Source organism: Amycolatopsis sp. 2-15 (genome assembly GCF_030285625.1).
In the GTDB taxonomy this organism is placed as follows: domain Bacteria; phylum Actinomycetota; class Actinomycetes; order Mycobacteriales; family Pseudonocardiaceae; genus Amycolatopsis; species Amycolatopsis carbonis.
This window is the reverse complement of sequence record NZ_CP127294.1, coordinates 7700765-7755936: the sequence shown is the minus strand read 5'-3', so window position 1 is coordinate 7755936 and position 55172 is coordinate 7700765. Positions and strand designations below refer to the sequence as shown.

Here is a 55172-nt window from a genome sequence, read left to right as displayed (position 1 = left end):
CCGAGCTTGTGGGAGATGATCACCGACGTCACGCCTTCGTCGCGCAGACCACGCAGCAGGTCGAGCAGGTGCGCGGAGTCGTCGTCGTTGAGCGCGGCGGTCGGCTCGTCGAGGATGAGCAACCGCACCTGCTTCGACAGCGCCTTCGCGATCTCCACGAGCTGCTGCTTGCCGACGCCGAGGTCACGCACCGGCGTGACCGGGTTCTCCGCGAGGCCGACGCGCCGCAGCAGCTCGCCGGCCTCGTGGTTGGTGCGGTTCCAGTCGATGAACCCACGCCGCGCCCGCTCGTTGCCGAGGAAGATGTTCTCCGCGATCGAGAGCTGCCCGCACAATGCCAGCTCCTGGTGGATGATCACGATGCCCCGGCGTTCGCTGTCGCGTACCGAACCGAACTCGCAAGCGTCGTCGTCGAACCGGATCTCCCCGGTGTAGCTGCCGTGCGGGTGCACCCCGGAGAGCACCTTCATCAGGGTCGACTTCCCGGCGCCGTTCTCCCCGCAGATCGCGTGGATCTCCCCGCGGCGCACGGAAAGGGTGACGTCGGCAAGCGCGGTGACCCCGGGGAAGGTCTTGGTGATCCCGCGCATGCCGAGCAGTTCCGTCATTTCAGCTGGCCCGCGGTGTAGTAGCCGGAGTCCAGGAGCTCCTTCTGGTAGTTGCTCTTGTCGACGACCACGGGCTGCAGCAGGTAGGAGGGGACGACCTTCTTGCCGTTGTTGTAGTCCGTGGTGTTGTTGACCTCCGCCTTGCCGCCCTTGAGCACGGTGTCGGCCATCTTCACGGTGACGTCGGCGAGCTTGCGGGTGTCCTTGAACACCGTCGAGTACTGCTCGCCGGCGATGATGGACTTGACCGAAGCGACCTCGGCGTCCTGGCCGGTGACCACCGGGTAGGACTGGCCGCCGGTGCCGTAACCGTTGCTCTTGAGCGCCGAGAGGATGCCGATGGACAGGCCGTCGTAGGGCGAGAGCACCCCGTCGACCTTCGCGCCGCCGCCGTAGGTCTTGGTGAGCAGGTCCTCCATGCGCCGCTGCGCGGTGGCCGGGTCCCAGCGCAGGATCGCGGTCGGCGCGAACGTCGTCTGGCCGCTCTTCACCACGAGCTTGCCGCTGTCCATGAGCGGCTTGAGCACGGACATGGCGCCGTTGAAGAAGTACGTCGAGTTGTTGTCGTCGGGCGAACCGCCGAACAACTCGATGTTGAACGGTCCCGGTCCCGTTCCGAGGCCCTTCAGCAGCGAGTTCGCCTGTTCGACACCGACCTTGTAGTTGTCGAAGGTGGCGTAGTAGTCGACGTTCGGGCTGTTGAGCAGGAGCCGGTCGTAAGCGATCACCGGGATCTTGTGGTCGGCCGCCTCCTGCAGCTGGGTGGTGATCGCGGTGCCGTCGATGGAGGCGATCACCAGCAGCTTCGCACCCTTGGTGATCTGGTTCTCGATCTGGTTGACCTGGGTGGGGATGTCGTTCTCGGCGTACTGCAGGTCGACCTTGTAGCCGAGCTTCTCCAGCGCTGCCTTGATGTTGTCGCCGTCGTGGATCCAGCGCTCCGACGCCTTCGTCGGCATCGTGACGCCGATCAGCGCGCCGGCCGACGAGCCGGCGGCCGGCTGCTGGTCGGCCGTTTTCACACTCGAACCGCAGGCGGCCAGCGTCAGTGCCAGCGCGGCGACGGTGACCCCTCGGATCCCTCGGATGAACTTCATTGTTCGTGCTCCTTTCAGAAGCCCTGGGCGAGCCGGTGGTAGGCCTGGTTCCAGCGGATCCGGTCGGCGAACCCGGAGGTGGTGGTGCCGGCGTCGATGGTGAGGAGCTCGACGCCGAGCAGGTCGGCGAAGTCGCGGAGGGTCTCGACCGGCACCGCCTGGGTCAGCACGGTGTGGTGCGGCGCGCCGGCCGTGATCCACGACTCGGCCGACGTGGCGAGCGACGGCGCCGGCCGCCAGACCGCGCGCGCGACCGGCAGGCTGGGCAGCGGCTCGTCGGGTGGGACGACCTCGATCTCGTTGGCCACCAAGCGGAACCGGTCGCCGAGGTCGGCCAGGCCGAGCACCACGCCGGGGCCGGGGGCGGCGTCGAACACGAGCCGCACCGGGTCCTCGCGCCCGCCGATGCCGAGCGGGTGGATCTCGCACGACGGGCGCGCGGCGGCGATGCTCGGGCAGACCTCGAGCATGTGCGCGCCGAGGATTTTCGGCTCACCCGGCCCGAAGTGGTAGGTGTAGTCCTCCATGAACGACGTGCCGCGGCCGGTGCCGGCCCCCATCGCCTTCACCGCGGCGAGCAGGGCCGAGGTCTTCCAGTCGCCTTCGCCGCCGAAGCCGTAACCGTCGGCCATCAGCCGCTGCACGGCCAGCCCCGGCAGCTGCCGCAGGCCGCCGAGGTCCTCGAAGTTCGTGGTGAACGCGCCGAAACCGCCCTCGGTGAGGAACCGCCGCAGCCCCAGCTCGACCCTTGCCGCGTACCGCAGGGACTCGTGGCGGGCGCCGGTTTCGGCGAGCTGCGGCGCCAGGTCGTAGGCCGACGCGTACTCGGCGACCAGTTCGCCGGTGTCCTTTTCGGACGCGCTGTCGACGAGCTCGACGAGGTCGTTCACGCCGTAGGTGTTGACCGAGACGCCGAAGCGCAGCTCGGCCTCGACCTTGTCCCCTTCGGTCACGGCGACGTCGCGCATGTTGTCACCGAAGCGCGCCAGCCGCAGCTCGCGCAGGTGGTCCGCGCCGATCGCGGCCCGCGCCCACGCGTCGATCCGGGCCACGACCACCGGGTCGCCCGCGTGCCCGGCGACGGTCTTGCGCGGCACGGAAAGGCGGGTCAGCACGTGGCCGAACTCGCGGTCTCCGTGGGCGGCCTGGTTGAGGTTCATGAAGTCCATGTCGATGCTGCGCCACGGCAGGGCTTCGTTGAGCTGGGTGTGCAGGTGCAGCAACGGTTTCCGCAGCGCGTCGAGGCCGCCGATCCACATCTTCGCCGGCGAGAAGGTGTGCATCCACGCGATCACCCCGACGCAGGAGGTGTCGGCGTTGGCCTCGAGCAGCAGCCGGCGGATCGCGGGGGCCTCGGTCAGGACCGGTTTCCCGACCAGCTCGGCCGAAAGCCGTCCCGTCGAGGCGAGCAGCCGCTGGATCTCCAGCGACTGGCCGGCGACCTGTGCCAGCGTGTCCTCGCCGTAGAGCGCCTGGCTCCCGGTGAGGAACCAGACCTGGGGTTTGTTCTGCGAAGCCATGTGTCTCCTCGTCGTGTGCGCCGGCCGGGCTCAGCGCTGGCCGTAGACGTTCTGGTAGCGCGCGTAGAGGCGGTCGATGTCCTCGGCCGGCAACGGCGCGGGCGCGCCCAGCTCGAAGGCCTTGTGGACGGTCCGGGCCACGTCCTCCACCAGCACCGCCGCCTTCACCGCGTCGCGGGCGGTGCGCCCGACGGTGAACGGGCCGTGGTTGCGCATGAGAACGGCGGGGGAGCGGCTCGCCCGCAGCGTCTCGACGATGCCGCGGCCGATGGAGTCGTCGCCGATCAGCGCGAACGGCCCCACCGGGATCGCCCCGCCGAACTCGTCGGCGATCATCGTGAGCACGCACGGGATGGGCTCGCCGCGCGCGGCCCACGCGGTGGCGTAGGTGGAGTGCGTGTGCACGACCCCGCCGACGTCGGGCAGATGCCGGTAGACGTAGGCGTGGGCGGCCGTGTCGGACGAGGGTGCGAGGTCGCCGTCGCGCAGCCGCCCGTGCAGGTCGGTGACGACCATGGTGTCGGCGGACAGCTCGTCGTAGGAGACCCCGGACGGTTTGATCACCATCAGCTCGCGCCCGGGCACCCGTGCCGAGACGTTGCCCGCGGTCCACGCGACCAGCTCGTTGCGGGTCAGCTCGCCGTGCAGGTCCGCGACGGTGCGGCGCAGCTCGGCGACGGTGCCGAGCAGCTCGTCGGTCAGCGACATGTCAGGACTGTCCTTTCGCCGGCGGATGCGGCGGCGTGGCGGCGGGCTGCGAGGCGGTGCAGCACGTCGCTGCCGCCACGGCCGAAGTGGTCGTGCAGCTCGCGGTAGTCGGCGTAGAGCTCGTCGTAGGCGCGGACGTTGGCCGGCACCGGGCGGTACACGTCCCGGTGGACCGAGCCCATCGCGCGGGAAGCCGCGGTGATGTCCGGGTGGGCGCCGGCCGCCACGGCGGCGTGCAGGGCCGAGCCGACCGCCGGCCCCTGCGCGGACCCGATCACCGACAGGGGCAGGTTCACCACGTCGGCGTAGAGCTGCATCAGGAAGGCGTTGCGGACGAGCCCGCCGGCCACGACCAGCTCGGTGACCGGCACGCACGCGTCCCGGAAGGCTTCGATGATCGTGCGGGTGCCGAACGCGGTGGCCTCCAGCAGGGCCCGGTAGGTGTCCTCGGCGCGGGTGGCCAGCGTCTGGCCGACGACGACGCCGGACAGCTCGTGGTCCACCAGCACCGAGCGGTTGCCGCTGTGCCAGTCGAGCGCGACCAGTCCGTGGGCGCCGATTTCCTGGCCGGCGGCCAGCGTGGTGAGGTGCTCGTGGAGCGAGACGCCCGCTCGCCGAGCGTCCTCGTGGTACGCGGGCGGCACGCCGTGCTCGGCGAACCAGCCGAAGATGTCGCCGACCCCGCTCTGCCCGGCCTCGTAGCCCCACAGCCCGGGCACGATTCCGCCGTCGACGACGCCGCACATGCCGGGCACCGCACGCAGCTCCTCGGCATTGAGCACGTGACACGTCGAGGTGCCCATGATCGCGACCATCCGGCCCGGCTCGACGGCCAGTGCGGCGGGCGCGGTCACGTGGGCATCGACGTTGCCCACCGCGACGGCGATGCCTTCCCGCAGCCCGGTCCACGCCGCCGCTTCGGCCGTGAGCGACCCGGCCCGGTCGCCGAGGCGCCCGAGTGGCCGATCGAGCTTGTCCGGCACGAAGTCCGCGAACCCGGGGTTGAGCTCGCGCAGGAAATCGGCGCCCGGGTACTCGCCGTCCTGCAGGATGCCCTTGTACCCGGCGGTGCAGGCGTTGCGGACGTAGTTGCCGGTCAGCTGCCAGACGATCCAGTCGGCCAGCTCGACCCAGTGCGCCGTCGCCGCGTAGACGGCCGGCGCCTCCTCCAGGACCTGCAGCGCTTTGGCGAACTCCCACTCCGACGAGATCCGCCCGCCGTAGCGGGGCAGCCACTTCTCGTCGCGGGCCCGCGCGAGCTCGGTGATCCGGTCGGCCTGCGGCTGGGCGGCGTGGTGGCGCCACAGCTTCACGTACGCGTGCGGCTCGCGCTCGAACTCCGGCAGCTCGCACAGCGGCGTTCCATCCACAGTGGTCGGTACCACCGTGCACGCGGTGAAGTCCGTGCCGAGGCCCACGACGTCGGCGGGATCGGCGCCGGCGTCGCGGAGCGCGGCGGGGACGGCGGTGCGCAGCACCCCGACGTAGTCCGAGGGGACCTGCAGCGCCCAGTCCGGCGGCAGCGGCTCGCCGGTCACGGGCAGCGCCCGGTCGACGACGCCGTGCGGGTACTCGGACACGGCAGTGCCCAACTCGGCGCCGTCGGAAACCCGCACCACGACGGCGCGGCCCGAGAGCGTGCCGAAGTCGACGCCGACCACGAGAGGCTCGCAGATGTTAGCGTTAACATTCGGAGAGTGCGGGGACACGGGGTTCTCCTTCGGTGGGGACCGCGCTCAGCGTGGTCCGGTGCTCTCCCGGACGATCAGCTCGGGCTCGACCAGGTGGCGCACGTGCTGGTCGCCGCCGCCCATCCGTTCGGTCAGCAGCCCGAAGGTGCGCCGGCCGACTTCGATGAAGTCCTGGCGCACCGTGGTCAGCGGCGGCGTGAAGTACGCCGCCTCGGGGACGTCGTCGAAGCCCGCGACGTGCACGTCGCCCGGCACGCCGATGCCGGCCTCGGTGAACGCGCGCAGCAACCCCAGCGCCATCTGGTCGTTGGCGGCGAACACCGCGTCCAGCCCGCCGTTCCCGGCGGGCACCTTCTTGGCCAGCGTCCGCCCGGCGGCGTAGCCGGAGGCCGGGCTCCAGTCGCCGCGGATGACGGGTGGCACCTCGGCGCCGTGACGCTGCAGCGTCTCGCGCCAGCCGCGCTCGCGTTCGAGGGCTTCCAGCCAGTCCTGCGGCCCGGCGACGTGCCACACCGTGCGGTGCCCGAGCGCGAGCAGGTGCTCGGTCGCGCGGCGGGCGCCGTCGTACTGGTCCACGGAGATCACCGGAACCGGCGCGCCCTCGCCGCCGCCGACGGCGACCACCGGGACCGCAGAAGGCACTCCCGCCAGGGCCTGCCCGGCCGTGACGTGCGGCGCGATCACGACGATCCCCTCCACCGCCTGGCGCCGCAGGCTCTCCACCGCGTCCGCGATGGACGAGCGGCCCGGGCGGCTCACGCTCGAGATCGTGATGGCGTAACCGGCTTCCCGGGCGGCGTTCTCGATGCCGTGCAGGGTGCTCGCGGGTCCGTACAGATTGGACTCGAGCGCGACGACGCCGAGAGTGCCGGAGCGGCCCGTGACAAGCGTGCGGGCCGCGGAGTTGGGCCGGTAACCCAACTCCTCCACCGCGGCCATCACCCGCGCCCGGGTCTCGGGGCGAACCGGGCCGGTGCCGTTGATCACCCGCGAGACGGTCATGTGGGAGACGCCCGCGAGCCCGGCCACGTCCGTGAGGCTCGCCTGCCGGTCGCCGGCCGCTCCTGCTGACACTTCGTCACCGCCTTCCTCGTCCGGGTGGTCCAATCCACTCTTTCCGGCGAATAGTGTTAGCGATAACAGTCACCCGGTCAAGGCTCGGCTCGGTCACGACTGGGTCTCCTGATCGTCGGGAGATCGGACCGCGTGCCTCAGCCGGCCGGGGGCGGGTGTTCGGCGAGCCACGCGGCCGCGCGGCTCGCGGAGGCGCGCGAGAGCCACGCCTCCTGCACCACCTCCGCCAGCTCGCCCCGGCTGAGCTCGCCGAGGCGGCACGCCCGCGCCAGCACCGAAAGGTGGCCGCGGAAGTGCGGGGTGGTGAAGAACGGCGTGGCCTCGTCCTGCACGAGTGCTTCCTTGTCGGCTTCCGACGGGACCCAGAAGACGATCACGTCGGGGTAGCGCTCACCCGTGCCCGGGTCGACGGCGTCCGGACGCGGGTTGCGGAAGAAGACAAACGACTTGCCGCCGACCTGGTACACGGGCTTGCTTTCCGACCCCGGCCAGATCTTGACGTGCGGCATCGCGAGCGCGAGCTCGTGCACGTCCTCGACGCGGGCGGGACGGTCGTGGACCGGCATCCGTCGAGTGTAGGGGCCGGGTCGCGTCGACGCGACGATCGCGGCACTCCGCGCGGTGTCCACATCGGACAGCGCCGCGACGGCCGTCGAGCTCGGCCGATGTAGTTGCCGGGCAGGCATTCCCGGTCGACGCGGCCCGGTGGTTCAGCGCCGGCGCCGGCTGACGCGCCGGGCGGTGCGCCGCGAGGTGCGGCGGGCGATCCTGCGGGATCCGAACATGGTCTGTCTCCTGTCTCAGGTGCGGCTGGGTGTGGCTGTTTCGAACGTGTGCAGCTGGTTCGCTTCCTCCGCCGTCACCAGGCCGATGGCGACCAGGTCGAGCGGGCTGACGAAGCCGTCGGAGATACGGAACCCGCCCGCTTCCGCGATGGCGTCGCGCAGGGGGATGGCCCAGCGGTGTTCCAGCAGCACGAGGGCGGCGGCCGAGCCGTCCGGGATCTCCGACAACACGTCCCAGGCTTCTTCGTCGGAGAACACCTCGACGCCGTCCGCGGCCTCCTCGGCACCCTCGAGGGCGCCGGCCGCCATGCCTTCCTCACCGTCGATCCCGAGCCCGATCAGCGCGCCGACCTTGCTGCCGAGCTCGATGGCTTCTTCGTCACTGAGGTTGCTCAGGTGGGCGACCTCGATCCCGCCGTCGGAATCCTTGTGCACGGCCAGCGCGTCGACCACGTTGACGGTGCCGCTTTCCCTCAGCCGCTCGAGCTCGGTGATGATCGCGCCGTGGAAGTCCGGTTCCGGAAATCCCAGTACGACGAGCTGGATGGGTCCGATCGTCATGAGTCTGCCTCCGTTCTGCGTCGCGTCCCTCATGGCGAGCATCTGGGCGCGGGTCGCGGACGGCCTCATCTGCGGGAGGTGAGCTTGCCCCGCGCGTCAGATCTCGAGCGCCCAGCGGACGAACGGCCGCTCGGACGTGAAGCCGGCCCTCTCGAAGATCCCGGATGGCCCGCGAGGCTCGCCGAGTCCGCGTTCACGCTGGCCCGGTCGAAGCCGTGCCCGGCGGCCGCCCGCAGCGCGTGCCCGATCAGCGCGCCGGCGACGCCGCGGTTGCGGTAGGCGGGGCTCGTCCCGATCGCCATGAAGTGCACGTCGCGGACGCCGGTGACCGCCGCGTCGGCTTCCCAGTGGTTGGCCACGATCATCCCCGCCGCGGTGCCGTCCGCCGCGTCGCGGAGCAGGAAACTGGCCTCGGGCCGCAGGGTGTGGTTGGCGATCTTGTTCTTCCAATTGCCCGCGGGCAACGGCGCCGGGTTCCAGGTGTCCGCGTACGCCTTGTTGCGGGTCACGCGGAAGTCCTCGTCGTTGTCCTCCGACCACGGCTCGATCCGCAGCCCTTCGGGGATCACTGGCTCGGGGAGCGCGGCGCCGAGCGGGTGCTCCATGCGCCGGAAGTACCGCACGGGCGCGAAGCCTCGCGGGGCCAGGAGCTCGGCCAGCCCGGCGATGTGCCCGGCCTTGTGGACGTCGATCGCTAGCCGCAGCCCCGGATGGTGCAGCGCGTGCAGCGTTTTCGCCGCCGCCACCCCGGCTTCGACGAGCGCGCCACCGATTCCGCGGCGCCGGTGGTCCGGGTGCACGCCGCCGTCGAGGAACACGCGGTGGACCTCTTGCGCGAACCGCTTGTAGCGGATCTTCATGTACCCGGCCAGCACGGCACCGTCGAAGACCGCGAGGCTCGCGCGCTCCAGATCCGCGTAGGGGTCGACCAGCTCCTGGAGGGTGTCCTGCGCGGTGTAGTTCTCGCCGATCCGGTCGACGGCCTCCATGGCGTTGAGCAGATCGGCCGAAGCCTGGGCGTCGTCGCGGGTGAGCGGGCGCCAGGTGAGAGACGTGGTGTCCATGCGCCCGAAGGTATTCACGCGGGGGCGGGCCGTCGCTTCGTTTTCCGGCAAAACGATCGCCGAGCGTCGTGCGCTCTGAGTACGCTCACGCGGCCGTGAAAGCACCGGATGGGGGAGTGAGCCGATGAGTCAATACTTCGACCTCGGCGACACGACGTTGTGGAATCCGTCCAACGGCGTCGGTTTGCTGTTCGTCCGCTCGGCCGAGGCCGTGGCCCCGATCGTCGAGCTGCCGACCGGGGTCAGCCCCAAGGCCGCCGACGAGTGGGCGATCGACTTGCCGGTCTTCGCCGCCTTCGTCGACGCACTCGTCGACCGCTACCAGCGTTCGACCCACCTGATCCTGCGCTCGATGGTCGAAGGCTTCCTCGCCACGGCGATGGTTCTCCTCGACCGCGCGGGCGCCGAGATCCCGTCGCTGAGCCGGGAACCGGGCCCCGACGTCCGCGACGTCTCCGTGTTCGGCACCCCGCCGCCGGCCGGAAAGCTCGCCGAGCTCCGCACCGCCCACGCACGCGCGATGCCCGTCTGAGCCGAGGAAACGCCCGCGGCGGCACCAGAACCGGTGCCGCCGCGCCCACGATCAACCGGACTTCTCCGCCTCGTGCCGGGCCTTCGCCTCCTCCAGTGCCTGGCCCTGCCGGCTGTGCAGCTCGGCCCGCAGCTTCTTCGCCTGCGCCTCGGTGGCGGCGAGGCGGTCGAGCCGCTGCTGGAAGTGCGGGGCGACGGCTTCGGCGAACAGCTCGTAGTGCCGCGCCGTGGCGGCCGGGGTCGCCCACTCGTGCGCCATCATCAGATACGAGCCGAAGCCGCCCTTCGACTGCGTCTCGAGGGTGCCGATCTGGCGGATCGCGTCCTCCGGGGTGCCGATCACGCCGATGCCGCTGGCGTTGATCCAGTCGACGCGTTCGGTGAACGTCGCGCCGCCGGGCTCGAAGTGCGGGACGGCGGCGACGTGCTGCAGGTAGTTGCACCAGTCGTCGAGGCCGTGCTCGACCTCGGCATAGGCCTGTTCCTTCGTCTCGGCCAGGTGCATCGGGCCGACGAGGCGCCAGCCGTCGCGGTTCATCGTGGCGCCGAACTGCGTGGCGCGTTCCTCGGCGACGTCCCAGTGCTGGGCCAGCAGGTCGAGGTCGCCGGTCAGGGTCGCGCCGATCGACAGGAGGCTGAGGCCGTGCTTGCCGGCGATGCGCGGCCCCGACGGCGACGCGATCGCGGCGACGCCGACCTCCAGCCCGCCCTGGGTGAAGGGCCGCAGCTGGCACAGCGCGTCGCGCAGCTGGTAGCGGTCGGTCTTGACCGTCACGGGTTCGGCGCCGTTGAGCAGCTGCATCAGCACGTCGGTGTCCTCCTCCAGCGCGCCGCGCTGGCTGAGGGGGTCGAGCCCGATCATGGACGCGTCGGTGGGCAGCGAGCCCGGGCCGAGGCCGAGCATGAACCGGCCGCGGGTGAGGTGGTCGAGCAGGATCGCGCGGTCGGCCACCCACAACGGGTTGTGGTACGGCAGCGAGAGCACGCCGGTGCCGAGCTTGATCGTCTTCGTCTGAGCCGCGACGTGGGCGATGAAGATCTCCGGGCTCGCGATGAGCTCGACGCCGCAGGAGTGGTGCTCGCCGATCCACGCCTCGTCGTAGCCGAGCCGGTCGAGCAGCTTGATCGTCTCGATGTCGCGAGCCAGTGCCGCCACCGGGCTCTTGGTCGGTGAGGCGTGGAACGGGGCCATGAAGACGCCGAAACGCATGAGTCCTCCTTGACTTCGCCGGCCGGGTGATCGACGGTAACGCCGGTGTGCCGCGCCACACCGGACGCGCGGCGGAACCGTTCAAAAGATGAACACCCCGCCCGTTCGGGGGCTGGCCGCGCGCTTCACCGATCCTGCACACTCGGGTCTCCCGGCGACGACGCCAGGAGAGGAGCCGCCCGTGCCTGCTTCGGACGTCTGGCAGCAGTTCCTCGAGGCCGATCGCCGCGGGGCGGCGCGCCCGGAGATCGAGGAGTCGTGGGTGCGGTCGCGGCAGTCCGGCGTCGATCCCGAACGGCTCGACCTCGCGCCCGCTCGGTTCGACCCCGAAACCCTGCTCGTCGCGGTCGGCAGCCGCGTCATCCCCGGCACGGCCGATCTGCTCGTGGGCGACGCCGCGTCGGTCGCGTTGGTCGACCCGCGCGGCACGCTGACCTGGCGCTGGGAGTCCGATCCCGCGTTGCGCCGTGACCTGCAGCAGGTGGAGGTCGAGCCCGGGCACCGCTACGTCGAGGACGGCGTCGGCACCTGCGGGGTGGGGCTCTCGATGGCGGTGCGGTCCGCGTCGATGGTGGTGGGGGCCGAGCACTACAAGCAGGCCTGGCACCCCTACACGTGCGCGACCGCGCCGATCGTCGACCCGACCACGCGGCTGCTGCTCGGCTCGGTCAACGTGTGCTGCCGCGCCGAGCACACCAACCGCTTCGTGATGGCCGCCGTCGTCGCCTTCGCCGAGCGCCTGCGTTCCGCGTTGCGCGACGCGGCCACGCCCCGGCAGCGCCGGCTCGTCGACGCGCACATGACGTTCCGCTCCCTGCCCGGCGCAACGGTGATCACGCTCGACGGCGAGATCATGATCAGCGACGGTGGTCCCGTCGCGACCCTGCCCGACCGCGCGACGCTGTGGTCGATGCTGCGCCAAGCCGGCCCCTCGGCCACGCACCTGACCCTCGCCGACGGCCGGGTCGCCACCGTCCGCCCCGTCACGCCGGGCCGCTTCGAAGACGGCTGTGTCCTGATTTTCAGCGCGGTTTCGTTGTCGGAGCACGAAAACCCGCTCCAGAACGCCGAAGCCGAGATCATCCGCGAGGTCCTGATCGCCTGCCGTGGCAACAAGACCGCGGCGGCGCACCGGCTCGGCATGGCGCGCGGCACCCTGTACAAGCGCCTCCGGCGCTACGGCCTGGGCGACTGAGTTTCACCGCTGGGCGTGCTTCGGCAGGAACCGGACCAGCAGCAGCACCAGCACGTACACGCCGGCGCAGAGGCCGAACACCAGCTCGGCGGCGGAAATGTACGACGCGGGGGAAGACGGGCCGACGCGGGCGAAGAACACGGTGCCGAGCGCGGCGACGCCGAGGGCGCCGGCGAACTGCTGGGCCGCGTTGAGCACGCCGGCGCCGGTGCCGACCTCTTCGGTGTTGGCGTCGCCGAGGACGAAGTCGAACAGCGGCACGAACAGCAGCCCGCAACCGAGTCCGGTCACCAGCAGCGCCGGGGCCAGTTGCCACATCGTGACGGCCGCGCGCCAGTGGGCGATCGACCACCAGAGTCCGAGCAGGCCGGCGACCGCGATGGCCAGTCCCCAGTGGAGGTTCGCTCGCCCGAGTTTCGCGGCGAGTACGGCGCCGGAGAGCAACGTGGCGGCCGCGGTGCCCGCGGCCCACGGGATCAGGGCGAAACCGGTCTGCAGCGGTGACCAGCTCAGGCCGGACTGCAGCAGCAGGTTGAGCACCAGGACGAACGCGCTGAGCGCGGCGTAGAACCGGCCGACGACCAGCAGGCCCACCACGAAACTGCGCCTGCGGAACAACGACGGCGAGATGACCGGATGCGCGCTGCGGCGTTCGGACGCGGCGAACAGCCCGAAGGCCACCAGGCCGGCGGCGATCAGCACGTACGTCCACGCGGGCCAGCCGAGGTCGCGGCCCTGGATGAGCGGCACGATCAGCAGTGCCGAACCGGCGGTGAGCAGGCCGATGCCACGCAGGTCGAGGCGGGCGGCGCGGTCTTCGCCGCTGTGGCGGGGCAGGACCCACCAGGCGAGCGCGCCGGCGAGAACGCCGAACGGGACGCTGATGAGGAAGATCGAGCGCCACTCGCTGCCGAACAGGTCCAGGCGCAGCAGTCAGCCGGCCAGGACCGGGCCGGCGACCGTGGCCAGGCCCATGATCGGGCCGAACGGCATGAGCGCCTTGCGCAGGTGCTCGGGCGGGAAGACGATCTTCACCAGCGCCAGGCCCTGCGGGATCATCACCGAGCCGAACAGGCCCTGGACCACGCGGGCGGCGATGAGGAACCCGGCGCTGGGCGCGAGCCCGCAGGCCAGCGACGCGACGGTGAAGCCGGCCATCCCCAGCAGGAACAGCCGGCGGCGGCCGAGCAGGTCACCGAGGCGGCCCGAGGTGACGAGGCCGAGCGCGAACGCCGCGGTGTAGGCCGAGAGCACCCACGGCAGCGTCATCGGCCCCCACCGAGATCCGCGCGGATCGACGGCCCGGCCAGGTTGGCGACGCTCGTGTCGACGAGGTCCATCAGCTCCGCGACGACCACGACGACCAGCACCAGCCAGGCCTGGCGGAGGGGGAGCTGCGCCGTTCTCGGCACGGCTGACGAACTAAGTTCAGTGCTCACGAACTAAGTTCTAGATGACGAACTAAGTTCGTGTCAAGGTAGGGTGGCGCCCATGCCCGCCGCCTCCCGCCGTGCTCAGCGCTCCGAGTCCGCCGCCTCCCGCAAGCCGCCCATCACCGCCGAGCGCATGACGGACGCCGCGTTGCAGGTCGTCGCCACCGAGGGCTACGACGCGCTGACCATCCGCCGTGTCACGGCCGTGCTGGGCACCGGGCCGTCGTCGCTCTACGCCCACATCACCACGAAGACCGACCTCGACGACCTGCTCATCGGCCGGCTCTGCGCGGAGATCTCGTTACCCGAGCCGGACCCCGCGCAGTGGCGGCAGCAGATCCACGACGTCTACGCCCAGCTGCGCGACCAGTACCTCAAGTACCCCGGCGTGTCCCGCGCGGCGCTCGCCCTGGTGCCCACGCACCAGGAAACCCTGCGCGTCAGCGAGGGCATCCTCGGCCTCCTGCTGGCCGGCGGCGTCCCCGCGCAGACCGCCGCGTGGGTGCTGGACTCCCTCACGCTGTACGTCACCGCTTATGCCTGGGAACGGTCGCTGGTCGACCAGCGCCGGAAAACCGAGGACGACGACTGGGTGCTCAGCCGGGAGGACCTCGTCGAGCGATTGGGCGCTCTGCCGGCCGAGCGTTTCCCCCACACGCGCCGGCATGCGGCCGAGCTGACGTCGGGGTCCGGTCATGAGCGGTTCGAGTTCACGCTGTCGTTGATGCTCGACAACCTCACCGCTTCTTGATCATTGGTCGCGAAGCGGTGAGGTTGTCGAGTCGGGACCGGGCTCCCGGCGGCTCAGCCGTGCGGGTCGTCGACCTTCAGCTGCTCTCCGGTCGTCGCCACGAACACGACCAGCAGTTTCGCCGGTTCGGTCGCGCTGACGTTGTCCGTGGCCACGTGGTGCGCGCCCGGCTGTTCGGTCCAGTTGTCGCCCTGGTGGTAGGTGTGGGCGGGCTGGCCTTCGAGCTGGCTGCGGACCGTGCCTTCGAGCACGTAGGCGTAGACGAAAGCGTCGCCGTGCCGGTGGGGGACCGCGCTGGCGGACGGCGGGAACGTGACGATCGACGAGGTGAACGTCTTGCCCGGGATGTTCGGCAGGGCCTGGGCGAGCAGCGGGGTCAGGGTCTCGGCCGGATGACCGGAAGCGGAGACCGGAGCCGAAACCGAAGCCGGGGCGGCGGGCCGGGGCTCCGCGGCGGACGAGCAGCCGGCGACCGCCACCGCGGTGAGCAGCAGGCCGCCGGCGACACGAGGGTTGATCACTCCGCCACCCGGATGATCGTCTTGCCCGGAGTCCGCTGACGCCGCGCGAACGCGTCCGCCGTCTCGGCGAGCGGGCGCACGCCGCTGACGATCGGCTTGAGGCGTCCGGCGCGGACGCGCTGCGCCAGATCGGCCAGGCGCGCCCGATCCGGTTCCACCACGAAGAAAACGGCGCGCCCGTCGGCGGGCTGTACCTCGGGCGGCGCGGCGATGGTCACGACGGTGCCGCCGGGGCGCACCAGCTTCGTAGAGCGCTCCAGTACCTCGCCGCCGATGACGTCGAGGATCACGTCGGCCGGGCCGGCGGACTCGAAGGAGGCGGTGTCCACAAAGGAATGCGCGCCGAGGCCGAGCACGAAGTCGCGGTCGGCGGGGCGGCCGGTGCCGATCACGTGGGCCCCCGCCTCGTGGGCGAGCTGCACGGCGATGGACCCGACACCGCCGGCGGCGCCGTGGATCAGCACGGTCTGGCCGGTGGACAGCGAAGCGTGGTCGAACAGCGCCTGCCACGCCGTCAGCCCCGAGATCGGCAGCGCGGCGGCCACGGTGTGGTCGATGTCCGCGGCGAGCGGCGCGAGGTTGCGGGCCTCGACGGCCGTGTACTCGGCCAGGGCACCGTCGCGCAACCAGTCGGTGAGGCCGAACACGCGCTGCCCGACGCTCAGGCCGGTGGTGCCGTAACCGAGCTCGGTGACAACGCCGGACAGTTCGTGCCCGGGCACGCTGGGCCTGCGGTCGCGCCCGGCGCGGTCGGTCCAGGTGCCGGGCCACTCGAGCTCGCCCGGGGTGAAGCCGGCGGCGTGGACGCGCACGATGACGTCGTTCTCGGCGGCGTGCGGGTGGGGCAGCTCGGCGAGCTTGAGGCCGCCGATGCCCGCACCTTGGTCCTGTGCGGTGATGGCTTGCATGTCAGGTCCTTTCAGGACGGTCACTCAATGGTGTCGGGGTGCGACGAGTTCGGCGACGCGGCGGGCCGAAGAGGACTGCACGGCGGCGCTCACGGACAGTACGCCGACGAACGCGAGGTACACGTAGCCCGTCGTCTCCAGACCCCAGGCCGGCGCCACCAGCCCGGCCGCCAGCGACGGGAGGCTCAGCGCCGCGTAGCTGACGACGTAGGCGGCGGAGAACACTTCCGACCGCGTCTTGGTGGTGGTGGCCGCGCTGATGCCGCGCAGCGTCCCGGTGAACGTGAGGCCGACGCCGAGCCCGGCGATCACCGACCCGCCGAGGAAGCCGGCCGCGGAGCCGAGGCCGAGGGCGCCTGCCAGCACGGCCGCGCCGACGACCAGCAGGACCGCGCCCATCAGGGTCGCGATCCGCGCCGGGTGCCGCGCCGCCCACAGCCCGCCTGCGCTGTTGGCGAGGAACAGCACCGCGATGGCGAGGCCGCCCGCGGCGCCGAACTGCACGTGCAGGACGTCGGTCACCAGCGAAGGGGCGAGCGCGAGGAACAACCCGGTCAGCGACCACCCCGCGACGATCGCGGGCACCGCGCCGAGGAACGCCCGGCGCGTCTCGCGCGGCACGCGAACGCGCGGGCGCAACGACGTCAGCACACCGGGCCGGGGGGTGGCCGTCTCGGGGATGGTGAAGACCAGCGCGGCGACGACCATGAACGCCACGGTGAGAACCGGGAAGACCACCGCGTCGGGCTGCGGCCCGGCCTGCACGAGCAGGCCCGTCAACCCGCCACCGGCGGCGAGGCCGAAACTCGTCCCCACCGCGGTCATCATCGGGCCGCGGTGCGGGCGATCCGCGGGGGAGAGCTCGACCAGTCCGGCGGCCAGCGCGCCCGTAGCCATCCCGGTGGCGAGGCCCTGCACGATCCGGGCGGTCACGAGCGCGCCGACCCCGCCGGCCGCCCAGAAGATCGCCGTGCCGGCCGCAGCCACCAGGAGCGACGCGACCAGCACCGGCCGGCGCCCGACGTGGTCGCTCAGCGAACCGACCGTCAGCAGCGCGGCGACCAGCCCGGCGACGTACACGGCGAACACGACCGTCAGGATCGTCACCGAAAAGCCCCACCGCTGCAGGTACACCGGGTAGATCGGCGAGGGCGCGCTCGTCGACGCCATCAGGAGCACGTTGGCGAAGACGAGCAGGGCGAAGGAAGCGCCCCGGCTCAGGCTCTGTCGGTCGTCCATCTCGGTGGCCGGGTCAGCTCGACCAGGGCGAGCCGGTGATGCGCTCGACCGTGGTCGTGCGGCGGAAATCGGGGATGAAGTGCTCCAGGATGTCGGAGTTCACCGTTCCGTTGGTGGTGTCCGGGCGGTGCTTCAACGCGTCGACGAAAGTGCGCAGGAAATCGGTCTTGAAATCGCCGCGCGGGTGGAAGGCGAGGATTTCCTCGACGTGGGCGAGATCCAGACCGTCGAATCCGAAACCGAGCACGTCGGTCAGCACGCCGAGGTGGGTCGTGGCGATTTCCGGGCCCATACGGCCGGGGATTCCCGGCGTGGTGTGCAGGGCGATGGCCGTCCACACGGTGTCGGCGGCCGCGGGCGAGAAACCCCGGTCCAGCAGGAACTTGCGCCCGTGGTCGGCGCCGTCGACCTCGAACCGCTGCTCCACGTCGGAAAACGGCGTGATGAGCCCGGTGTCGTGGAACATCGCGGCCAGGTAGAGCAGCTCCGGATCCGGTTTCACCCCGAGCCGCTGCGCGTGGAACTGGCTGAAGAAGTAAACCCGGCGGGAGTGGTGGTAGATGAGGGGGTTGGTCGTTTCCCGGATGAGCTGCGACGCCTCGGCGACCGCCGCCGTCTCGGGGACCTCCACACCCGCGATGATCTCTGACATGACTGCTGCGCTTCCGTTCTTTTCTCGACGGATTTCGTCTGTCTTCATGGTGCCGATCGAGGCGCCCGTCGTGCCGCCTTTGTCCGGCCAGGAACCACTCAGATCAGGACGCGCGCTTCAGCCGTCGACGGTGTGTGAGTGCAGGAGTGCCGAGACGAAGGCGTCGGGCCTGGTCAGGAACGCCTCGTGATCACCCGGAACGGTGATCGGCTCGACCCCGAGCCGGGCGGGGAACCGCGGGCACCACGCGTAGTCGCCCGGGGGCATGGCCAGGTCACATTCGCCGGCCAGGTAGCTGACGGGCAGGCCGAGCGTCGACAGCGCGGGGGCGTGCAGGGGCTGTTCGAAGAAGCACATCGGGTGGGGCACGAGCAGTTCGTAGATCAGCTTCTGCGTCGGCTCGGGCGTGTCCTGCGCGAAGGCGCTTTGCCACACCGAGTAGGGCAGGACCACGGAGTGGTCGCCCGACTCCTGTGCGAGCTGCCGGAAGAGCGCGGCGTGCCCCGGCGGGACGTCGTCCACGAGCGGAACGCCCTGCTCCGGCACGAACGCGCTGTGGAAAACGACGCGGCGCACCCGGTGCGGAACCCGGTGGGCCGCACCGAAAACGGGGTAACCGCCCCAGCTGTGGGCGACCAGCGTGACGTCGGTCAGGTCGTGCCGGTCGAGGAAACCGACGAGGAAGTCCACTGTGTCCTCGAGCGTGAAGCGACGGGGATCGTCGCCGTCCGCGAGGCCCGGCAGTGTCAGCGCGACCACGTGGTGGCCCGCGGCGCGCAACCGCTGGGCGACCGGCCGCCACGACCACGCGCCGTGCCACGCGCCCGGAACCAGAACGTACGTCTCCACCATGGTTCGACTCACCTTCCTGTGGCTTCATTGCCAGAGGGCTCGCGGCCCGTGCCGGACCTGTTCTCGGTCGGGCCTGTGACGGAGGAAACGTAGCGAGTGGTTCAGTTACGGTCAAGTAGTGTAACGGAACTCGTCCGGCGCACTTTTGTGGTGACGGTGTGCTACCAATGCCGTGTGCGCCCGTCTTCCGCCTCCATGACCGCCCGGCCGGGCTCAGCCGCGCGCGTCGTGGCGATCCTCGTCTTCGACGGGGTGACCCTGCTGGACGTCGCGGGTCCGGCGGAGGTGTTCAAGGAGGCCAACCGCTTCGGGGCCGACTACCGGATCGTGCTCGTCTCGCCGACGGGCGAGGACGTGGTGTCGAACCTCGGGTTCAAGGTCGCGGTCGAGGGCTCCGTGGGCTCCGAGCCCGCGCCGGACACCTACCTCGTGGCCGGATCCGACCTCTTCCCGCGCACGCCCGTGCCGTGCGACCTGGCCGAAGCCGCCCGCGTACCGGCCGCCGGCGCGCGCCGCGTCGCCTCGATCTGCACGGGCGCGTTCGTCCTCGCCGCCGCCGGCCTGCTCGACGGCAAGCGCGCGACCACGCACTGGAAGGTCACCCACGAGCTCGCCGCCCGCTGCCCGACGTGCCGCGTGGAGCCCGACGCCATCTACGTCCGCGACGGCACCACCTACACCTCCGCCGGCGTCACCGCCGGCATCGACCTGGCCCTCGCCCTCGTCGAGGAGGACCACGGCCCCGACCTCACACGCGACGTCGCCCGTTCGCTGGTCGTGTACCTGCAGCGCTCGGGCGGGCAGTCGCAGTTCTCCGCCCCGCTGCAAGGCCCGCCACCGCGCTCCCCGGCCCTGCGCACCATCACCGACCTCGTCACGGCGAACCCCGGGGCCAGGCACTCGCTCGGCGACCTCGCGAAACACCTGAACGTCAGCACCCGCCAGCTCACGCGCCTCTTCCACGACGAACTCGACACCACCCCGGCCCGCTACGTCGAGAACATCCGCTTCGACCTGGCCCGGGCCCTGCTCGACCAAGGCCACACGGCGACCCAGGCGGCGACGCTGGCCGGCTTCCCCAGCTACGAAGCACTGCGACGGGTGTTCTCGCGGAAGCTGTCGATCAGCCCGGCGGCCTACCAACGCCGGTTCAGCACGGCTCGGCGGGCGAACGCCGGGTAGTTTTCGCGGCGGTCCGGCCGGTCACGCGCCTCAATCGCACGGCCGGCGTTGTCCGCGCCGGCTCGGACCCGAGATGGGTGGCTTTCGCCGGCTCGGCCTCGTCGGCCGCGGACACCCGGCGCCGCCAGCTCGGCGCGCGCGATGTGTGTCGCTGCGTGGGCACCTTGCACCCGCGGTCTCGGGCGAGGGGTTTCGGCGGCGGTCCGGCCGGTCATCTCGGCCGCGCACCTCAACCTCGCGGCCGTCCGCCGCGGCGAGACCGATCCGGCTCACCTGGGACGGGCGATGCTTCGCGGCCCGGTGGCGAGCACCGTGGCTTCGTCCTCCTACGTCGGCTCGAGCGGCGCGCCGACGCGGCAGGACCGGCGGAGGAGGTGGGCGGAGCATGGCGGACACGGCTTCGCCCGCGCCGGCCGGCGGCACCTCGGACGGGCCGGCCCAGCCGGACCAGCCGGACCAGCCGGCCCAGCCGGCCCAGCCGGACCAGCCGGACCAGCCGGACCAGCCGGCCCAGCCGGACCAGCCGGACCAGCCGGACCAGCCGGACCAGCCGGACCAGCCGGACCAGCCGGACCAGCCGGACCAGCCGGACCAGTCGAACCCGGGCCAGTCGGCCCAGTCGACCCAGCCAGACCAGCCCGACCCCGCAGCACGGCTCCGCTCACCCGCCTACGTGCGCCTGCTGCTGCTCGCCGCGATCATCGGGGTGCCCATCTCCGCGGCGGCGTACTTCTTCCTCCAGCTGGTCGGCGCGCTCCAGGGCTGGGTGTACACCGATCTGCCGCGCGCGCTCGGGTTCGGTGGGGCGCCGTGGTGGTGGCCGGTGCCGCTGTTGGTGCTGTGCGGGCTGCTGGTCGCGGTGGCGGTGCGGTATCTGCCCGGTGGGGGCGGCCATCCGCCTGTCTACGGGTTCTCACCGGGCCACGAGCCGACGCCGCGGCAGCTGCCGGGCGTGCTGCTGGCCGCGTTGGCGACGCTCGGGCTGGGGGCGGTGCTCGGGCCCGAGGCGCCGCTGATCGCACTCGGTGCCGGACTCGGGGTGTGCGCGATCCGGCTCGCGCAGCCGCACGCGCCGAAGCAGGTCGGTGCCGTAGTGGCGGCGACGGGGAGCTTCGCGGCCATCAGCGCGCTGCTCGGGTCGCCGATCCTGGGGGCGTTCCTGCTGATGGAGGCGTCCGGGCTGGCCGGCGCGACCATGGGGCTGGTGCTGCTGCCGGGGCTGCTGGCCGCCGGCATCGGCACGTTGCTCTTCATCGGCCTCGACTCGCTGACGGGCCTGGGCGCGGCCTCGCTGGCGTTGCCCGAGCTACCGCCGTTCACCCACCCCGACCTCGCGCAGTTCGGCTGGGCGCTCGCCATCGGCGCGGCTGCGGCGGTGCTGGGTACGGGGATCCGGCGGCTGGCGCTGCTGCTGCACTCGCGCGTCGAAAACCACGTCCTGCTGCTGACTCCCGCGGCGGGCCTCGTGGTCGCCGGGCTCGCGATCGCCTACACCGGCGCGGGTGGAAGCCTGTCGGACGTCCTGTTCTCCGGCGAGACGGCGCTACCGAAGCTCCTGGAGAACAGCGCGGCGTACTCGGTCTCGACGCTGCTGCTCCTCCTGGCCTGCAAGGGACTCGCGTACGGCGTGACGCTGTCGGCGTTCCGCGGCGGCCCGATCTTCCCGTCGATGTTCCTCGGCGCCGCGGGTGGCATCGCGCTGTCGCACCTGCCGGGCCTGCCGCTCGTCGCCGGGGTGGCGATGGGGATCGGCGCGATGTGCGTCGTCATGCTGCGCCTGCCGCTGACGTCCGTCCTGCTCGCCACGTTGCTGCTCTCGTCCGACGGGCTGGCCGTGATGCCGCTGGTGATCGTCGCGGTGGTCGTGGCCCACGTGCTGGCGGCGTGGCTCGGCCCGCGCGAGGGTTCACTCGCCGGGGGTGATGAGGCGACGCCGCCCGCGGCGCCGGCCTCCAAGGGGTCTTGAAACCACTGCCCGGGGAGGAACCGTCATGGCTCGCCGACCGAACATCGTCCTCGTCCACGGCGCGTGGGCCGACGGTTCCAGCTGGAGCGAGGTGATCGAGCGCCTGCAGGCCGACGGCTACCGGGTCACCGCACCCCAGTTCGCGGAGGCGTCGCTGGCCGGCGACGTCGCCCGGCTGCGCCAGGTGCCGGCCCGCCAGGACGGCCCGACGGTCGTCGCCGGGCACTCGTACGGCGGGCAGATCGTCACCGCACTGGGGGACGGACGCGCCGAACGTCGTCGGCCTGGTCTACGTGGCGGCGTTCGGCCTTGACGAGGGCGAGACGATCGGCAGGCTGCTGGAGCAAGGGCCACTGCCGCCGGCGCTGACGCACCTTGACATCGACAAGCAGGGCTTCGCGTGGCTGCCCGAGGACGACTTCGTGAACCACTTCGCGGCCGACGTGGACCCGGTCAAGGCGCGGGTCATGCACGCCGTGCAGCAGCCGCTGGCCTGGTCGGCCCTGGACGAGGTGATGGGCGTCCCGGCGTGGAAGTCGCACCCGGCGTGGTTCCTGGTGGCCGACGGCGACCAGGCGATCCCGTCCGAGGCCCAGCGCCAGTTCGCCGCTCGCATGAAGGCCGCGACCGTCGAGGTCGCGACGAACCACGTCGCGATGGTCTCCCACCCCGACGACGTGCTGCGGCTCATCGCGAGCGCGGTCGAGGCCGTGCGGTGACGAGTGTCCCGGGCGTCCTGGCCGCCACCGCGCTGCCGGTGATGCGCTACGGGCTGACGACGTGCTTCGTGCGGGTCGGGCTGTCTGATCGTGGCGAAGCCGCTCGCGCCCCGGGCTTCCGCCGTCGGCAGCCTCGGGGCCGCGGCGATGATGGTCGGCACGCTCAGCTTCCTCGTCACCACCCCGGAAGCGTGGCGCGAGGGGCACCGGATGTCCCAGCTGTCGGTGCTCGGCGAAGCCCTCCTGAAGGACGGGGTGCTTCTCGGCGCCTCGCTGCTGACCGCCGCCGACTCGCGGAGGGCCGCCGAACGCTCGTAGGTTCAGCCCCGGTGCACCGCCTCGAGGATGACGCGGGTGACGACGTCGGGATGCGTGATGAAGGACAGGTGGCCCGACTTGATCACCGTCGTGCGCGCCTTCATCCGGGCGGCCACGAAGCGCTGGAGCTCGGGTGACGTCGTGCGGTCGGCCGTGGTGATCACGTAGCTGCTCGGCTTGGTTTCCCAGGCGGCGGCGGTGGTTTTGGTCGCGAACAGATCTTGCGCCACGCGGCCCTGGGCAGCGTAGAGGACCCGCGCCTTGGCAGTGGGGACGCCGTTGGCGAAGTCGTTGAGGAACGCGGCTTCGGTCAGGTGGCCGAAACCGTTCTGGTACACGAGACCCGCGCTGGCCGGTGCGGCCGGGAAACGCGCGGTGAGCGCGGGGTAGTCCTCGCCGGCCATCGGCGCCCGCGCGGACAGGTAGACGAGCGAGTCGACGGCCGGGTGGTCACCGGCCTGGCTGATCACCGACCCGCCGTAGGAGTGGCCCACCAGGACGGCCCGCCCGCTCTGCAGGTCGAGCTCACGCCGCGTCGCGGCCACGTCGTCGTCGAGCGAGGTCAACGGGTTCTGCACCGACGTGACCGTGATCCCGGCGGCTTGCAGACGCGGGATCACCTCGGCCCAGCACGACCCGTCGGCATACGCGCCGTGCACGAGCACGACGGACCGCCGCGGCGCGGGCCGCGTGGCCGCGCTCGCCGAACCCGGCACGGCGAGCGCGAGCCCGGTGGCACCCAGCGCCGCGACGCCCGCGAAGGACCGCCGGGTCAGCCGCGCCGGGGATCTCGTGGTGCCCGGATTCTCGGGATGGTGCGGGTCTGTGCGCTTCATGGCTGAGAGCTCCCCTTGTCGGCAATCGACGCCGTCTGTCCACAGTGGCCGCGGGCGGCCCCCGGCCATGATCACGTTACGCCGCGACCACGACCCGAATCGGAGGCTTTCGGGTAAGGACTGTCCCTTGACACGGGGCTCAACCGGACTCGGCGGTCGAATGCCACACACCGAACCACTGCTCGGCGCCGAACTCCTCGAACTTCGCCACCTCGGTGAACCCCAGCTTCGCCGCGAGCCGCATCGAGCGCTCGTTGGCGGTCTGGGTGCAGAGTGCCACCGGCTCACCGGGCGACGCTGCGGCGAACCAGCCGAGCACCGCCGCGCACGCCTCGGCGGCGTACCCGAATCCCCACGTCCGCGGCAGGAACAGGTAGCCGATCTCGGTCGTCTCGGCGCCCGGGCGGAGCCGACCCGGACGCGCCGCGTCGCGCCGGTCGAGCGTGATCATGCCGATCATCGCCGCGTCGAGCTCGACCACGAAGAAACCGAAGCGCCGCCCGGGCACCTCGGGAGCGGTGCGCTCGAGCTCGTCCCGCGATCGCGGGCCACCGAGGTAAGTCCCGACCTCGGGCGAGGCGAACAACTCGATGACCGCGGCACGGTCGCGGGCCTCGGACGGGCGGAGCACCAGTCGCTCCGTTCTGATCGGAGCCGGTGGCCAGGCGGTCATGACGGGCAACCTATCGCGGCACGACCACAGCCGCGGCTTGCGCCCGCACGGCCTCGGTGATGCCCCACTTCGGGGGAAACCACGGAGCCGGCATCGGTTCGTCGCTGCGGTGGTACTGCTGCTTGATCCGGGTCCGCCCGGAGATGCCGGGGACAGCCGGGTGCGCGACGCGGGCATATTTGTCGACTTCGCAGAACAGGTTCTGGCAGTCGACGAGGTGCAGGCGGCGTCCGCCCAGGGAGGCGAAGCGCAGGCCGAGCCGGGCGAAGTGGGCTTCTTGCGTGTCGGTCAGGTACGCGATCACCGCGTCCTCGATGCCGCTGGCGGCGGGCCCGAAGCACTTGCGGGCGCCGTCCCGCGCGCCCGGGCCGGCGACGACGAAGTCGTTCTCCGAAAAGTCCAGCACAGACGTGTAGTTGAGGTCGATCGAGAACTGGAAGGCCAGGAAGTCCCCGAGGCCCGGATAGACGCGCAGCAGTTCGAAGACCTGCGCCAGGCCGCGGGCGTCCTGGAGCTTCTCGGCCAGGCCGTCGTGGATCATCGTTTCGGCCAGCAGCAGATGGTCGTGGTGCTTGCGGGTGCCGCCCAGCCGGGGTGGCGGGATGACGTAGGCGGGGGAGTAGAGCGTGCGCCGGGAGCGCCAGGCCGCGTCGAGGACCGCGCGCGCCGCCGCCGGGTGCCACGACGCCCAGGTGACCGGGCCGAGCTCGGCCTCCAGCAGGCGCCACGTGTCGATCTTGTTGAAGAACTTGAACAGCATCATGCGGAAGACCACGTCACGAGGCTCTTGCGGGCCGCCGTAGGCCACGTCGTGGATGGCGAACTGGCTCACCCGGTCCGCGGCGCGGTAGCAGTTCGTGAACCGGTGCCGGGCGAGGATCGGATCGCTCGTCGCGGTCCCGTCGTCGCGCAGCCGCGCGAAGTAGGCCTCCTGGCGGGCGGCGGCGAACCGCCAGTACGTGTCGAAAACCGGGCCGGGCCGCAGCCGCCGGCCCGCGACGGTGATGTCCGGAATGGACTCAGTCACCGCGGCCGGGCTCCGGATTTCCCGGCGACGTCAGATACGCCAGCGCCATCTCGCCCGTCTCGGTGGCCCACGTGCTCCAGGTCAAGTCATCCGGCCAGAACCGGCCGGAGGCGGCGCGATGCACGCACGAGCCGATGATCGTCCGCGCCGCCATCCGGAGGGCGAGCGCGCGGTCCGGGCGGCGGATCTCGGCGAGGCAGGGTTCGGCGGCGTCGACGAACGTCCGCTGGATCGTGGCCATCGCCTGGAGGCCGCGGTCGCGGCCCTCGGTGCGCTGGGCGTCGAGCAGCTCGGGGAAGACGCGCCCGTGGCGGGTGAACGTCTGCGCCAGGGCTTCGGTGAACGCGGCGACGGTCCCGTGAAGCCCGGGCACCGGCGAGCGAAGCGCGTCGCCGACGGTGGTCTCCAGCCGGCCGAGCAGGTCGTCTTTCACCGCGTACAGCAGCTGGTCTTTGCCCGAGAACCGGCGGTAGATGGCCCCCACCGACAGTCCCGCCTGGTCGGCGACCGCGCCGACGGTGAACTCCTCGATGCCCCCGTCGGCGAGCACCCGCTCGGCCGCGGCCAGCACCTTCTGCAGGGACTCCCGGCTGCGCGCTTGCTGGGGCGGGCGGAAGCCCTGCTCGACGGATCGCTGACTCACCGGCCGCACGTTACCTCGCGCCTCGGGGCGCCCGGCCGGCGCCCAAATGAGAATGATAACTTCCATTCGCATACGAGACGAGGAGGAGCGGCGGCATGGTGAGCATCGAGGTGGCGGGCGCCTCCGTCGACTTCCCGATCTTCGACGCCAAGGCGCGCTCGCTGAAGAAGCAGGTGCTCGGCAAGGTCGGCGGCAAGATCGGCACCGCCGCGATGGTCCCGGTCATCGAGGCGCTGCGCGACATCACGCTGTCCCTGCGCGACGGCGACCGCGTCGGCCTGGTGGGGCACAACGGCGCCGGCAAGTCGACGCTCCTGCGGTTGCTGTCGGGCATCTACGAGCCGACGCGCGGCAGCACGCGCGTCATCGGACGGATCGCGCCGGTGTTCGACCTCGGGGTGGGCCTGGATCCCGAGGTCTCCGGCCGCGAGAACATCCTGATCCGCGGCCTGTTCCTCGGCATGAGCCGCCGGCAGATGGAGCGCCGGCTCGACGACATCGCGGAGTTCACCGAGCTCGGCGACTACCTCCACCTGCCGCTGCGCACCTACTCCGCCGGCATGCGGGTCCGGCTCGCGCTCGGCGTGGTGACCACCATCGACCCCGAGATCCTCATCCTCGACGAGGGCCTCGGCGCGATCGACGCGGCGTTCCTGGCCAAAGCCCGCGGCCGCCTCGTCGACCTCGCCCGCCGTTCCGGTGCGCTGGTCTTCGCCTCCCACGCCGACGACCTGCTGCGCGAGCTGTGCACCACGGCGCTGTGGCTGGACGAGGGCCGTATCCGCGCGCACGGCTCACTCGACGAGGTCCTCGCCGAGTACAAGGAATCCGGCCCGTGAGTCAGACGGCCTCGAGGACGAAGAACAGGAAACACAGGAACGCGTGCTTGTCCCCGAACTCCTCGGGGAACCGCTCGCGCGCGCCCGGCGCCGGGTACGGCTCGCTGATCACGGCCGTCCGGAAGCCGGCCGCGGTGAAGGCGTCGGTCATCGCGTGCAGGGGCCGGTGCCAGTACGTGAGCGTGGCCTTCTGGCCGGCGAAGTCGTACTCCTCCGACCACCGGGTGATCGCGAAGTAGCTCGACTCGGGGTGGACCAGTTCGAAGATGATCGGGTGGTTGACGGCCACGATCAGGCGGCCGCCGGGCTTCAGCACGCGCCGCAGCTCGGCCAGGGGAGTGGACCAGTCCTCGAGGTAGTGCAGCACCAGGGCTGCGATGACGTCGTCGAACTCCGCGTCGGGATACGGCAGCGGCTTGCTCAGATCCGCGACGCGCAGGTCCGCGTCGGCGCCGAGCCGTTGCCGCGCGAGCTCGATCATCTTGACGCTGGCGTCGAAGCCCCGCACCTCGGCGCCGCGGTCGCGCAGCGCGGCGGACACGGGGCCGGCTCCGCAGCCCGCGTCGAGGATCCGCCGGCCGGTCACATCCGCGGCCAGGTCCAGGATCGCGGGCCGCGCGTAGTAGGCGTTGATGAGGCTGGTCTCGTTCTCGGCTGCGTAAGCCTCGGCGAAACTGTCGTAGTCGTTGGTGACGTCGGTAGCCATGCGCCCATCCAACCCACTTCGTGGTCTTCGCCCAATCGGCTCAGCGCGCCGGGCCGGCCAGGCTCCCGCCGATGACGTCGGCCAGTCCCTGCAGCGCGCGGTCAGTTCGCGCCGCTCCCGTGCCGAATACCGCGACAGCGCCTCGAACTGCCGGGCGCGTAGCTTGGTGCGCAGGGCCAGAAGGCGCTTCGATCCATACCAGCGTCCTGTCCGTCACGGCGCCCGGCACGCATTTCGGTGACACCCTGCGGGCCGACGGGGTCGTTCTGATGTCCAAGTGGAGGGTCGCTACTTCGGCGACGCCGATTTCGCGCCGCTGAGGGAAGAACTGGACCGGCGGCGAGCCGTCGTGTTCGTCCACCCGGCGCAGTCGCCGATGCCGCCTCTCGCACGGCGGCGGGTTCCTGCCGTATGCCGCCTACCGATTCTCCGGGCTGACGTCGACCGTCGTGGACACGACACGCGAAGCCGACGACGTGATCTGCGAGCTCAAACGCTTCTACTTCGACACGGCTCTCTCGGCCACTACGGCTGCGACTGGCCCTTCGCTCCTGAACGGGCCGGCGCCTACTGCAACCGGTACCTGGAGCAGTACCCGCGCTTTGCCGACGGCGAGGCTGCCGCGATCGACCGCGGCAGCGCGGAGGTGCTCTTACCGCGCCCGGCCGGCTGATCCGGTGGGACGGCGGCGGCTCCGCCGGTCAGGTCACCGCGCAGAGGTAAGGGTGGTCACCTCGAGCCACTTGCGGCGGTCGAGCAGCAGGTCGATGTCGGCCCACACGGCCTGTTCGACCTCGCGCCGGCTCGTCGGGGGAGTGCGCTCGATTTCCTGGTACAGCAAGGTGATGTGCTGGTCGACGGCGGACAGGTCCGGGCACAGGTACGACGTGCCGGTGTGCCCGGTGACCGTGGTGAGGTCCTCGGGCTCGGAGCGCCGCGCGGACCGCTCGTTGGATTTCATGAAACCAAGCGTCGCAGCGGCGCCGCCCGCGCACATTGCCGCCAGCGGCCGTTGCGGGCCCGGTGCTGCCGGGAATACGTCGATACCGGCCAGCCGGTAGCGTCCGTACCGGCTGGCCGGTATCGACGGGGTACGGCTGCCCGGCACCGGCACCGGTGTCGAGCAGGGGCCGGAGTCAGTTCGCGGACGGGGTCATTTCGCGGCGGCGGCGGCGGTTCGCCGGCCGGTCCGCCGCGTGGCCACCGCGCGGGCCGGTTTCCCGGTCGACCACTTCAGCTCCACTTCGAGCTCCACCTTGCCGCCGTCGATTTCGATCTCGACCTCGATCTCCACCTCATCGGGCACGTGGATCTTCACGGTGCTGGCGCCGAGCGCGAGCTCCACCTTGCCCCCTGCCGCCAGCGCGGCGGCGAGTGCGGCGAGCCGCTGGGCGGCGTCCTCGCGCGAAAGCTTCTCCTCGCGCTTGACCTCGACTTCGGACATGGCTGACTCCTTCGCTCGCTGCCGTTGCCGCGAACAGCACCAGCCGCCCGTCGCCCGCGCATCACCTGCCACGCATGAAGGCGCACCGGGGTCGTCCCCGCACACTCAGCGGCGGAAAAAGGGTCGTGAGGTACGTCTCGCCCCGTTGATTAGTGTGCTAATTATCAGCGTATTATCCATCCGGGCGGTCAGGCGTAAGTAAAGGAGTGGTGATGGACGAGTTCATTCCGGAGCCGAGCCGCGAGGTGGCGGGGCCGCCCGGCGCCGGGGCGCGGAGGATCGCTTTGGCGCTGCTGGCGATGGGCGCACTGGTCTTCGTGCTGACGGTCGCGTTCACCGTCCTGCCGCGATGAACGCCCGCGAACCCGGGCAGGCCTACACGATGTGGTCGGTCTTCGCGGCCGTCCCGGCGGCGTCAGGGCGCGACCGGGGGGCCGCCGCGCTCACCGGGCAGCGCGTGTCGGTCCAAGACCTGGTCAGGAGCCTGTCATGAGCACCGATTCGCCCGCGCGCGTGGTCCCGGTTTCCGTGGCGGTCCGCGCTCACCCGCGCCGGGACTCGCCCCGGGGTTCGCTGGTCGTCCGGCTGCTGCGCACGACGGACCACAAGCAGCTCGGCATCATGTACCTCGTCACCTCGATGGGGTTCTTCCTCATTGGCGGCGCGATGGCGATGCTGATGCGCTCCGAGCTCGCCCGGCCCGGGCTGCAGTTCCTGTCGCAGGAGCAGTACAACCAGCTGTTCACCATGCACGGCACCGTGATGCTGCTGCTGTACGCGACCCCGGTGCTGTTCGGGTTCGCGAACTTCGTGCTGCCGCTGCAGATCGGGTCGCCCGACGTCGCCTTTCCCCGGCTGAATGCCTTCTCCTACTGGCTTTTCCTCTTCGGGAGCCTGATCGTCCTTTCCGGATTCCTGACCCCCGGCGGCGCGGCCGACTTCGGCTGGTTCGCCTACACGCCACTGTCGGACGCGATCCACTCGCCGGGTGTCGGTGCCGATCTGTGGCTCGCCGGGCTGGTGGTGGGCGGCCTGGGCACGATCCTCGGCGCCGTCAACATGGTCACCACGGTGGTCTGCCTGCGCGCGCCGGGAATGACAATGTTCCGGATGCCGATCTTCACCTGGAACATCCTCATCACGAGCATCCTGATCCTCGTCGCGTTCCCGATCCTCACCTCCGCGTTGCTCGGGCTGCTGGCGGACCGGCACCTGGGCGCGCACGTGTTCGACCCGGCCAACGGCGGGGTGATCCTGTGGCAACACCTGTTCTGGTTCTTCGGCCACCCCGAGGTGTACATCGTCGCGCTGCCGTTCTTCGGGATCGTGTCGGAGATCTTCCCGGTGTTCAGCCGGAAACCGATCTTCGGCTACCGCGGCCTGATCTTCGCGACCATCGCCATCTCGGCGCTCTCGGCCGCGGTGTGGGCGCACCACATGTACGCCACGGGCGCGGTGCTGCTGCCGTTCTTCTCGTTCATGACGTTCCTGATCGCCGTGCCCACGGGCGTGAAGTTCTTCAACTGGATCGGCACGATGTGGAAGGGTCAGCTCTCCTTCGAGACGCCGATGATCTTCTCGATGGGCTTCATCGTCACGTTCCTGTTCGGTGGTCTGACCGGCGTGATGCTGGCCGCGCCCCCGATCGACTTCCACGTGTCCGACACGTATTTCGTCGTGGCGCACTTCCATTACGTCCTCTACGGCACGATTGTGTTCGCCACCTTCGCCGGCATCTACTTCTGGTTCCCCAAGTTCACCGGGCGGATGATGGACGAGAAGCTCGGCAAGTGGCACTTCTGGACCACCTTCATCGGCTTCCACGGCACGTTCCTGGTCCAGCACTGGCTCGGCGCCGAAGGCATGCCGCGCCGCTACGCCGACTACCTGTCCACGGACGGCTTCACCGTGCTCAACACCGTCTCGACGATCAGCGCGTACCTCCTCGGCGCCTCGATGCTGCCGTTCCTGTGGAACGTGTTCAAGAGCTACCGCTACGGCGAGATCGTCACGGTCGACGATCCGTGGGGCTACGGCAACTCCCTGGAATGGGCCACGTCGTGCCCGCCGCCGCGGCACAACTTCACCGAGCTGCCCCGGATCCGATCCGAGCGCCCCGCGTTCGAGCTCCATTACCCGCACATGGTCGAGCGGATCCGCGCCGAAGGCCACATCACGCTGACCGGGCACCAGAAGGAGGTCTGACCCGCCACCGCGATTTCTGCCGGCTGTCGACGAAACCGTCACGATGTCGATCGCGGAGTCCCGGGGTTTCGACCGCATCACCCTGCCCTCGCTCGTCGACGAGTGCCATCGGCGGATCAAGGAACAGATCATCGCCGGCGAGCTGGGCCCGGGTGCGGCTGCGGGAATGACCCGCCCCGTCACACGGTGACGTCGACCGCCGCGAACAGAGTCCGCACGCAGATGTCGCGCAGTTCCTCGTGGGTGACCTTCGGTTGGTCGAGCCAGTCGAGGATCAGGGTGGACACGAAGGCCAGCCAGCCGCGCACGGCCAGCCGCGTGGTGTCGGTGACCGGTCGCAGCACGCTGATCGCGGCCAGGATGCGCTCGGTGTTCGCGGCCATCCCGGCTTCGCGGATTTCCCGGATCTCGCGGTCGGCGTCGCCGGCGGAGCGGTGCACGATGCGGTAGCCATCGGGGTGGGTGCGGGCGAACTCGAGGTAGACGTCGAGCCCGGCGCGCAGCTGCTCGGTCACCGGCAGCTCCGGGTCGGGCTCGCTCATCGCCAGCAACTGGTCGCGCTGCCGGCGGACGATCTCGGCGAAGAAGTCCTTTTTCGTGGGGAAGTAGTGGTACAGCAGGCCGCGCGAGACCTGGGCGATCTCCGCGACCTCCTCGATCCACACGTCGTCGTACGGCCGGTTCGCGAACAGTCCGGCGCCGATGCCCAGGAGCTGCTCGCGCCGCTGCTGCGTGCTCAGCCGTGTCCGCATCACGCGAGCTTACTTGACACGGGTTCAGTAGCGGGGGATCGTGACGTTATTGGATCTGGGTTCAATAGGGGAGCGAACGTGGACACCACCGGGATTCCGCACCGGCCGGGCCGGCTGCCGGTGATCGGCGACCTGCTCGGGTCGAACCCGCGCACGCCGCTGCAAGACACCTTGCGCGTCGGGCAGCAGGTCGGGCCCATCTTCACGCGCAAGATCTTCGGGTTCGAGATCGTCTTCGCCGGCGGCGTCGACGTGGTCACGCAGCTCAACGACGAGACGAAGTTCGGCAAGCACGTCGGTCTCGGCATCGAGAACCTGCGCGCGGTGGCGGGCGACGGGCTGTTCACCGCCCACACGCACGAGCCGAACTGGCGGCTGGCCCACGACATCCTGCAGCCGGCGTTCTCCGCCGACGCGATGCGCCGCTATCACCCGGTGATGCTGGAGGTCGCGCACGAGCTGACCGACGCGTGGGACCGCGCGAGCGGCCCGGTGGACGTCGCCGCCGACATGACCCGGCTGACCCTGGAGACGATCGGGCGCGCCGGCTTCGGCTACCGGTTCGGCTCGTTCGAGCGCACCGAGCCGCACCCCTTCGTCACGGCGATGATCCGTGCGCTGCGGTTCGCGCAGCTGCAGAACGTGAAGCTCCCGTTCGTGCGGCGCGCGTTCGCCGGGTCGCCCGCGCAGAACCAGGCCGACATCGCGACGATGAACAACCTCGTCGACGAGGTCATCGAGGCCCGCCGCCGCGAAGGGGGCGAGAGCCGCGACCTGCTCGGGCTGATGCTCACCGAGGGCCACCCGATGACGGGCGAGCGCCTGGACCCGGTGAACATCCGCAACCAGGCCATCACGTTCGTCGTCGCGGGCCACGAGACGACGTCCGGCGCGCTGTCGTTCGCGCTGTACTACCTCACGCGCAACCCCGAGGTGCTGGCGAAGGCGCGCGCCGAGGTCGACGCGGTGTGGGGCGATCGCGAGCCGGGGTTCGGCGACGTCGCGAAGCTGCGTTACGTGCGCCGCGTGCTCGACGAGGCCATGCGCCTCTGGCCGACCGCGCCCGGCTACTCGCGCGAGGCCCGCGAAGACGTGCTGCTCGGCGGCAAGTACCGGATGCGCAAGGGCGACTGGGTGATCGTGCCGCTGCCGCTGGTCCACCGCGACCCGGCGGTGTGGGGGCCGGACCCGGAGAAGTTCGACCCGGACCGCTTCGAGCCCGCCGCGGTGAAGAAACGCCCGGCGCAGGCGTACAAACCGTTCGGCACGGGGGAGCGCGCGTGCGTCGGCCGGCAGTTCGCGCTGCACGAAGCGGTGCTGGCGCTCGGCATGGTGTTGCAGCGCTACGACTTCGAGGCCGATCCGGCGTATGAGCTGAAGATCGCGGAGTCCCTGACACTCAAGCCGAGCGGTTTCACGGTCCGCCCGCGGGCCCGGGCGCGCGCGAAGGTTCAGACGAGCTAGTCGACCAGGTCAGGGGAGTTCTCGGTGTAGCCGAGCAGCAGCAGGCTGCGCTCCGGCAGCAGCCGGGCGAGCTCGTCCCACGCGGCCACGCCGGGTGCTCCGTAGAGGTGCGTCAGGTCGGCGACGACCGCCCGCGCCTCCTCGGCCGAGGGGGCGATCGGGCGATCGAACCCGAGCAGCGAGGCCCCGATCCCGAAGTGGCGATAGCCGTGCGTCGCCATCCGCCGGACGATCGCGTGGTTCTGGAACACGCTCCAGTCGGAGGTGAAGTAGCCGTTCGGGATCCCCGCGATGGCCAGGTCGTCGCGCGCCACGGGCACCCGCTGCACGAGCACGACGTCGTCCAGGAACCCGTCCGGCGCCCGGTTCACCGCCACCAGCGCCGCGACGTCGACCTCGCCGCCCATGCGCTGCCCCGGCAGCTCCTCCCATGCCACCCGCGACCCCTCGAGCGCCGCCGCGACGTGTGCCGCCCGCGCGTCGTCCGCCTTCCGCCGCAGCGCCGGGTCCTCGTCTTCGCCGTCGTCGAACCAGAGCCGTTCGTCTTCTGTCGCGTGCAGGTTCGTGTACAGGCACTGGTCGACGTCGTCGAGCGTGCACAGCACCCGCGCGGCCGTGTCCTCGCCCCGCAGTTGAGCCAGCACGTCGAGCACCTCGGCGAACCCGCCGACCTCGTCGAGGCGGGCCACGGTGTTCGTGTCCACCCGCCCCCGCCGAACCTCTTGGGCCGCGTCGTAGCGCGTCACTCGCATGCCCGCATCCTGCCACCAGGGAACGCGGGTCCTGGCGGCCCCATCGACAATGCGGCCGGCGACAGCGGAATCCGGTGAATTCCGCCGCCGAACGGGCACATTGGTCCCCACAATTTCACGGGGGTGAGTGGGCATAGCCGAATCGACGGCGACCTGCGACGATCGGATGCCGGGGGCAGTGACTGGCTGTCGGTCGACCCGAGCACTGACCTTTTCGGCCCTCTCGGAAAGGAACGCCGGTACTATGTCGATAGTGATTTTCTTCGCTGGTGCGGCATTGCTGATCTACAGCGCGGAGAAGCTGATCACCTACCTCGTCGGTGCGGCGGCCGGCCTGCGTGTCTCCATATTCCTGCTCGCGATCGTCTTCACCGGGATCGAATTCGACGACGTCGCGCTCGGAGTGGCGCTGAACGTGGAAGATCTCGGTGACGTCGCGCTCGGGACCGTATTCGGCACGGCCATCTCGATGATCGGAATAGTGCTCGCCCTGGCTGCGATCGTTTCGCCGACGAAGGTGAACATTCCGCGCCCCTACCTCGTGCTGTTCGCCGCCTCGCCGTTGGTGCTGATCCCGTTCATCGTCTTCGCGCCGCTCACGCCGATCTACGGTGTGGTGCTCGTGCTGCTGTTCGTGCTCTTCATCGGCTACGTGGCCACCCGGGAGCTCAAGCGGAGCACGCCGGTCTTCCGCAACGCCGAGATCCTCGAGAAGCTGGAAGTCGGGGCGGGACCCAGTACGAGCGCGACCGGCGACGCGACGCCGCGAAGCCCCGCCGACGTGCCCACCGACAAGCCGCCGTTCGTCGTGACGATGCCGTTCGACAAGGAGCGCCCGATTCCCGGCTGGGCCGCGATCGCGCTGGCCGTGCTGGCGCTGGCGGGCCTCGTCGCCGGCGCCGCCATCACCAGCTACGGCACCAAGGGCATCCTGGAGGATTACCACATCCAGGGTGCGCTCTTCGGCGCGACGATCGCCACCCTCGTGCTCACGCTCGAAGACATCTTCCTGACCGTCGAACCCACCCGCAAAGGCGCGCCCGAGCTCGGGGTCGGCAACGTCATCGGCAGCGTCGTCTTCGGCGTGACCGCGAAGCTCGGCATAATCCTGCTCGCCGGCGGCAGCATCGACGTCGACGGGAACGTGCTTTCCTGGCACCTCCCGGTCCTCGTCGGCATGACCGCGCTCGCGGCGTACTTCCTCGCCACCCGCCGGCTCCGGCGCTGGCACGGGTTCGTGCTGCTCGCGCTCTACATCGCCTACTGGGCCGTCAGCTTCACCGTGTTCGGCGGAGCACCGATCGAAACGGATTGAGCGTCACGAGCGGGCACGGCCGGCGCGGTGCGGCCGGGGGAGCAACGGAAGATCGGTCCGCGAATCGGCGTTCGCGGTCTCGACCACCCGGGCCACGAGGTCGTGGTCGGGCGAGAGGTGGCACACCGGGTCGGTGCGTGCCGCGTCGCCGGTGAGCTGGAACGCCTGGCAGCGGCAGCCGCCGAAGTCCAGTTCCCGCCGATCGCAGCCGCGGCAGGGATCCGGCATCCAGTCCGTCCCCCGGAACGCGGTCATCACGGGGGCCTCGGCCCAGATCCGCGCCAGCGAGTCCTCCCGCACGCTCGCCCGCGGCAACGGCAGGGATTGGGCGGCGGGGCACGGCAGGACGTCGCCGTTCGGCGTCACGGTCAGCTGGCGGGACGCCCAGCCGCCCATGCAGGGCTTCGGATAGCGGCTGTAGTAGTCGGGCAGGACGTAGAGGACGTCCATGCGATCCCGCAGCCGCTCGCGGGCGGCCCGCACGACGACCTCGGCCGCGTCGAGCTGGTCCCGGCTCGGCAGCAGCGCGGCCCGGTTGCGCAACGCCCAGCCGTAGTACTGGGTGTTGGCCAGCTCCACCCGGTCGGCGCCCACCTGTTCGGCCAGATCGAGCACGTCGGCGACGCGGTCGATGTTCTGCCGGTGCAGCACCACGTTCACGGTGAGCGGCCACCCCAGTTCCTTGACCACGCCCATGGCCTCGATCTTGCGGCCGAAGGACGGGGTCCCGGCGATCCGGTCGGACACCGCGGGTTCATCGGCCTGGACGCTGATCTGCACGTGGTCCAGACCGGCGGCCCGCAGTTGCTCCGCTCTCGGCCGCGAGAGCCCGAGTGCGCTGGTCACGAGGTTGGTGTAGAGGCCGAGCTCGTGGGCCTGTGCCACGATCTCCACCAAGTCGCGGCGCAGCAACGGTTCCCCGCCGGACAGGTGACACTGCAGCACCCCCAGCTCAGCCGCTTCGGCCAGCACACGCCGCCACTCGACCGTCGCCAGCTCGTCGGTGTAGTCGGCGAGGTTCAGCGGGTTGGAGCAGTACGAGCAGGCCAGTGGGCAGCGGTAGGTGAGCTCGGCCAGCAGTCCGAAGGGGCTATCCATCGGCCGGCTCCACACAGCGCCGGGCGACGAGCCGGGTCAGGAACCGCCGCACCTCGTCGTCGGGGACGCTCTCGTACCGCGCGCCCAGCTCGGCCACGATCTCGGCCACCGTGCGCCGCCCGTCGCACAGCTCGAGGATGGCCGCGCCGCTGGCGTTCAGCACCACCACGGTCTCGGGCAGTTGCAGCACGTGCTGCTGCCGGGCCGGGTTGAACGCCAGCCGGACGTGGCGCGCCAGCCGCGGTCGGTCCGACGTGGACACTTCGGGTCGGGTCGTCGAGTCCATGGCGCTCACTCCGGGTAGGTTCGATCGATCGCGTCCATCAGGCTCCACAGGACATCGCACTTGAACGACAGCGCGTCGACGGCGCGGGCCTGGGACTCGGCGGACCGGCAGTGCGCGGTGACCACTTCGAGGGCGTGCTCGCAGTCGCGCGGGGCCTGGTCGAGGCGGGCGCGGAAGTAGGCGAGGCCCTCGGGCGCGATCCACGGGTACCACCGCTCGAACGCCGCCAGCCGCTCGGCCATCAGGTCGGGGGCGAACAGCTCGGTGAGCGACGACGCGACCGCCTCCACCCACGGGCGGGTCCGGGTGAAGTTCACGTAGGCGTCGACCGCGAACCGCACGCCCGGGACCAGGTGCCGGTGGTCCAGGACTTCTTCGCGGGTGAGCCCGGCGGCCTCGCCGAGCCGCAGCCACGCCTCGATACCGCCCTCCCCGGCGTGGCGGCCGTCGTGGTCGAGGATCCGGCGGATCCAGCGGCGGCGGACTTCGAGATCGGGACAGTTGGCGAGGATCGCGGCGTCTTTGCGGGGGATGTTCTCCTGGTAGTAGAACCGGTTGGCCACCCAGCCCCGGATCTGTGCGCGGCTCAGCCGGCCCGCGTTCATCCGGACGTGGAACGGGTGCTGGTCGTGGTAGCGGCGCGAGTGGGCCCGCAACGTCTCGACGAACTCGTCGGTGATCCCGGTTGTCGTTGTCATGCGCTACACCTCGACCTCGAGTCCGTCCACGGCCACCTCCATGCCGGCGGCCGCCACCCGGCGCCGCTCGGCCGTGTCTTCCAGCAGGACGGGGTTGGTGTTGTTCAGGTGCACGAAGATCACCCGCCCGACGTTCAGCGACTTCAGCTGCGCCAGCGTGCCGTGCGGGCCGTCGAGGGGCTGGTGACCCATCTCGCGCGACGTCTTGCCGGCCAGGCCGAGCCGCACCAGTTCGTCGTCACGCCAGCAGGTCCCGTCGATCAGCAGGCAGTCACAGCCCGCGATCTCCGCGCGCAGCGCCGGGGTCAGCGCCTGCACCCCCGGCAGGTAGACCAGATGCCGTCCGCTGCGTTCATCGGTCAACCGATAGCCCACCACGCGACCGTGGTCCGCACCGGAGCCGAAGCGGTCCCGCTTCGTGGTGGGCACGTCGAACGCCCGGCAGGACAGCCCGTCGGCCAGCGGCACGTCGGCGCCGGGGACCACCGCTCGCCAGTCGACCGGACAGTAGAGCTCCAGCGTGCGGAGCAGCCCCGAGCCGTCGCGCAACGTCTTGTGCACCGCCGGCGTGGCGTGCAGCCGCAGACCGCGGGCCTCGCGCAGCAGCAGCAACCCCAGGGTGTGGTCCAGCTCGGCATCGGTGAGCAGCACCGCCTCCAGCGGTGAGGTGCGGTCCCCGTCTCGCGGCCACAGCCTGGGGAACGCCTCGATCTGGGTGCGGACGTCGGGCGAGGCGTTGATCAGGAACCACGACCGGCCCTCGGCGCTCACCGCGACCGAGGACTGCGTGCGCGGGGGTCCGGCCCCGGACCGGACGGCGGTGCAGACCGGGCAGCCGCAGTTCCACTGCGGGGAGCCGCCTCCCGCAGCCGAGCCCAGTACCCGCAGCCACATCCCGGCACTCCGTCCGTGGTCGTCCGAGCGGGCGGAGGGCGCCGGGCCGAAGCCCGGCGCCACCCACATCCTCTAGTCGTCCAGCTGAGCTAGTCGTCCAGCTGAGCGATGTACATGGTCACCTCGGGCGCGACTCCGATCTCGTCGAACTCGGGCGTCTCCCACACATCGAGTCGAGACTCCATGGACTCACCTCCTCTGCCCGCATCGCGGCGGGTTCTCCTGAAGCGTCACGTTGATTCCGGGAGGGCGAAGACGAACAGGGCGCTTCCGTGCCCCGCACCCAGCATGCCGGGGAGGAATCCCTCGGCCCACCCGCCCCAGCCGACGGGCACGGCGACGTACTGCCGCCCGTCGACCGTGTACGTGGTCGGGCTGCTGTGGTGGCCGCTTCCGCACTGGAACTGCCAGAGCTGCTCTCCGGTGCGCGCGTCGAGCGCGTTGAACTCGCCGGTGGCTTCGCCGGCGAACACCAGGTCGCCGCCGGTGGCCAGCGTCGAGGCGCACATCGGCAGTTCGTTGCGCCAGCGCCACTTCTCCTCGCCGTTGCCGTCGAACGCGCTGACCGACCCGGTCATGTCCTCGGCGTCCACCTGAACCCCGGCGCCCCAATACGGGATGCTCTCCTTGAACTCCCGGCGGCGCCGGGTGGCCGTGGCCCCGGTGTCCTGGACCGGGACGTAGAAGAGCCCGGTCTTCGGGCTGTAGGACGCGTGGGTCCATTCCTTCGCGCCGGCCGGACCCGGGTAGAAGTGGACCGGTTCGCCCTCCTTCTCGGGGTACAGCTTGGCCGTGACCCGGCCGTCGCGAGTGACCGCGCCCCAGGTGATGCGGTCCACGAACGGGGTGACCTGAATCAGCTCGCCGTTGGTGCGATCGAGAACGTAGAAGTAGCCGTTCTTGTCGAAGTGCCCGAGCAGCTTGCGGCCGTCCTTCTCGAACAGGATGCACTCGGCGATGCTGTCGTAGTCCCACAGGTCGTGCGGCGTGCACTGGTGGTGCCAGCGGATCTGCCCGCTGTCCACGTCGACGGCGACGATACTGTCGGTGTAGAGGTTGTCGCCTTCCCGGACCTCGCCGTCGAAGTCGGGCGCCGGGTTGCCGGTACCGACGTAGAGCAGGTTGGTCTCCGGGTCGAACGTGCTGGTGAGCCAGCAGTTCGCACCGCCGCGCGCCCAGGCTTCGCCGTCGGCGGGCCAGGTCTCGGAGCCCGGTTCCCCGGGCTTCGGCACCATGTAGCAGCGCCACTGGTGCTCGCCGGATTCGAGGTCGAACGCGTCGAGGTGACCGCGCACGCCGAACTCGCCGCCGGAACTGCCCACGATGACCATGTTCTTCACGACCAGTGGCGCGACGGTGGCGCTCTCACCGGCCCGTACGTCGCCGTAGGTCTTGGTCCACACCATTTTCCCACTGGTCGCGTCGAGCGCGAGGAGCCGGGCGTTCGCCGTGACGAAGAAGACCTTGCCCTGCGCGACGGCGCATCCGCGGTTGACGTTGCCGCAGCACAGCGAAACGTCGAACGGCACGGCGTGCTTGTACCGCCAGATCTCCACCCCTGTTTTCGCGTCCAGGGCCCAGATCCAGCCGTCCCAGCCGGTCACGAACATGATCCCGTCGACGACGATCGGGGCGGCTTCGAACGAGTAGGTCGACGCGCCCGCGATCAGGCCGGTCGTGCCGGCCTGGAACACCCAGGCGGGAGCGAGACGCTTGACGTTGTCGGTGTTGATCTGGTCCAGCGGGCTGTAGCGCTGCCCGTCGTAGGCGCCGTAGTAGGTCAGCCAGTTGTGCGGTTCGTTGCGGGCGTTGAGGATGCGCTCGTAGTTCACGCCGGCCGTGACCGGCGGAGCGAGATCCCCGCCTGGCATCTTGTAGCTCAGGTTTCCCTGGTCGATGGCCTCACCGGCGTCGACGTAGTCTTCCGAGGTCGTCATGTCCTCCTCCTTCCTACGGTTGCGGCTGGTCGGGTCGGTCCAACCGGGCCTCCGGCGGCGCGTCGCCCAGGACGACGATGGCCCCGGTCAGCCCACGGCCCTCGTCGTTGCCGGTGGGCGAGCAGAACCAGTAGTAACCCGGGCCGTCGAGGTTGAGCGTCGCCCGGCCACGCGAATGATTCACCAGCCAGATGAATTTGCGGTCGCCATTGCTCGGCAGGAGCGCGCAGTGGGTGTTCTTGTCGTCGTTGATGAGCTCGAGGTCGATATCCCCGCCGTGGGGCATCACGAGAATCGAGGGATCCCACATCAGCTCGTCCTCGTTGATGCGAATGGTGGCCTGCATGCGGCCATCCGATCCCTCGCTGGCTCGCTCGATCTTTCCGGTACCGAGCACACGGCCCAGCGTTGCGTGGTTTTGCACGTCCAGCCCGAGCTCTTTGAACAAGTCGGTCCGTTCTGGCGCTGTCGTCATCGGCTTTCACCTTCCTCATCCCGATCTTCGTACCGACTTCGCATCGGTCGCATCGAAGGTGCTCGGGCGCGGTGACGCGCATTCCCGCACGGAAATTATTCAGAATTCGATCAATTTTCCCCGCGTCGTCCGTCGTCCGACCCGAAATCGGCCCTCGATAGGCACGCTACGCCGGAGAAAACACGCCGACAAGCGCAGCGGACGTGCGGGCCGGCGCGCGCCGTTCACCTCGAATCGACGACCGTTCGCACTCGATTCGGCCCCGTCGGGCAGCGGGCGGCTCACCCGAAACCTGTCCCGAGCCCGGCCGGCGGCCCCCGGTGAAAAACTCGGCCGGCCGAGAACGCGGCCGGATCACGAGCGGAGGTCGTACCGGTCGAGGTTCATCACTTTGTCCCAGGCCGCAACGAAATCACGCACGAAGTGTGCTCCCGCGTCATCGCTCGCGTAGACCTCCGCGAGCGCCCGCAGTTCGGAGTTCGAACCGAAGACGAGGTCGACGCGGCTCGCCGTCCACTTGATCCCGCCGGTGCTCCGGTCGCGGCCCTCGAAGGTCTCGGCGAGCGAACCGGACCCCGGCCGCGGCTGCCACTGCACCCCGGTGTCGAGAAGGTTCACGAAGAAGTCGTTGGTCAGCGACCCGGGCCGGGCCGTGAGCACGCCCAGCGGCGACTGACGGTGGTTCGCTCCGAGGACCCGCAGACCGCCCACGAGGACCGTCATCTCCGGCGCGTTCAGGCTCAGCAGGTTCGCGCGGTCGACCAGCTGCTGCTCCGGCCGCAGCCGGCCACCTTTCCCCCGGTGGTTGCGGAACCCGTCCGCGGCCGGTTCGAGCGCGGCGAAGGACTCGACGTCGGTCCATTCCTGTGTCGCGTCCATGCGGCCCGGGGCGAACGGGACTTCGACGTCGTGGCCCGCGTTCGCGGCGGCCCGTTCGACGGCGGCGGCCCCGCCGAGCACGATCAGGTCGGCGAGCGAGATCTTCTTGCCCCCGTTTCGGGCGCGGGCGAAGGACTCCTGGATCTCCTCCAGGGTGCGCAGCACCCGCGCGAGCCGGCCGGGCTCGTTGACCGGCCAGCTTCGCTGCGGCTCGAGGCGCAGGCGCGCCCCGTTCGCGCCACCCCGCTTGTCGCTGACGCGGAACGTCGAGGCCGAGGCCCAGGCCGTGGAAACGAGCTCGGAGACCGACAGCCCGGAAGCGAGGATCTCGCGCTTGAGCGCTGCGACGTCCGCCGCGGAGACGAGTTCGTGGTCCACCGCGGGGATCGGGTCTTGCCAGAGCAGGGGTTCACGGGGGACCAGCGGTCCGAGGTAACGCTGGATCGGGCCGAGGTCGAGGTGGGTCAGCTTGAACCACGCCCGAGCGAACGTGTCCGCGAGCAGGTCCGGGTTTTCCCGGAACCGCCGGGAGATCGGTTCGTAGACCGGGTCCGCCCGCAGTGCGAGATCCGTCGTCAGGATCGTCGGCGCGTGCGTTTTCGCCGGGTCGTGGGCGTCGGGCACGGTTCCGGTTCCGCCGCCGCCCCGCGGGATCCATTGCCACAGACCGGCGGGGCTGAGCTCGAGGTCCCACTCATAGGCGAACAGGGTCTCGAAGAAGCTGTTGTCCCACTTCGTCGGGGTGGGAGTCCATGTGCCCTCGAGCCCGCTGGAGATGGTGTCGGCGCCCGTGCCCGTGCCGTAACCGCTTCGCCAGCCGAGGCCCTGCTCCTCCAGCGCGGCGCCTTCGGGTTCGGGGCCGAGGTAGGTGTCCGGCTCGGCAGCGCCGTGGGTCTTGCCGAACGTGTGCCCGCCCGCGATCAAGGCGACGGTCTCCTCGTCGTTCATCGCCATGCGGTGGAACGTCTCGCGGATGTCGCGCGCCGCGGTGAGCGGGTCCGGGACGGTGTGCGGTCCCTCCGGGTTGACGTAGATCAGCCCCATCTGGGCGGCCGCGAGCGGGCGCTGCAGGTCCCGGACGCCGCCGTGGCGCTCGTCGCCCAGCCAGAAGTGCTCGGGACCCCAGTAGACATCGTCGTCGGACTCCCAGACGTCCGCCCGCCCGCCCGCGAAGCCGAAGGTCGTGAAGCCCATCGTCGCCAGGGCGCGGTTGCCGGCGAAGACCATCAGGTCGGCCCAGGAGATCTTGCGCCCGTACTTCTTCTTCACGGGCCAGAGCAGCCGGCGCGCCTTGTCGAGGTTGCGGTTGTCCGGCCAGCTGTTCTGCGGGGCGAAGCGCTGCATGCCCGTCGCCGCGCCGCCCCGGCCGTCGTCGATGCGGTAGGTCCCGGCACAGTGCCAGACCATCCGGATCACGAGCGGGCCGTAGTGGCCGAAGTCGGCGGGCCACCACGGCTGCGAGGTCGTCAGGACCTCGTCGACGTCTTTCGCCAGGGCGTCGAGGTCGAGCGTCCGGAACTCGGCGGCGTAGTCGAAGTCCCGCCCCCAGGGGTTGGCCGCGGCGGGGTTTTTCCGGAGGATGTCCAGGTCGAGCCGGCTCGGCCACCAGTCGCGGTTGCTCGCGGGCGGGGCCGGGCGCCCGGCGCGCGTGGCCGCGCCGGGCAGGCCGAGGCCGCCCGCGCTGCGGTCGTTCGTTTCGCCGACAACGGCGTCAGGACTGTCGGACACCGGTGAATCCTTCCGAGTGATGCGGTGGTGGCGGGGAGCTCAGAGATCCAGCGCGCGGCGCACGGCCGGAGCGTTGCGGCGGGAGACCGGCACCATCTCGTTCGCGCGGCCGTCCATGACGAGCCGCAGCTCGCCCTTGTGGCCGCGCTCGATCTCCCGGATGCGGCTGAGGTTGACCACATACCGGCGGTGCACCCGCAGAAAGCCGGCCTCCGCCAGTTCGGTGTCGAGCTTGTCCAGGCTCGGCGAAGCGGCTCGCAAGCGCCCCTGCGCGGTGGACAGCCACACGTCGTTGCCCTCCGATTCCGCGAAGGAGACTTCCGGCAGGTGCAGCAGCACCATCCGGCTGTCCCGCATCCCGACCACCCGGCGCGGCCGCACGCGAGGGCTCGCGGCCGCCTCCGCCTGGGGCAGCTGTACCCCGTTTGAGACGCCGAACGAAACCAGGTGCCCGATCAGCCGAGCGGAGGAGAAGACGGGCCGGATGCTGATCGCGGTCGGCTCGTCGGCGAGGTGGGTGAAGATCTGCGTCGAGCCGACCCAGTCGGGGTTGTGGGCTGCCTGCTTGCTGGCGTGCCGAGCGGCTGCGATCAGTTCCGGGAGCCCGGGGTTCCAGCGCAGCGTCGAGTCGATTGCCGGGGTCGAAGCCGGGACGCCCATGAGCACACTCGCCGTGTCGTCCGCGATCACCGCCTTGCCCGCGGTGTCGACCGCGGCGAGCGGTGTGCTGGAGCGGACGCTTGCCTGGGTGTAGGCCGCGAGCAGCTCGGCGCCGCTGTCGCGGGCGCGCCGCTTCAGCGCGCTCTGGGTCTGGGCGACCGCCTTCGTCAGCCACCCGCCCGCGGACGGGGGGAGTTGGCTGCGCCAGCACGAGAGGTTCAGGCCGCCGATCGGCTCCCCGGTCACCACGTCACGCACCGCGATGCCCGCGCCGACCCAGTTGTGGAACGCCTGGCACCAGTGCTCCGCGCCGCTGATCAGCACCGGGCCGTGCGCCTCGAGCGCCGTACCCATGCCGTTCGTGCCCGCCGCGCATTCGGACCAGCAGAACCAGGGCGCCAGGTTGAGGTCGGCGGCTCGGGCGAGCGTGCCCGGGTCGCCCCAGTCGCCGAGGATCCGTCCGGCCGCGTCGGTGACGCTGACGACGCCGGGCAGGCTTCCCATCTGGTGGGCCACCGAGGCGGCGCGGAAACCCAGCTCGGCGAAGACGACATCGTGTTCGGGCGTGGGACTGCGCTCGGCGACGGCGACCGGGGCCTCGGTCAGGTGCGGATCCACCCGGTACTGCTCCCGGCACCGGTGCCAGGAGATCGCCACCACCGGCCGGACGCCGGGGACCTGGTCCTCGCCCTGCACGAACCGCTCCCAGGCCGCGAACACGGCGCTGCCGGCGGGGCCCGCCGCCTTCGGATCGAACCGATGCGCCTCGTTCATGGTGCGGAACCACCTCTGGTCCATCACCGACGCCCGACGGCAAGCGGCCCGTACCGGTTCCCCTTCGTCCGGGCCTGGTCTGGCTTGCAGCGGACCGGCCACTGCCTCACGCGTCCGTGGCGTCGTCACTCGTTCCAGGTTGTGTCACCGACCGGCCCGGCCCAGTCTAGGCACGGTTGCCAGGCTGCGCACGTCCCTGACCACGGGAGTCGTCGCACCGATCGCCGCCGGCTCGGGAAGGCGATGTGGTTGCGGCGCCGCAAAAAATCCTTTCGAACCCCCGGTGAAGTTGGTGATGAGTTCGCCGGTTGGGGGCTTTGCTTTCCAGGAGCTCTCGATTCGGACGCCACGTCGGCCATGCCGTGGCTATGTCCACAGTGGCCGGTCGCGGCGGTTGTCGTCTCGAAACCAGGGCGAGCCGGCCGAGTTCGTCCGGCGCGGGCCGGATCACCTACGCGTTGCGCCCGTAGAGCCAGTCCACCCAGCGGTAGTCGTTCGCGGCGCGGTCGCGCAGCAGCGCGTTGCGGGTGGCGCGGAACAGGCCGTCGCAGTGCCAGAGGTCGCCCCAGTCCCGCGCGGTGCGCTGGACACGCGCGGTGCGCACGGCCCGGGCCGCGGCATAGTCCCGCAAGGCCGGGTCCCAGTCCGTGCCGGATCCGGTGACGTGCTTGTCGGCTTGCTCGACGAGCCCGGCGGCGTCCTCGAGCGCCTGGCAGGCGCCCTGGGCGAGGTACTGGAGCATGGGGTGGGCGGCGTCGCCGGTGAGGGCGAGGCGGCCGTCGACCCAGGTGCCGATCGGCTCGCGGTCGTACATGCGCCACCAGCGGTCCCGCCACGGGTGCGGAAGGTCGGCGCGGACCGGCTCACCCGTGGCGGCGAACGCCGTGTCGAGCTCGTCGGGCGTGCCCCAGTCGTGCTCTCCGGCGAGGCTCCGGGGGAGCGGAACACGGCGACAGTGTTGAGCATTTCGCCGCGGCGCAGGGGGTATCGGACGAGGTGGCACCCCGGTCCGACGTGGACGGTCACGTCCCCGAGGGCGAGGCCGGCGGTGTCCGGGAGGTCGGCGAGCGGGACGGCGCCGCGGTAGGCGACGTAGGCGGAGCTGACGGGTTCGTCGGAGCTGAGCCGGCGGCGCAGGCCGAACCGGAGACCGTCGGCCGCGATCACGACGTGGCCCGTGCCGCGGCGGTGCTCGCCGACGGCCGTCGCGCAGTCCGGATCGTTCTCCACGCCGGTGACGGTCGCGCCGGTGACGAGATCGACGCCGGCGTCGCGGCAGGCCCGCACGAGGATGGCGTGCGGGTCGCTGCGGTGGATCACGACGTACGGCGCGCCGTAGCGACGTTCGGCGTCGGCGAGCGCGAGGTCGAGGTGGGTGAGCTCGCTGCCGTCGAGCGCGTCGCGCATGACGAGCCGCCGCGGGCGGACGCCGTGGTCGACGACTTCGTCGAGCAGGTCCCAGTCCCGCAGGACCCGCGTCGCGTTCGGGGCCATCTGCAGCCCGGCCCCGACTTCGCCGAACTCCGCCGCCTGCTCCAGGACGCGCACCGCGCGCCCCGAGCGGGCCGGTGCCAGCGCGGTGCCGAGCCCGCCGATCCCGCCCCCGACCACGACGGCGTCGACGTCGGCGTCGACGTCGGGAACGGTGGGCACGATCGAATCGATCATCGTCGTCTCCTCACATCCAGTTCGGCAGGGTGGGCAAACCGGCCTCGTGGTGCCGCCCGGCCAGCCAGGCGGCGGCCGTCGCGAGCGGCAGGTCGACGGAAACCGGCGTGCCGTCGCCGGTGATCTCGTGGTCGGTGCACGGGGTGGTGAGCCGGATCGCGGGTGCCGGCCGGGCCGAGCGCCACGCGGCGATGTCGTCGACCAGCACCGCGAGGAACCCGTCGGGCAGGTCGTCGAACGTCGTGCCGGCCCCGAGATCGACGGCGTGGACGCAGGTCTCGCGCGCCCGCAGCCACGCCGTCTCCCCGGCGGCGACGGTGCGGCCCTGTGCCGTGACGACCTCGGCCGCCCACGCGGCGGCGAGCATCGCGCCGGCCGCCTCCGCGAGGTCGGCGGCGGAGGCGGCGACCCAGCGGCGCAGGTCGGGGCGGGCGGCGCCGGTCTCGATGGCAGCGGCGCGTTCGCCGGGGGAGCGGTACACCGGGGTCTCGACTCCGGTGCGCGCCCAGCTCAGCGGCCGGCGGCGATCTCGACCGCCATGCCCACCGCCCGGTACCGGCGCGACCGCCTTCCCGAGTGGGTCGCCCACCTCACCGCCACCGCCGAGGACAGCGCCGCACACGGCGCCGATGGCCGGCAGGACCACCACGCCGTACTCGTACGGGATGACTTTCCGAGCCCGACGAGCAGCAACGAGTACAGCCCGGGGACGATCACCGCGAGGGTGAACCCGATGCCGTAGCGCGAGGCGCGCACGAGCGTCATGGCCTCCGCGAGTTCGAGTGCCGCGTGTTCCTCGCCGGAGAACTCCGGCGATTCGCGCGACACCGCAAGGGCGTCGATCCGGCTCTCCTCTTCGCCGTGCTCGCGGGCGTCGCGCGTGTGGACGTCGACGCAGTAGGCGCAGCCATTGCTTGTCGGTCGGGCTTCGAATGGTCTGGAGGGTTCACATCCTGGATGTAGCAGATCCAGACTTCATCGACCGAGGACCCCAACCTCGCGGCCTCCGGTCGTGGCCCGGAATTCTTGTGTGCAGAACGGTTCCGCGGCGACCGGTCCACCGAGCCGGTGGGGAAGTGGACCAGGTACCGGCACCGGAATCCGGTTAGCTTGGTTCTGCCCACAAGAATTCCGCCCCTCGCCGAACCGGCACGCGGTTGAGTGTCGGGCAGGCCGAAGAGATACGTGATGAGGAGCGTTGCTGTGCCCAAGATCAGCCAAGAGATGACCGACGTCATCGAAGCCGCGAAGCTGATGTTCGTCGCGTCCGTCCGTCCTGACGGGACTCCCAACGTCTCGCCCAAGGGTTCGGTGCGCGTGCTCGACGCCGAACACCTGATCTTCATGGACATCGCGTCTCCGCAGACCGTGGAGAACCTGCGCCACCAGCCGTGAAGATCGCGGTCAACGAGGCGGCCGAGCTGCTGTCGGCTGCCTGCACCGTGGATCACGTGCCGGAGGCCGAGGTCCGCGAGGGCTGGCTGCGCAACTACGGCCTCGCCGAGGCCGCGTCCGAAGCCGGCGTGTAGCCGCGCGATTCGCTGAAGGAGCCGGGGTGTCAGTTTTTGTTCTCGTGCACGGTTCTTGGCACGACGGGTCGTCGTCGGACGATGTCCCCGGGTACCTGCGGGAGCGCGGCCACGAAGTACACCGCCCGACGGTCGCCGGCCACGGCGCCGGGGCGCCGCGGGAGGTGACCCATGACGGCTGGGTGGCCTCGATCACGGACTACGTCGATCGGCACGACCTCGCCGGCTTCGTCCTCGTGGGACACAGCTGGGGCGGCAGCGTCATCGCCCGCGTCGCCGAGCGCGTGCCCGACAAGGTGCGGCGGCTGGTGTTCCTGAACGCCTTCGTCCCCGCGAACGGGACGCGCGTGCTGGACAACGCCCCGGCCGCCTACCAGGAGCTGTTCCCGATCCTGGCCGCACAGTCGGGCGACAACACGGTGATGCTGCCGTTCGAGGTCTGGCGCGACGCGTTCATCGGCGACGCCGATCTGGCCCGCGCCCGGGAGACCTACGAGATGCTCACCCCGGAACCCCTCGTTCCGACTGTGGAGAAGCTGGATCTCACGAAGTTCTACGCGTCGGCCGACGTTCCCCGCAGCTATGTCCTGTGCGGCGAGGACTCGGCGCTTCCGCCGGGCGACCCCGAGCACGGCTATCTGGCCAACGCCCGCCGGCTCGGCACGTTCCGGCTGGTGACGCTCGAAGGTTCACACGAGGTCATGTTAACCAACCCGGCCCTGCTGGCGAACAAGCTCGAGCTCGCGGGCCGGGACTGATCGGATTCGACGTCCCCACCCGGGCGCCGGGTGGGCTGGAAGAGCGAGGAGCTGCAGGTCGCATGGGCGAAGCCGAGCTGATTTTCCGGGAGCTGGGACCGGCCGACGATCCACGGGTGACGGAGGACTTGCTGCCGCTGCTGCTGCGGCTGCGGCCCGCGTTGTCCGGCGAACAGTTCAAGGAGCTCGTGACCGAAGGGCACGAGCAGGGGCTGCGGTACCTCATCGCCTACTCGCCGTTCGGGCGGCCGCTGGCCGCCGCCGGGTACCGCACGCTCGTCACCAGCCGGGGCCGTGTCCTGTTCGTCGACGACCTGGTTACCGACGAGGCCGCGCGGTCACGCGGCGTCGGCGCCCGGTTGATGCGCGAGCTGAAGACACTGGGCCGGCGAGGCGGCTGCGTCCGCCTGGAGCTCGACTCCGGTGTCGCCAACCCCCACGCGCACCGGTTCTACCTCCGCCACCGGCTGGACATCACGGCGTTCCACTTCGCCGGAGCTGTGGAGCTGGAAAGCCGGTCTTGACCCGCGTCGGCAGCGGTACCCCTTCGGAAGGAGAAAAGTGCGTGCGGCCTACGTCGAACGGCTCGGTGGCGTGGCGGAGATCCGCCTCGGCGAGCTGCCCGAGCGCCTGGCCGGCCCGGGTGAGGTCGCGGTGGATGTCGTTGCGACCTCGGTGAATCCCGTCGACACCCTTGTCCGCTCCGGACTGTACGTGACGGAGGCCCCCTGCCGCTGGTGCTCGGACGGGACCTCGTCGGCCGCGTCGCCGCGGACGCCCACGGATTCCGGGCCGGTGAGTGGGTGTGGTGCAACAGCCTCGGCCACGCGGGGCGACAGGGCGCGGCGGCCGAACGCGCGGTGGTGCCCGCCGACCGGCTCTACCGCGTGCCCGACGGCGCCGACCCGTTCGCCGTCGTCGCGATGACGCACCCGGCCGCAACCGCGTACCTCGCCCTGGTCACCTTCGGCCGCGTACTGCCCGGCGAGACGGTGCTGGTGGCCGGCGGTGGCGGGAACGTCGGCGGTGCGCTGATCGAACTGGCGGCCGCGGCGGGCGCCCGGGTCTTCGCGACGGCGGCGGCCGCCGACCTCGGCCACTGCCGTGACCTGGGCGCCGCCGACGCGTTCGACTACCGTGACGAGCGGCTGCCCGGCAAGCTCGCGTCGGTCGGGCCCGTCGATCTTTTCGTCGACACCGCGGGCCGCAACGACCGGGAGGCGGCGGTGCGCCTGCTGGCCTGGCGCGGCCGCATCGTGCTGCTCGCCGGCGCCCGCAGCCGGCCCGTGCTGCCGGCCGGCGAGCTGTACATGCACGACCGCTCGGTCCTCGGCTTCGCCATCTCCAACGCGACGGTCACCGAGCTCGCCGACGCCGCCGCGGCCCTGAACCCCCGCTTCGCCGCGGGCGCCTTGTGCCCTCGCCGGGTGGAGCACCGCACCCCTCGCGGACGCCGCGGACACCCACCGCCGCCTGGAACGCGGCCAGGTACGCGGACGCGTGGTGCTGTTGACCTCGTAGGCAAGTGTCCACGGCGGACACAACGGGTTCTCCGGGTGCCCGGGAGAGCCTCGGATCACATTCGTGCAACGCCGCGAATAGCGCGACTCCGGCGGGTTGGAGTATTTCGCCCCCCGTTTCCTCCTCGCGCAGACTCGTCGGTGACGGACAGTAAAGATCAACTTCGCGATGGTGAATGATCGAACCGCCGTTGTCGCTTGAAAAACAAATCGAGAATCATTGTAACGGCCCGGTCGGGAAACGCTTCCCAGCCAGGCCTGGTCCTGATCTTGCACCCGACGCGACGAACTCGGCACAGTGTGCGAACCACCTGGTGGATCAAAAAGATTGTCCGCCCCGCTGCCCGTCCGGCCCGGTTGTCGCCGAAATTCTCCGCTACCTCGGAAGACGTTCTCGGGAGAACTCCGGACCGGGCGACGTAATGTGCCCGTAAGGACTGTTTCGGGGTCGACGGCACGCCGGTGGGGATTACAGTGGGTGGCGAACGGCCCCGAGACGATGCCGGTACGTCCGGCCGGTCGGGGACGTGGAGGCGGGAGAATACAGGTGGGAAGAACCAAGCCCGGGGCCTGGGGAAAAGTGACGAATTCCTGACGGGCAACTGGGCAGAATCTCGACGGGGGAGTGGCCGGCACGCCATCACTCCCGATCGCACCGAGCGCGTCTACACCGAGGTGCTCGCGGACGTGGCGAAGGTCGACCAGGTGTCGGCCGAGAGCCACTTCTTCGACGACCTGGGCGCGAACTCGCTGGTGATGGCGCACTTCTGTGCGCGGGTCCGCAAGCGGGCGGACGTGCCATCGGCGTCGATGAAAGACGTCTACGCCAACCCGACCGCGCGGAGTCTCGCGACCGCGCTCACCGACGACGAGCCCGCCGAGGCGGATCCGGAGGCCGGAGAACAGGCCGAAGCACAAGCCCGGGAACAGGAGACAGAACAGACCCCGGCGCAGGCCGCTGACCGGCCCCGCGCCGGCGCGGTCGCGTACGTCCTCTGCGGACTGCTCCAGTTCGTGACTTTCCTGGGTTATTCCTATCTCGCCGCACTCCTGGTGGTACGCGGTGCTTCGTGGGTGTACGCCTCGGCGAACCTGCTGGAGGTCTACCTGCGGCTCGTGCTGTTCGGCGGTGCGAGCCTGATCGGGCTGTGCCTGCTGCCGGTCGTGGCGAAGTGGGTGCTCGTCGGCCGGTGGAAGCCACAGCGGATTCGTGTGTGGACGCCCGCCTACTTCCGGTTCTGGCTCGTCAAGACGCTGGTACAGCGGAATCCGGTGGCGCTGCTGTTCCTGGGCTCGCCGCTGTACGTGCTGTACCTGAAGGCGCTGGGCGCGAAGATCGGCCCGGGCGTCGCGATCTTCTCGCGCAATGTGCCCGTGTGCACCGACCTGCTCACGATCGGCGAAGGCTCGGTGATCCGGAAGGACTCGTTCTTCACCGGCTACCGGGCCGAGGCGGGCGTGCTCCAGACCGGTTCGGTGACGCTCGGCAAGGACGTGTTCGTGGGTGAGCTGTCGGTGCTCGACATCGGCACATCGATGGGCGACGGCTCCCAGCTGGGGCACGTGTCGTCGCTGCACCCCGGGCAGGCGGTGCCGGCCGGCGAGCGCTGGCACGGTTCGCCGGCGCTGCGCGCGGAGGCGGACTACCGCGGGGTCGGGCCCGCGCGCTGCGGCCGGGTGCGCCGGTTCTCCTACGGCGTCTCGCAGCTGCTGACCACGCTGCTCGTGTACCTGCCGCTGGCGGTCGGCGGTGTGGACCTGCTCATCGCGAAGGTCCCGCGGCTCGGCACGGTGCTCGGGGCCCCCACGGTCTCGTTCGGCAGCTGGGCGTTCTACGGCAGCGCGCTGGTGGTCACGTTCGTGATCTTCTTCGGAGTCTCGTTGCTCGGGCTGCTCTTCATCGCGGTCGTCCCGCGCGTGCTCAGCCTCGCGCTCAAGCCGGACAAGGTCTACCGCCTGTACACCCTGCGCTACTCGATCCTGCGGGCGATCCGGCTGATCACCAACCTCAAGTTCTTCATGACCGTGTTCGGCGACAGCTCCGCGATCGTGCACTACCTGCGTTACCTCGGCTACCGGATGCCCGACGTCGAGCAGACCGGCTCGAACTTCGGCACGGCGATCAAGCACGAGACGCCGTACCAGAGTTCCGTCGGCAGCGGCACGATGGTGGCGGACGGTCTCTCGGTCGTGAACGCCGACTACTCCAGCACGTCCTTCAAGGTTTCCCGGGCGGCCATCGGCGCGCACAACTTCCTCGGCAACGTGATCGTCTACCCCTCCCAGGGGCGGACGGGGGAAAACTGCCTGCTCGCGACCAAGGTCCTGGTGCCCGTCGACGGCCCCGTCCGTGAGAATGTCGGGCTCCTGGGCTCGCCGAGCTTCGAGATCCCGCGCACGGTGGCCCGCGATCACCAGTTCGACCACCTGCGCGGCGGCGACGAGTTCCGCCGCCGGCTGGCCGCGAAGAACCGGCACAACGCCGGCACCGCGGTGATGTTCCTGCTGGTGCGCTGGCTCTACTTCTGCGGGATCACGTTGCTCGGCTGGGCCTCGGCGGCGCTCTACCCGCGCTTCGGGGTCTCGGCGGTGGCGCTGGCCTCGGTCGCCGCGCTGCTGTTCAGCTCCGTCTATTTCACGCTGGTGGAACGGGCGTCCATCGTGATCCACCCGCTGCGGCCGCTGTACTGCTCGATCTACGACCGCCGCTTCTGGCGCCACGAGCGGTTCTGGAAGGCGGCGGCGTCCACGGTGTACGTCCAGGCCCTCAACGGCACCCCGTTCAAGAACCTGGCCTGGCGGATGCTCGGGGTCAAGGTGGGAAAGCGCGTGTTCGACGACGGCGCGGCGATGCCGGAGAAGACGCTCGTGACGTTCGGCGACGAGGCCACTCTCAACGTCGGCTCGCACGTGCAATGCCATTCCCAGGAGGACGGTGCCTTCAAGGCCGACCGCATCGTCGTCGGCGCGCGCAGCACCGTCGGGGTCGGCGCGTGGGTCCACTACGGAGCGACGATGGGCGAGGGTTCGGTGCTCGCGGCCGACTCCTTCCTGATGAAGGGCGAGGACGTACCGCCGCACACCCGGTGGGAGGGCAACCCGGCCCGGGAGATCCGGCCCGGCCGTGAAGCCGACGGTCTGGCCCGCGCCGGCCGGCACCGGCGACGGGAAGGGCACAACGGCAGGCCGATCGAGCAATTCGCCGTCACCAACGGAAAACGGCGGCCCAGCCCGCGGCGCCGCGGCCCGGACGGACACAACGGAAAGGCGATCATCGCCGACGGAACGTGGCGGCCGAGCCCGTGGCCACGGTGAGGAGGGGAACACATGGAGGAGCTACCGAGAGCCGACTTCCGGTTCTGGCGTGACGTGCTCGTGGCCGGCGGGGCCACGACGGTGCCGCGCTGGACCTCGGGTTCGGACACCGGAGCGGGGACGACGACCGTGCGGCTGCCCGCCCCGGTGGCGGCGGGCGTGCGCCGGCTGGCGCGGGAGCTGGGGATTCCGGGCAGCGCGGTGCTGCTCGCCGCGCACGCCAAGGTGCTCGCGGCGCTGACCGGTGAGCGCGAGGTCGTGACCGGCTATGCAGCGCAGGCCGGCGAACCGGTGCCGTGCCGCCTGACGACGGAACCGGACACGTGGCGGGACCTGGTGACCGAGACGTACCGGGCCGAGTCGCAGTTGCTGGCCCACCGGTTTTTCCCGGTGGACGAGCTGCGGCGCGACCTGGGTGTGCCCGGCCCGGTCACAGAGATCGTGTTCGACCCCTCCGGCGACGGTGAGCTCACGGGGACGTCGGTGCTGCGCGTCGGGTTCGCGAACCGCGGCCGGCGCCTCAACGTGCGCTACCGCGCCGACGTGCTCGACGCGGCCGCCGCGGCCCGGATCGCCGGCTACCACGTCGCCGCGCTCGCGCGGCTGGTGGCGGCCCCGGACACCGAGCACTCGCCGCAGAGCCTGCTCGCACCCGACGAGTTGCGGTTCCAGCTCGAGGGGCTCGCCGGCCCGCGGCGGGCGCTGCCCGACCTGCGGGTGCACGAGCTGTTCGAGCAACGGGTGCGGCGGCATCCGGACAGGCTCGCGGCCGTGCACGGCGAGCGCGCGTGGACCTACCGCGAGCTCAACGAGCGGGCCAACCGGCTGGCGCGGGCGCTGCTCGCGCGGGGGCTGCGCCGCGAGAGCGTCGTGGCGGTGGTGACCGAGCGCAACCTCGGCTGGCTCGCCGCCGTGCTCGCCGTGTTCAAGGCCGGCGGCGTGTACCTGCCGGTCGAACCGCGCTTCCCGCCCGAGCGGATCGCGAAGACTCTGCGGCAGGCCGGCTGCGAACTGGTGCTGACCGAACGCGGCGCCGGCGAGACGCTGGACCACGCGCTGGCGTTGCTGCCCGGCGTGGTGCGGCTGCACGTCGAGGTGGCCTGCGCCGAGCACCGGTCCACCACCGACCTCGGGATCGACGTGACGCCACGCCAGCTCGCCTACATCTACTTCACCTCCGGCTCCACCGGTGAGCCCAAGGGCGCGATGTGCGAGCACGCGGGGATGCTGAACCACCTGCACGCCAAGATCGACGACCTGGGGATCACCGAGGGACAGGTCGTGGCGCAGACCGCGCCCCAGTGTTTCGACATCTCGTTGTGGCAGCTGCTGGCGCCGCTGCTCGTCGGCGGGCGGACGTCGATCGTCGAGCAGGAGGTGATCCTCGACGCCGAGCGGTTCGTCGACCGGATCGCCCGGGGCCGGGTCGCGGTGGCGCAGGTCGTCCCGTCCTATCTGGAAGCCGTGCTGTCCTTTGTGGAGAGCCATCCGCGCCCGCTGCCGGACCTGCGGTGCGTGTCGGTGACCGGCGAGGCGCTGAAGAAGGAGCTGGTGCAGCGCTGGTTCGCGGCGTACCCGGAGGTCAGGCTGGTCAACGCCTACGGCCTCACCGAGACCTCCGACGACACCAACCACGAGGTCATGGACCGGCCACCGGACGCCGGCCGGGTCCCGCTCGGGCGGCCCGTGAACAACGTGCACGTCTACGTCGT

Annotated in this window: 58 protein-coding genes and 2 pseudogenes (2 of these 60 running past the window's edge); 21 read left to right on the top strand and 39 right to left on the bottom strand. The window is 70.8% G+C overall.

All coding sequences use genetic code 11. From position 1 onward, the window contains the following. The 9 genes from mmsA to QRX50_RS38325 form a co-directional block, all read right to left on the bottom strand. Positions 1 to 608, bottom strand: the beginning of a protein-coding gene (gene mmsA, locus QRX50_RS38365; protein WP_285967961.1) for a multiple monosaccharide ABC transporter ATP-binding protein. The gene continues 913 nt to the left of window position 1, outside the view; the window shows 608 of its 1521 coding nt (coding positions 1–608); the start codon lies at positions 606 to 608; the stop codon falls past the left edge of the window. Then, positions 605 to 1705 (bottom strand): multiple monosaccharide ABC transporter substrate-binding protein, encoded by a 1101-nt coding sequence (chvE, locus tag QRX50_RS38360; RefSeq protein ID WP_285967960.1) that lies wholly within the window; start codon positions 1703 to 1705, stop codon positions 605 to 607. Before chvE ends, mmsA begins: the two co-directional genes overlap by 4 nt. A 14-nt stretch (positions 1706 to 1719) precedes the next feature. Further along, a complete protein-coding gene (gene araA, locus QRX50_RS38355; RefSeq protein ID WP_285967959.1) occupies positions 1720 to 3225 on the bottom strand; it encodes an L-arabinose isomerase in 1506 nt (501 codons plus the stop codon). Positions 3226 to 3255: 30 nt separating this feature from the next. After that, entirely contained in the window at positions 3256 to 3933 is a 678-nt protein-coding gene (locus QRX50_RS38350; protein ID WP_285967958.1) for an L-ribulose-5-phosphate 4-epimerase, read from the bottom strand. After that, positions 3924 to 5594 (bottom strand): ribulokinase, encoded by a 1671-nt coding sequence (gene araB, locus QRX50_RS38345; RefSeq protein ID WP_434533183.1) that lies wholly within the window; start codon positions 5592 to 5594, stop codon positions 3924 to 3926. The genes QRX50_RS38350 and araB overlap by 10 nt, the downstream gene beginning before the upstream one ends. A 75-nt stretch (positions 5595 to 5669) precedes the next feature. Further along, positions 5670 to 6698, bottom strand: coding sequence for a LacI family DNA-binding transcriptional regulator (locus QRX50_RS38340; protein WP_285967957.1), 1029 nt, complete (start codon positions 6696 to 6698; stop codon positions 5670 to 5672). Between the two features lie 137 nt (positions 6699 to 6835). Next, positions 6836 to 7264: an MmcQ/YjbR family DNA-binding protein gene (locus QRX50_RS38335; RefSeq protein ID WP_285967956.1), complete on the bottom strand. Its 429-nt coding sequence runs from the start codon at positions 7262 to 7264 to the stop codon at positions 6836 to 6838. Positions 7265 to 7498: 234 nt separating this feature from the next. Further along, complete coding sequence (locus tag QRX50_RS38330) at positions 7499 to 8044, bottom strand: hypothetical protein (RefSeq protein ID WP_285967955.1); 546 nt, start codon at positions 8042 to 8044, stop codon at positions 7499 to 7501. Between the two features lie 65 nt (positions 8045 to 8109). Beyond that, positions 8110 to 9108, bottom strand: coding sequence for a GNAT family N-acetyltransferase (locus tag QRX50_RS38325; protein WP_285967954.1), 999 nt, complete (start codon positions 9106 to 9108; stop codon positions 8110 to 8112). Positions 9109 to 9232: 124 nt separating this feature from the next. On the opposite strand from QRX50_RS38325, the gene QRX50_RS38320 reads away from it, so the two are divergent. Next, entirely contained in the window at positions 9233 to 9640 is a 408-nt protein-coding gene (locus QRX50_RS38320; RefSeq protein ID WP_285967953.1) for a DUF6086 family protein, read from the top strand. A 51-nt stretch (positions 9641 to 9691) separates the two neighbouring features. On the opposite strand, the gene QRX50_RS38315 is transcribed toward QRX50_RS38320, so the two are convergent. Next, the gene (locus QRX50_RS38315) at positions 9692 to 10849 is read right to left on the bottom strand and encodes an LLM class flavin-dependent oxidoreductase (RefSeq protein WP_285967952.1); all 1158 of its coding nucleotides are present in this window, start codon (positions 10847 to 10849) and stop codon (positions 9692 to 9694) included. A 181-nt stretch (positions 10850 to 11030) separates the two neighbouring features. Between QRX50_RS38315 and QRX50_RS38310 the strand changes: the two genes are divergently transcribed. Further along, positions 11031 to 12044 (top strand): helix-turn-helix domain-containing protein, encoded by a 1014-nt coding sequence (locus QRX50_RS38310; RefSeq protein ID WP_285967951.1) that lies wholly within the window; start codon positions 11031 to 11033, stop codon positions 12042 to 12044. A gap of 3 nt (positions 12045 to 12047) precedes the next feature. Here QRX50_RS38310 and QRX50_RS38305 read toward each other — a convergent pair. Further along, positions 12048 to 13313, bottom strand: a pseudogene (locus QRX50_RS38305) (MFS transporter). After that, a complete protein-coding gene (locus QRX50_RS38300) occupies positions 13310 to 13483 on the bottom strand; it encodes a hypothetical protein (protein WP_285967950.1) in 174 nt (57 codons plus the stop codon). Before QRX50_RS38300 ends, QRX50_RS38305 begins: the two are co-directional and overlap by 4 nt. Positions 13484 to 13535: 52 nt before the next feature. Here QRX50_RS38300 and QRX50_RS38295 point away from each other — a divergent pair, with 52 nt between their 5' ends. After that, the gene (locus tag QRX50_RS38295; RefSeq protein WP_285967949.1) at positions 13536 to 14228 is read left to right on the top strand and encodes a TetR/AcrR family transcriptional regulator; all 693 of its coding nucleotides are present in this window, start codon (positions 13536 to 13538) and stop codon (positions 14226 to 14228) included. Positions 14229 to 14281: 53 nt separating this feature from the next. Here QRX50_RS38295 and QRX50_RS38290 read toward each other — a convergent pair whose 3' ends face one another. From QRX50_RS38290 to QRX50_RS38270, 5 genes are all read right to left on the bottom strand, one after another. Continuing rightward, positions 14282 to 14749, bottom strand: coding sequence for a cupin domain-containing protein (locus QRX50_RS38290; protein ID WP_285967948.1), 468 nt, complete (start codon positions 14747 to 14749; stop codon positions 14282 to 14284). Then, entirely contained in the window at positions 14746 to 15657 is a 912-nt protein-coding gene (locus QRX50_RS38285; protein ID WP_285967947.1) for an NADP-dependent oxidoreductase, read from the bottom strand. Before QRX50_RS38285 ends, QRX50_RS38290 begins: the two co-directional genes overlap by 4 nt. Before the next feature lie 24 nt (positions 15658 to 15681). Further along, positions 15682 to 16896 (bottom strand): MFS transporter, encoded by a 1215-nt coding sequence (locus QRX50_RS38280; protein WP_285967946.1) that lies wholly within the window; start codon positions 16894 to 16896, stop codon positions 15682 to 15684. A gap of 13 nt (positions 16897 to 16909) precedes the next feature. Then, positions 16910 to 17548 (bottom strand): HD domain-containing protein, encoded by a 639-nt coding sequence (locus QRX50_RS38275; RefSeq protein ID WP_285967945.1) that lies wholly within the window; start codon positions 17546 to 17548, stop codon positions 16910 to 16912. 117 nt (positions 17549 to 17665) lie between these two features. After that, the gene (locus QRX50_RS38270; protein WP_285967944.1) at positions 17666 to 18400 is read right to left on the bottom strand and encodes an alpha/beta fold hydrolase; all 735 of its coding nucleotides are present in this window, start codon (positions 18398 to 18400) and stop codon (positions 17666 to 17668) included. Between the two features lie 195 nt (positions 18401 to 18595). On the opposite strand from QRX50_RS38270, the gene QRX50_RS38265 reads away from it, so the two are divergent. The 5 genes from QRX50_RS38265 to QRX50_RS38245 all read left to right on the top strand — a co-directional run bounded on the left by QRX50_RS38265 (position 18596) and on the right by QRX50_RS38245 (position 22585). Continuing rightward, positions 18596 to 19582, top strand: coding sequence for a GlxA family transcriptional regulator (locus QRX50_RS38265; protein ID WP_285967943.1), 987 nt, complete (start codon positions 18596 to 18598; stop codon positions 19580 to 19582). A gap of 385 nt (positions 19583 to 19967) precedes the next feature. Continuing rightward, positions 19968 to 21548: a chloride channel protein gene (locus QRX50_RS38260; RefSeq protein WP_285967942.1), complete on the top strand. Its 1581-nt coding sequence runs from the start codon at positions 19968 to 19970 to the stop codon at positions 21546 to 21548. A gap of 25 nt (positions 21549 to 21573) precedes the next feature. Next, positions 21574 to 21861 carry an alpha/beta fold hydrolase gene (locus tag QRX50_RS38255; protein WP_285967941.1) on the top strand — a complete coding sequence of 96 codons (288 nt, stop codon included), beginning with the start codon at positions 21574 to 21576 and terminating at the stop codon, positions 21859 to 21861. Next, a complete protein-coding gene (locus QRX50_RS38250) occupies positions 21842 to 22267 on the top strand; it encodes an alpha/beta fold hydrolase (RefSeq protein ID WP_285967940.1) in 426 nt (141 codons plus the stop codon). Before QRX50_RS38255 ends, QRX50_RS38250 begins: the two co-directional genes overlap by 20 nt. A gap of 90 nt (positions 22268 to 22357) precedes the next feature. Continuing rightward, a complete protein-coding gene (locus QRX50_RS38245) occupies positions 22358 to 22585 on the top strand; it encodes a DUF417 family protein (RefSeq protein WP_285967939.1) in 228 nt (75 codons plus the stop codon). A 2-nt stretch (positions 22586 to 22587) separates the two neighbouring features. Here QRX50_RS38245 and QRX50_RS38240 read toward each other — a convergent pair whose 3' ends face one another. The 4 genes from QRX50_RS38240 to QRX50_RS38225 form a co-directional block, all read right to left on the bottom strand. Continuing rightward, positions 22588 to 23421: an alpha/beta fold hydrolase gene (locus QRX50_RS38240; protein WP_285967938.1), complete on the bottom strand. Its 834-nt coding sequence runs from the start codon at positions 23419 to 23421 to the stop codon at positions 22588 to 22590. 139 nt (positions 23422 to 23560) lie between these two features. After that, complete coding sequence (locus QRX50_RS38235) at positions 23561 to 24052, bottom strand: GNAT family N-acetyltransferase (RefSeq protein WP_285967937.1); 492 nt, start codon at positions 24050 to 24052, stop codon at positions 23561 to 23563. Positions 24053 to 24104: 52 nt separating this feature from the next. After that, entirely contained in the window at positions 24105 to 25121 is a 1017-nt protein-coding gene (locus QRX50_RS38230) for a nucleotide kinase domain-containing protein (protein WP_285967936.1), read from the bottom strand. Continuing rightward, on the bottom strand, positions 25114 to 25764 hold the full coding sequence (locus QRX50_RS38225) for a TetR/AcrR family transcriptional regulator (protein WP_285967935.1): 651 nt from the start codon (positions 25762 to 25764) through the stop codon (positions 25114 to 25116). The genes QRX50_RS38230 and QRX50_RS38225 overlap by 8 nt, the downstream gene beginning before the upstream one ends. A gap of 95 nt (positions 25765 to 25859) precedes the next feature. On the opposite strand from QRX50_RS38225, the gene wzt reads away from it, so the two are divergent. Further along, positions 25860 to 26603 (top strand): galactan export ABC transporter ATP-binding subunit Wzt/RfbE, encoded by a 744-nt coding sequence (wzt, locus tag QRX50_RS38220; protein ID WP_285967934.1) that lies wholly within the window; start codon positions 25860 to 25862, stop codon positions 26601 to 26603. A gap of 1 nt (position 26604) precedes the next feature. Here the strand turns inward: wzt and QRX50_RS38215 are convergent, their stop codons facing one another. The 3 genes from QRX50_RS38215 to QRX50_RS38205 form a co-directional block, all read right to left on the bottom strand. Then, a complete protein-coding gene (locus QRX50_RS38215; RefSeq protein WP_285967933.1) occupies positions 26605 to 27309 on the bottom strand; it encodes a class I SAM-dependent methyltransferase in 705 nt (234 codons plus the stop codon). 706 nt (positions 27310 to 28015) lie between these two features. After that, positions 28016 to 28270: a hypothetical protein gene (locus tag QRX50_RS38210; protein WP_285967932.1), complete on the bottom strand. Its 255-nt coding sequence runs from the start codon at positions 28268 to 28270 to the stop codon at positions 28016 to 28018. A gap of 192 nt (positions 28271 to 28462) precedes the next feature. Beyond that, positions 28463 to 28753, bottom strand: a complete 291-nt coding sequence (locus tag QRX50_RS38205) for an amphi-Trp domain-containing protein (protein ID WP_285967931.1) — start codon at positions 28751 to 28753, stop codon at positions 28463 to 28465. A 212-nt stretch (positions 28754 to 28965) separates the two neighbouring features. Here QRX50_RS38205 and QRX50_RS38200 point away from each other — a divergent pair, with 212 nt between their 5' ends. From QRX50_RS38200 to QRX50_RS38190, 3 genes are all read left to right on the top strand, one after another. Further along, on the top strand, positions 28966 to 29106 hold the full coding sequence (locus QRX50_RS38200) for a hypothetical protein (protein WP_285967930.1): 141 nt from the start codon (positions 28966 to 28968) through the stop codon (positions 29104 to 29106). A gap of 136 nt (positions 29107 to 29242) precedes the next feature. Further along, complete coding sequence (gene ctaD / locus QRX50_RS38195) at positions 29243 to 30958, top strand: aa3-type cytochrome oxidase subunit I (RefSeq protein ID WP_285967929.1); 1716 nt, start codon at positions 29243 to 29245, stop codon at positions 30956 to 30958. 43 nt (positions 30959 to 31001) lie between these two features. Then, complete coding sequence (locus tag QRX50_RS38190; protein ID WP_285967928.1) at positions 31002 to 31148, top strand: hypothetical protein; 147 nt, start codon at positions 31002 to 31004, stop codon at positions 31146 to 31148. Here the strand turns inward: QRX50_RS38190 and QRX50_RS38185 are convergent. Further along, positions 31138 to 31710 (bottom strand): TetR/AcrR family transcriptional regulator, encoded by a 573-nt coding sequence (locus tag QRX50_RS38185; RefSeq protein ID WP_285967927.1) that lies wholly within the window; start codon positions 31708 to 31710, stop codon positions 31138 to 31140. The genes QRX50_RS38190 and QRX50_RS38185 overlap by 11 nt on opposite strands. 78 nt (positions 31711 to 31788) lie before the next feature. Here QRX50_RS38185 and QRX50_RS38180 point away from each other — a divergent pair, with 78 nt between their 5' ends. Next, positions 31789 to 33174 (top strand): cytochrome P450, encoded by a 1386-nt coding sequence (locus QRX50_RS38180; RefSeq protein WP_285967926.1) that lies wholly within the window; start codon positions 31789 to 31791, stop codon positions 33172 to 33174. Here the strand turns inward: QRX50_RS38180 and QRX50_RS38175 are convergent. After that, positions 33171 to 33926, bottom strand: a complete 756-nt coding sequence (locus QRX50_RS38175; RefSeq protein WP_285967925.1) for a hypothetical protein — start codon at positions 33924 to 33926, stop codon at positions 33171 to 33173. The two genes, QRX50_RS38180 and QRX50_RS38175, sit on opposite strands and share 4 nt — an antisense overlap. Positions 33927 to 34053: 127 nt before the next feature. On the opposite strand from QRX50_RS38175, the gene QRX50_RS38170 reads away from it, so the two are divergent. After that, positions 34054 to 35241 carry a sodium:calcium antiporter gene (locus QRX50_RS38170; protein WP_285967924.1) on the top strand — a complete coding sequence of 396 codons (1188 nt, stop codon included), beginning with the start codon at positions 34054 to 34056 and terminating at the stop codon, positions 35239 to 35241. Between the two features lie 3 nt (positions 35242 to 35244). Here the strand turns inward: QRX50_RS38170 and pqqE are convergent, their stop codons facing one another. From pqqE to QRX50_RS38105, 13 genes and pseudogenes are all read right to left on the bottom strand, one after another. Next, a complete protein-coding gene (gene pqqE / locus QRX50_RS38165) occupies positions 35245 to 36339 on the bottom strand; it encodes a pyrroloquinoline quinone biosynthesis protein PqqE (RefSeq protein ID WP_285967923.1) in 1095 nt (364 codons plus the stop codon). After that, a complete protein-coding gene (gene pqqD / locus QRX50_RS38160) occupies positions 36332 to 36625 on the bottom strand; it encodes a pyrroloquinoline quinone biosynthesis peptide chaperone PqqD (protein WP_285967922.1) in 294 nt (97 codons plus the stop codon). Before pqqD ends, pqqE begins: the two co-directional genes overlap by 8 nt. A 5-nt stretch (positions 36626 to 36630) precedes the next feature. Continuing rightward, entirely contained in the window at positions 36631 to 37323 is a 693-nt protein-coding gene (gene pqqC / locus QRX50_RS38155; protein WP_285967921.1) for a pyrroloquinoline-quinone synthase PqqC, read from the bottom strand. Positions 37324 to 37326: 3 nt separating this feature from the next. After that, a complete protein-coding gene (pqqB, locus tag QRX50_RS38150; protein ID WP_285967920.1) occupies positions 37327 to 38217 on the bottom strand; it encodes a pyrroloquinoline quinone biosynthesis protein PqqB in 891 nt (296 codons plus the stop codon). An 89-nt stretch (positions 38218 to 38306) separates the two neighbouring features. Then, a complete protein-coding gene (gene pqqA / locus QRX50_RS38145) occupies positions 38307 to 38402 on the bottom strand; it encodes a pyrroloquinoline quinone precursor peptide PqqA (protein ID WP_220239625.1) in 96 nt (31 codons plus the stop codon). Between the two features lie 45 nt (positions 38403 to 38447). Then, a complete protein-coding gene (locus QRX50_RS38140) occupies positions 38448 to 40154 on the bottom strand; it encodes a PQQ-dependent dehydrogenase, methanol/ethanol family (protein ID WP_285967919.1) in 1707 nt (568 codons plus the stop codon). A gap of 13 nt (positions 40155 to 40167) precedes the next feature. Beyond that, positions 40168 to 40629 (bottom strand): MSMEG_3727 family PQQ-associated protein, encoded by a 462-nt coding sequence (locus tag QRX50_RS38135; RefSeq protein ID WP_285967918.1) that lies wholly within the window; start codon positions 40627 to 40629, stop codon positions 40168 to 40170. Positions 40630 to 40983: 354 nt separating this feature from the next. Beyond that, positions 40984 to 43236 carry a catalase/peroxidase HPI gene (gene katG, locus QRX50_RS38130; RefSeq protein ID WP_285967917.1) on the bottom strand — a complete coding sequence of 751 codons (2253 nt, stop codon included), beginning with the start codon at positions 43234 to 43236 and terminating at the stop codon, positions 40984 to 40986. 39 nt (positions 43237 to 43275) lie between these two features. Then, positions 43276 to 44670, bottom strand: a complete 1395-nt coding sequence (locus QRX50_RS38125) for a DNA-binding protein (RefSeq protein ID WP_285967916.1) — start codon at positions 44668 to 44670, stop codon at positions 43276 to 43278. Positions 44671 to 45121: 451 nt separating this feature from the next. Next, a complete protein-coding gene (locus tag QRX50_RS38120) occupies positions 45122 to 45673 on the bottom strand; it encodes an FAD-dependent monooxygenase (protein WP_353074043.1) in 552 nt (183 codons plus the stop codon). 170 nt (positions 45674 to 45843) lie between these two features. Further along, positions 45844 to 46338, bottom strand: a pseudogene (locus QRX50_RS38115) (FAD-dependent monooxygenase); the annotation flags it as partial. A 10-nt stretch (positions 46339 to 46348) separates the two neighbouring features. After that, positions 46349 to 46819: a maleylpyruvate isomerase N-terminal domain-containing protein gene (locus QRX50_RS38110; protein WP_285967915.1), complete on the bottom strand. Its 471-nt coding sequence runs from the start codon at positions 46817 to 46819 to the stop codon at positions 46349 to 46351. Positions 46820 to 46848: 29 nt separating this feature from the next. Continuing rightward, positions 46849 to 47304 (bottom strand): carboxymuconolactone decarboxylase family protein, encoded by a 456-nt coding sequence (locus tag QRX50_RS38105; protein WP_285974669.1) that lies wholly within the window; start codon positions 47302 to 47304, stop codon positions 46849 to 46851. A 237-nt stretch (positions 47305 to 47541) separates the two neighbouring features. Between QRX50_RS38105 and QRX50_RS38100 the strand changes: the two genes are divergently transcribed. The 7 genes from QRX50_RS38100 to QRX50_RS38070 form a co-directional block, all read left to right on the top strand. Then, positions 47542 to 47733: a pyridoxamine 5'-phosphate oxidase family protein gene (locus QRX50_RS38100; protein ID WP_285967914.1), complete on the top strand. Its 192-nt coding sequence runs from the start codon at positions 47542 to 47544 to the stop codon at positions 47731 to 47733. Beyond that, positions 47730 to 47867, top strand: coding sequence for a hypothetical protein (locus tag QRX50_RS38095; RefSeq protein ID WP_285967913.1), 138 nt, complete (start codon positions 47730 to 47732; stop codon positions 47865 to 47867). The genes QRX50_RS38100 and QRX50_RS38095 overlap by 4 nt, the downstream gene beginning before the upstream one ends. A gap of 26 nt (positions 47868 to 47893) precedes the next feature. After that, a complete protein-coding gene (locus QRX50_RS38090) occupies positions 47894 to 48625 on the top strand; it encodes an alpha/beta fold hydrolase (protein ID WP_285967912.1) in 732 nt (243 codons plus the stop codon). A 62-nt stretch (positions 48626 to 48687) separates the two neighbouring features. Next, on the top strand, positions 48688 to 49149 hold the full coding sequence (locus tag QRX50_RS38085; protein ID WP_285967911.1) for a GNAT family N-acetyltransferase: 462 nt from the start codon (positions 48688 to 48690) through the stop codon (positions 49147 to 49149). Between the two features lie 213 nt (positions 49150 to 49362). Further along, positions 49363 to 50325 carry a zinc-binding dehydrogenase gene (locus QRX50_RS38080; RefSeq protein WP_285967910.1) on the top strand — a complete coding sequence of 321 codons (963 nt, stop codon included), beginning with the start codon at positions 49363 to 49365 and terminating at the stop codon, positions 50323 to 50325. 411 nt (positions 50326 to 50736) lie between these two features. Next, positions 50737 to 53460, top strand: a complete 2724-nt coding sequence (locus tag QRX50_RS38075) for a Pls/PosA family non-ribosomal peptide synthetase (protein ID WP_353074192.1) — start codon at positions 50737 to 50739, stop codon at positions 53458 to 53460. Positions 53461 to 53472: 12 nt separating this feature from the next. Continuing rightward, positions 53473 to 55172: the 5' portion of a non-ribosomal peptide synthetase gene (locus tag QRX50_RS38070; RefSeq protein ID WP_285967909.1), read on the top strand. Its footprint extends 1546 nt past the window's final position; the window shows 1700 of its 3246 coding nt (coding positions 1–1700); it begins with the start codon at positions 53473 to 53475; its stop codon lies beyond the right edge, outside the window.

What these genes read in the sequence shown, in the direction of transcription:
- QRX50_RS38190 (WP_285967928.1), top strand. Translation starts at nt 31,002, where the DNA reads ATGTCGATCGCGGAGTCCCGGGGTTTCGACCGCATCACCCTGCCCTCG.
- pqqB (WP_285967920.1), bottom strand. Translation starts at nt 38,217, where the DNA reads ATGTGGCTGCGGGTACTGGGCTCGGCTGCGGGAGGCGGCTCCCCGCAG.
- QRX50_RS38210 (WP_285967932.1), bottom strand. Translation starts at nt 28,270, where the DNA reads ATGAAATCCAACGAGCGGTCCGCGCGGCGCTCCGAGCCCGAGGACCTC.
- pqqC (WP_285967921.1), bottom strand. Translation starts at nt 37,323, where the DNA reads ATGACAACGACAACCGGGATCACCGACGAGTTCGTCGAGACGTTGCGG.
- QRX50_RS38260 (WP_285967942.1), top strand. Translation starts at nt 19,968, where the DNA reads ATGGCGGACACGGCTTCGCCCGCGCCGGCCGGCGGCACCTCGGACGGG.
- pqqE (WP_285967923.1), bottom strand. Translation starts at nt 36,339, where the DNA reads ATGGATAGCCCCTTCGGACTGCTGGCCGAGCTCACCTACCGCTGCCCA.
- QRX50_RS38140 (WP_285967919.1), bottom strand. Translation starts at nt 40,154, where the DNA reads ATGACGACCTCGGAAGACTACGTCGACGCCGGTGAGGCCATCGACCAG.
- QRX50_RS38315 (WP_285967952.1), bottom strand. Translation starts at nt 10,849, where the DNA reads ATGCGTTTCGGCGTCTTCATGGCCCCGTTCCACGCCTCACCGACCAAG.
- wzt (WP_285967934.1), top strand. Translation starts at nt 25,860, where the DNA reads ATGGTGAGCATCGAGGTGGCGGGCGCCTCCGTCGACTTCCCGATCTTC.
- araA (WP_285967959.1), bottom strand. Translation starts at nt 3,225, where the DNA reads ATGGCTTCGCAGAACAAACCCCAGGTCTGGTTCCTCACCGGGAGCCAG.
- QRX50_RS38205 (WP_285967931.1), bottom strand. Translation starts at nt 28,753, where the DNA reads ATGTCCGAAGTCGAGGTCAAGCGCGAGGAGAAGCTTTCGCGCGAGGAC.
- QRX50_RS38320 (WP_285967953.1), top strand. Translation starts at nt 9,233, where the DNA reads ATGAGTCAATACTTCGACCTCGGCGACACGACGTTGTGGAATCCGTCC.
- QRX50_RS38240 (WP_285967938.1), bottom strand. Translation starts at nt 23,421, where the DNA reads ATGAAGCGCACAGACCCGCACCATCCCGAGAATCCGGGCACCACGAGA.
- QRX50_RS38325 (WP_285967954.1), bottom strand. Translation starts at nt 9,108, where the DNA reads ATGGACACCACGTCTCTCACCTGGCGCCCGCTCACCCGCGACGACGCC.
- QRX50_RS38215 (WP_285967933.1), bottom strand. Translation starts at nt 27,309, where the DNA reads ATGGCTACCGACGTCACCAACGACTACGACAGTTTCGCCGAGGCTTAC.
- QRX50_RS38350 (WP_285967958.1), bottom strand. Translation starts at nt 3,933, where the DNA reads ATGTCGCTGACCGACGAGCTGCTCGGCACCGTCGCCGAGCTGCGCCGC.
- QRX50_RS38280 (WP_285967946.1), bottom strand. Translation starts at nt 16,896, where the DNA reads ATGGACGACCGACAGAGCCTGAGCCGGGGCGCTTCCTTCGCCCTGCTC.
- QRX50_RS38270 (WP_285967944.1), bottom strand. Translation starts at nt 18,400, where the DNA reads ATGGTGGAGACGTACGTTCTGGTTCCGGGCGCGTGGCACGGCGCGTGG.
- ctaD (WP_285967929.1), top strand. Translation starts at nt 29,243, where the DNA reads ATGAGCACCGATTCGCCCGCGCGCGTGGTCCCGGTTTCCGTGGCGGTC.
- pqqD (WP_285967922.1), bottom strand. Translation starts at nt 36,625, where the DNA reads ATGGACTCGACGACCCGACCCGAAGTGTCCACGTCGGACCGACCGCGG.
- QRX50_RS38135 (WP_285967918.1), bottom strand. Translation starts at nt 40,629, where the DNA reads ATGACGACAGCGCCAGAACGGACCGACTTGTTCAAAGAGCTCGGGCTG.
- QRX50_RS38330 (WP_285967955.1), bottom strand. Translation starts at nt 8,044, where the DNA reads ATGACGATCGGACCCATCCAGCTCGTCGTACTGGGATTTCCGGAACCG.
- QRX50_RS38185 (WP_285967927.1), bottom strand. Translation starts at nt 31,710, where the DNA reads ATGCGGACACGGCTGAGCACGCAGCAGCGGCGCGAGCAGCTCCTGGGC.
- QRX50_RS38175 (WP_285967925.1), bottom strand. Translation starts at nt 33,926, where the DNA reads ATGCGAGTGACGCGCTACGACGCGGCCCAAGAGGTTCGGCGGGGGCGG.
- chvE (WP_285967960.1), bottom strand. Translation starts at nt 1,705, where the DNA reads ATGAAGTTCATCCGAGGGATCCGAGGGGTCACCGTCGCCGCGCTGGCA.
- QRX50_RS38335 (WP_285967956.1), bottom strand. Translation starts at nt 7,264, where the DNA reads ATGCCGGTCCACGACCGTCCCGCCCGCGTCGAGGACGTGCACGAGCTC.
- QRX50_RS38085 (WP_285967911.1), top strand. Translation starts at nt 48,688, where the DNA reads ATGGGCGAAGCCGAGCTGATTTTCCGGGAGCTGGGACCGGCCGACGAT.
- QRX50_RS38275 (WP_285967945.1), bottom strand. Translation starts at nt 17,548, where the DNA reads ATGTCAGAGATCATCGCGGGTGTGGAGGTCCCCGAGACGGCGGCGGTC.
- QRX50_RS38200 (WP_285967930.1), top strand. Translation starts at nt 28,966, where the DNA reads ATGGACGAGTTCATTCCGGAGCCGAGCCGCGAGGTGGCGGGGCCGCCC.
- QRX50_RS38285 (WP_285967947.1), bottom strand. Translation starts at nt 15,657, where the DNA reads ATGCAAGCCATCACCGCACAGGACCAAGGTGCGGGCATCGGCGGCCTC.
- QRX50_RS38295 (WP_285967949.1), top strand. Translation starts at nt 13,536, where the DNA reads ATGCCCGCCGCCTCCCGCCGTGCTCAGCGCTCCGAGTCCGCCGCCTCC.
- pqqA (WP_220239625.1), bottom strand. Translation starts at nt 38,402, where the DNA reads ATGGAGTCTCGACTCGATGTGTGGGAGACGCCCGAGTTCGACGAGATC.
- QRX50_RS38265 (WP_285967943.1), top strand. Translation starts at nt 18,596, where the DNA reads ATGACCGCCCGGCCGGGCTCAGCCGCGCGCGTCGTGGCGATCCTCGTC.
- QRX50_RS38125 (WP_285967916.1), bottom strand. Translation starts at nt 44,670, where the DNA reads ATGAACGAGGCGCATCGGTTCGATCCGAAGGCGGCGGGCCCCGCCGGC.
- QRX50_RS38255 (WP_285967941.1), top strand. Translation starts at nt 21,574, where the DNA reads ATGGCTCGCCGACCGAACATCGTCCTCGTCCACGGCGCGTGGGCCGAC.